This is a genomic window from Candidatus Aminicenantes bacterium (assembly GCA_026393795.1).
GTDB lineage: Bacteria > Acidobacteriota > Aminicenantia > UBA2199 > UBA2199 > UBA2199.
Genome location: JAPKZL010000229.1, coordinates 1 through 47,579, shown reverse-complemented (window position 1 = coordinate 47,579; position 47,579 = coordinate 1). Strand labels below are relative to the sequence as shown.

44 protein-coding genes and 1 pseudogene are annotated in these 47,579 nt (G+C 55.5%); 17 read left to right on the top strand and 28 right to left on the bottom strand.

The window, feature by feature from the left end:
- Positions 1-166: 166 nt before the first annotated feature.
- A complete protein-coding gene (locus NTW95_11730) occupies positions 167-1,318 on the bottom strand; it encodes a glycosyltransferase (protein MCX6558075.1) in 1,152 nt (383 codons plus the stop codon).
- A gap of 134 nt (positions 1,319-1,452) precedes the next feature.
- On the opposite strand from NTW95_11730, the gene NTW95_11725 reads away from it, so the two are divergent.
- Positions 1,453-2,061: a YqaJ viral recombinase family protein gene (locus NTW95_11725; GenBank protein MCX6558074.1), complete on the top strand. Its 609-nt coding sequence runs from the start codon at positions 1,453-1,455 to the stop codon at positions 2,059-2,061.
- A gap of 56 nt (positions 2,062-2,117) precedes the next feature.
- Here NTW95_11725 and NTW95_11720 read toward each other — a convergent pair whose 3' ends face one another.
- On the bottom strand, positions 2,118-3,800 hold the full coding sequence (locus NTW95_11720) for a peptide MFS transporter (GenBank protein ID MCX6558073.1): 1,683 nt from the start codon (positions 3,798-3,800) through the stop codon (positions 2,118-2,120).
- A 128-nt stretch (positions 3,801-3,928) separates the two neighbouring features.
- Here NTW95_11720 and NTW95_11715 point away from each other — a divergent pair, with 128 nt between their 5' ends.
- Genes NTW95_11715 through NTW95_11705 form a run of 3 tightly spaced genes read left to right on the top strand, consistent with a single transcriptional unit; the run spans position 3,929 to position 5,154 of the window.
- Complete coding sequence (locus NTW95_11715; protein ID MCX6558072.1) at positions 3,929-4,528, top strand: hypothetical protein; 600 nt, start codon at positions 3,929-3,931, stop codon at positions 4,526-4,528.
- 3 nt (positions 4,529-4,531) lie between these two features.
- Positions 4,532-4,825 (top strand): TfoX/Sxy family DNA transformation protein, encoded by a 294-nt coding sequence (locus NTW95_11710; protein ID MCX6558071.1) that lies wholly within the window; start codon positions 4,532-4,534, stop codon positions 4,823-4,825.
- Positions 4,819-5,154, top strand: a complete 336-nt coding sequence (locus NTW95_11705; protein ID MCX6558070.1) for an MGMT family protein — start codon at positions 4,819-4,821, stop codon at positions 5,152-5,154. The genes NTW95_11710 and NTW95_11705 overlap by 7 nt, the downstream gene beginning before the upstream one ends.
- A 51-nt stretch (positions 5,155-5,205) precedes the next feature.
- Here the strand turns inward: NTW95_11705 and NTW95_11700 are convergent, their stop codons facing one another.
- The 4 genes from NTW95_11700 to NTW95_11685 all read right to left on the bottom strand — a co-directional run bounded on the left by NTW95_11700 (position 5,206) and on the right by NTW95_11685 (position 8,380).
- On the bottom strand, positions 5,206-6,072 hold the full coding sequence (locus NTW95_11700; protein ID MCX6558069.1) for a hypothetical protein: 867 nt from the start codon (positions 6,070-6,072) through the stop codon (positions 5,206-5,208).
- A 2-nt stretch (positions 6,073-6,074) separates the two neighbouring features.
- The gene (locus NTW95_11695; GenBank protein ID MCX6558068.1) at positions 6,075-6,935 is read right to left on the bottom strand and encodes a DUF4097 family beta strand repeat-containing protein; all 861 of its coding nucleotides are present in this window, start codon (positions 6,933-6,935) and stop codon (positions 6,075-6,077) included.
- 99 nt (positions 6,936-7,034) lie between these two features.
- Entirely contained in the window at positions 7,035-7,835 is an 801-nt protein-coding gene (locus NTW95_11690; protein MCX6558067.1) for a HEAT repeat domain-containing protein, read from the bottom strand.
- A complete protein-coding gene (locus NTW95_11685; GenBank protein MCX6558066.1) occupies positions 7,832-8,380 on the bottom strand; it encodes an RNA polymerase sigma factor in 549 nt (182 codons plus the stop codon). The genes NTW95_11690 and NTW95_11685 overlap by 4 nt, the downstream gene beginning before the upstream one ends.
- Before the next feature lie 134 nt (positions 8,381-8,514).
- Here NTW95_11685 and NTW95_11680 point away from each other — a divergent pair, with 134 nt between their 5' ends.
- The 5 genes from NTW95_11680 to NTW95_11660 all read left to right on the top strand — a co-directional run bounded on the left by NTW95_11680 (position 8,515) and on the right by NTW95_11660 (position 12,848).
- The gene (locus NTW95_11680) at positions 8,515-9,453 is read left to right on the top strand and encodes a phosphotransferase (protein MCX6558065.1); all 939 of its coding nucleotides are present in this window, start codon (positions 8,515-8,517) and stop codon (positions 9,451-9,453) included.
- A gap of 402 nt (positions 9,454-9,855) precedes the next feature.
- Entirely contained in the window at positions 9,856-10,791 is a 936-nt protein-coding gene (locus tag NTW95_11675; GenBank protein ID MCX6558064.1) for a tRNA-dihydrouridine synthase, read from the top strand.
- Entirely contained in the window at positions 10,782-11,861 is a 1,080-nt protein-coding gene (mnmA, locus tag NTW95_11670) for a tRNA 2-thiouridine(34) synthase MnmA (protein ID MCX6558063.1), read from the top strand. The genes NTW95_11675 and mnmA overlap by 10 nt, the downstream gene beginning before the upstream one ends.
- Complete coding sequence (locus NTW95_11665; GenBank protein ID MCX6558062.1) at positions 11,858-12,358, top strand: hypothetical protein; 501 nt, start codon at positions 11,858-11,860, stop codon at positions 12,356-12,358. The genes mnmA and NTW95_11665 overlap by 4 nt, the downstream gene beginning before the upstream one ends.
- Positions 12,359-12,614: 256 nt before the next feature.
- On the top strand, positions 12,615-12,848 hold the full coding sequence (locus NTW95_11660) for a zinc ribbon domain-containing protein (GenBank protein ID MCX6558061.1): 234 nt from the start codon (positions 12,615-12,617) through the stop codon (positions 12,846-12,848).
- A gap of 191 nt (positions 12,849-13,039) precedes the next feature.
- On the opposite strand, the gene NTW95_11655 is transcribed toward NTW95_11660, so the two are convergent.
- The 4 genes from NTW95_11655 to NTW95_11640 all read right to left on the bottom strand — a co-directional run bounded on the left by NTW95_11655 (position 13,040) and on the right by NTW95_11640 (position 16,927).
- The gene (locus NTW95_11655) at positions 13,040-14,329 is read right to left on the bottom strand and encodes a dihydroorotase (GenBank protein ID MCX6558060.1); all 1,290 of its coding nucleotides are present in this window, start codon (positions 14,327-14,329) and stop codon (positions 13,040-13,042) included.
- A complete protein-coding gene (locus NTW95_11650) occupies positions 14,313-15,149 on the bottom strand; it encodes an aspartate carbamoyltransferase catalytic subunit (protein MCX6558059.1) in 837 nt (278 codons plus the stop codon). Before NTW95_11650 ends, NTW95_11655 begins: the two co-directional genes overlap by 17 nt.
- A 1-nt stretch (position 15,150) precedes the next feature.
- Positions 15,151-15,702, bottom strand: a complete 552-nt coding sequence (pyrR, locus tag NTW95_11645; protein ID MCX6558058.1) for a bifunctional pyr operon transcriptional regulator/uracil phosphoribosyltransferase PyrR — start codon at positions 15,700-15,702, stop codon at positions 15,151-15,153.
- 67 nt (positions 15,703-15,769) lie between these two features.
- Complete coding sequence (locus NTW95_11640) at positions 15,770-16,927, bottom strand: alanyl-tRNA editing protein (protein MCX6558057.1); 1,158 nt, start codon at positions 16,925-16,927, stop codon at positions 15,770-15,772.
- A gap of 141 nt (positions 16,928-17,068) precedes the next feature.
- On the opposite strand from NTW95_11640, the gene NTW95_11635 reads away from it, so the two are divergent.
- The 5 genes from NTW95_11635 to NTW95_11615 all read left to right on the top strand — a co-directional run bounded on the left by NTW95_11635 (position 17,069) and on the right by NTW95_11615 (position 23,509).
- Complete coding sequence (locus NTW95_11635) at positions 17,069-17,578, top strand: thioredoxin family protein (protein MCX6558056.1); 510 nt, start codon at positions 17,069-17,071, stop codon at positions 17,576-17,578.
- A 37-nt stretch (positions 17,579-17,615) separates the two neighbouring features.
- The gene (locus NTW95_11630) at positions 17,616-18,755 is read left to right on the top strand and encodes a THUMP domain-containing protein (GenBank protein MCX6558055.1); all 1,140 of its coding nucleotides are present in this window, start codon (positions 17,616-17,618) and stop codon (positions 18,753-18,755) included.
- Positions 18,756-18,832: 77 nt separating this feature from the next.
- Positions 18,833-21,931, top strand: a complete 3,099-nt coding sequence (locus NTW95_11625; protein ID MCX6558054.1) for an Eco57I restriction-modification methylase domain-containing protein — start codon at positions 18,833-18,835, stop codon at positions 21,929-21,931.
- Positions 21,931-22,500 (top strand): hypothetical protein, encoded by a 570-nt coding sequence (locus NTW95_11620; protein MCX6558053.1) that lies wholly within the window; start codon positions 21,931-21,933, stop codon positions 22,498-22,500. Before NTW95_11625 ends, NTW95_11620 begins: the two co-directional genes overlap by 1 nt.
- 10 nt (positions 22,501-22,510) lie before the next feature.
- The gene (locus NTW95_11615) at positions 22,511-23,509 is read left to right on the top strand and encodes a HEPN domain-containing protein (GenBank protein ID MCX6558052.1); all 999 of its coding nucleotides are present in this window, start codon (positions 22,511-22,513) and stop codon (positions 23,507-23,509) included.
- Between the two features lie 68 nt (positions 23,510-23,577).
- On the opposite strand, the gene NTW95_11610 is transcribed toward NTW95_11615, so the two are convergent.
- The 8 genes from NTW95_11610 to NTW95_11575 all read right to left on the bottom strand — a co-directional run bounded on the left by NTW95_11610 (position 23,578) and on the right by NTW95_11575 (position 27,651).
- Positions 23,578-23,784 (bottom strand): type II toxin-antitoxin system HicA family toxin, encoded by a 207-nt coding sequence (locus tag NTW95_11610; protein ID MCX6558051.1) that lies wholly within the window; start codon positions 23,782-23,784, stop codon positions 23,578-23,580.
- Positions 23,777-23,989, bottom strand: a complete 213-nt coding sequence (locus NTW95_11605) for a type II toxin-antitoxin system HicB family antitoxin (protein MCX6558050.1) — start codon at positions 23,987-23,989, stop codon at positions 23,777-23,779. Before NTW95_11605 ends, NTW95_11610 begins: the two co-directional genes overlap by 8 nt.
- Before the next feature lie 66 nt (positions 23,990-24,055).
- Positions 24,056-24,310 carry a hypothetical protein gene (locus tag NTW95_11600; GenBank protein MCX6558049.1) on the bottom strand — a complete coding sequence of 85 codons (255 nt, stop codon included), beginning with the start codon at positions 24,308-24,310 and terminating at the stop codon, positions 24,056-24,058.
- Entirely contained in the window at positions 24,231-24,950 is a 720-nt protein-coding gene (locus NTW95_11595; protein MCX6558048.1) for a VWA domain-containing protein, read from the bottom strand. Before NTW95_11595 ends, NTW95_11600 begins: the two co-directional genes overlap by 80 nt.
- Positions 24,931-25,869 carry a BatD family protein gene (locus NTW95_11590; GenBank protein MCX6558047.1) on the bottom strand — a complete coding sequence of 313 codons (939 nt, stop codon included), beginning with the start codon at positions 25,867-25,869 and terminating at the stop codon, positions 24,931-24,933. The genes NTW95_11595 and NTW95_11590 overlap by 20 nt, the downstream gene beginning before the upstream one ends.
- The gene (locus tag NTW95_11585) at positions 25,866-26,747 is read right to left on the bottom strand and encodes a DUF58 domain-containing protein (GenBank protein MCX6558046.1); all 882 of its coding nucleotides are present in this window, start codon (positions 26,745-26,747) and stop codon (positions 25,866-25,868) included. The genes NTW95_11590 and NTW95_11585 overlap by 4 nt, the downstream gene beginning before the upstream one ends.
- A gap of 21 nt (positions 26,748-26,768) precedes the next feature.
- Positions 26,769-27,041, bottom strand: coding sequence for a hypothetical protein (locus tag NTW95_11580; GenBank protein MCX6558045.1), 273 nt, complete (start codon positions 27,039-27,041; stop codon positions 26,769-26,771).
- A gap of 112 nt (positions 27,042-27,153) precedes the next feature.
- Positions 27,154-27,651, bottom strand: a complete 498-nt coding sequence (locus tag NTW95_11575; protein MCX6558044.1) for a ferritin — start codon at positions 27,649-27,651, stop codon at positions 27,154-27,156.
- Positions 27,652-27,694: 43 nt separating this feature from the next.
- Here NTW95_11575 and NTW95_11570 point away from each other — a divergent pair, with 43 nt between their 5' ends.
- Complete coding sequence (locus NTW95_11570; protein MCX6558043.1) at positions 27,695-29,497, top strand: ATPase, T2SS/T4P/T4SS family; 1,803 nt, start codon at positions 27,695-27,697, stop codon at positions 29,495-29,497.
- Position 29,498: 1 nt separating this feature from the next.
- Here NTW95_11570 and NTW95_11565 read toward each other — a convergent pair whose 3' ends face one another.
- Genes NTW95_11565 through NTW95_11555 form a run of 3 tightly spaced genes read right to left on the bottom strand, consistent with a single transcriptional unit; the run spans position 29,499 to position 31,397 of the window.
- Positions 29,499-29,813: a hypothetical protein gene (locus tag NTW95_11565; protein MCX6558042.1), complete on the bottom strand. Its 315-nt coding sequence runs from the start codon at positions 29,811-29,813 to the stop codon at positions 29,499-29,501.
- The gene (locus NTW95_11560; protein MCX6558041.1) at positions 29,800-30,771 is read right to left on the bottom strand and encodes an HD domain-containing protein; all 972 of its coding nucleotides are present in this window, start codon (positions 30,769-30,771) and stop codon (positions 29,800-29,802) included. The genes NTW95_11565 and NTW95_11560 overlap by 14 nt, the downstream gene beginning before the upstream one ends.
- Complete coding sequence (locus NTW95_11555; GenBank protein MCX6558040.1) at positions 30,768-31,397, bottom strand: hypothetical protein; 630 nt, start codon at positions 31,395-31,397, stop codon at positions 30,768-30,770. Before NTW95_11555 ends, NTW95_11560 begins: the two co-directional genes overlap by 4 nt.
- Positions 31,398-31,577: 180 nt before the next feature.
- On the opposite strand from NTW95_11555, the gene NTW95_11550 reads away from it, so the two are divergent.
- A complete protein-coding gene (locus tag NTW95_11550; protein ID MCX6558039.1) occupies positions 31,578-32,468 on the top strand; it encodes a prenyltransferase in 891 nt (296 codons plus the stop codon).
- Between the two features lie 105 nt (positions 32,469-32,573).
- Positions 32,574-35,222 carry a DUF5916 domain-containing protein gene (locus NTW95_11545; GenBank protein ID MCX6558038.1) on the top strand — a complete coding sequence of 883 codons (2,649 nt, stop codon included), beginning with the start codon at positions 32,574-32,576 and terminating at the stop codon, positions 35,220-35,222.
- 17 nt (positions 35,223-35,239) lie between these two features.
- On the opposite strand, the gene NTW95_11540 is transcribed toward NTW95_11545, so the two are convergent.
- From NTW95_11540 to NTW95_11510, 7 genes and pseudogenes are all read right to left on the bottom strand, one after another.
- Positions 35,240-35,650, bottom strand: coding sequence for a hypothetical protein (locus tag NTW95_11540; protein ID MCX6558037.1), 411 nt, complete (start codon positions 35,648-35,650; stop codon positions 35,240-35,242).
- 104 nt (positions 35,651-35,754) lie between these two features.
- A complete protein-coding gene (locus NTW95_11535; protein ID MCX6558036.1) occupies positions 35,755-38,520 on the bottom strand; it encodes a BamA/TamA family outer membrane protein in 2,766 nt (921 codons plus the stop codon).
- A gap of 5 nt (positions 38,521-38,525) precedes the next feature.
- Positions 38,526-41,792: a translocation/assembly module TamB domain-containing protein gene (locus NTW95_11530; protein ID MCX6558035.1), complete on the bottom strand. Its 3,267-nt coding sequence runs from the start codon at positions 41,790-41,792 to the stop codon at positions 38,526-38,528.
- Between the two features lie 140 nt (positions 41,793-41,932).
- A pseudogene (locus NTW95_11525) lies at positions 41,933-42,373 on the bottom strand (fructose-6-phosphate aldolase).
- A gap of 136 nt (positions 42,374-42,509) precedes the next feature.
- Positions 42,510-44,675 (bottom strand): hypothetical protein, encoded by a 2,166-nt coding sequence (locus NTW95_11520; GenBank protein MCX6558034.1) that lies wholly within the window; start codon positions 44,673-44,675, stop codon positions 42,510-42,512.
- Positions 44,676-44,768: 93 nt separating this feature from the next.
- A complete protein-coding gene (gene malQ / locus NTW95_11515) occupies positions 44,769-46,310 on the bottom strand; it encodes a 4-alpha-glucanotransferase (GenBank protein ID MCX6558033.1) in 1,542 nt (513 codons plus the stop codon).
- 52 nt (positions 46,311-46,362) lie between these two features.
- On the bottom strand, positions 46,363-47,579 hold a 1,217-nt coding region (locus NTW95_11510; GenBank protein MCX6558032.1), incomplete at its 5' end, for a GGDEF domain-containing protein.

Below are 47,579 nucleotides of genomic sequence, written 5' to 3'. Positions count from 1 at the left end.
GGTTTTGAGCATGGTTTTCGGATATACGGTAGAGATGTTTTTGAGGATGTCTTCAAACAGCGGCAGGGGCATCACGCGGGATTCGGGATTATTGTAATGGGCATTCTGGCAGTACCAGCACTTGTGATTGCAAACAGTGCTGGTTTCGATCTGGGCGATCATGAGCTTAACCAGCAAACATTTTTTTCAGGTTCTTCATTGATAATTCTGCCTGACTGCTCTCATAAGCCCGGGCCCGCTTAAAGGCTCTTTGCTGCAATTTTCGGTAAAAATCGCCATCAGCATCTAGGTTCTGGATGGCCTCCCGATAGGCAGCTACTAATTTGTCTATTTCGGGATGTTCCAATTCAGTAGAACCCAACTCCACCCGGATACCGCTATCACCCAACGCTTCGGGAATCCCGCCCAGGGAATTGGCCACGGCTGGAATACCGTTTGCTGCCGCCTCAAGAATTACCCGGGGGAAACCTTCTTCGCTTAGTGAAGGAACCAGCAGCAACCCGATAGAATCATAAAATCGTTTGCAATCGGGATTCTCTCCCCACAGCTGCAAGTTTTTTGGAATTTTGTCGAAACGATGAGTATAATGCTTCCCAATCACTGAAAAATTCCAATCGGGAAGATCCAAGACCAAGCGATTGAAAATTTCATCACCCTTGTGCCTCCCTGCCGAATAGTACCCCGCTTGCTTTTTTTGGTTCCGCTTGTTTTTCAGCCTGTATTTCCCAAGATCGAAGAGGGGGTGCCATATGTCTGGGTTGAGTCCAAGTTCTTTTTTAATTTTTGCCCGCATGAAAGCGCTAACAGCAAACAGTTTTCTTTTTTTAAGGAATTTCAAGAAAAACGGCGAGCGTTGAAAAGAAGACAGATAAGCTGGGGAATGGAAAAAATGGGCGCCGGGAATGCTTAGGATCATGCCCGGCAGCAGCGAAAGAATGTCATCCTCGACAGTGATCAGGAAATTAATTTCACTTTCTAATATTTTTTGGTTCATCGATTTCAGTATATATTTTTGATTTTCAAACAGTTCGGTTTGATTGAGAGGCAATAATTCTTCATAAATCGGGATGTCACCCATCAGATAAGAAAATGATTTCAGGGTCTTGCCTCTTAACTCAGGAGCATGTTGCTGGACGGCCCGGTAAAATATTTTTTGTTTGAAGGGCTCATGGGTGCAATAGGTTAGAATTACTGCTCCATGCCCCTGGCTTGCGAGAAACTGAAGCAACTCCAGGGTGGAAGCAGATACCCCGTCGCAAAGAACTGGGTTGAAACGGTTAATATTTAAATATGCGATTTTTAATTTGGTTTGTTTCACTGGATTCTATATGTTTAAACAAACAACTGTACTGTTCACTCTGATATTTTAAAAGAAATTCGGTTGGGTTTCAATAGGCAATGCCCGATAGGAATCGCCTTTGCTTTTCGCCGGCGGATGTGGTAAAAAGTAAAATGCATACACAATCTCCCCAATCCTTCATCAGGCTGGATTTCGAACAGAGCAGCCATGAGTGGCTTTCCTGGCGCCGGGAAGGGATCGGCGCTTCCGACGCCCCGGTGATCATGGGCCTTTCCCCCTGGCAGAAAGAAGACGAACTGCTCCTGCTCAAGACGGGACAGAAGGCCGAAAGACCGGCCAATGACGCCATGGAGCGCGGCAAGCGGCTGGAACCCGTGGCCCGGCAGGCGTATGTCGACCACACCGGCATTGTGATTGAGCCGATGAGCGTCCAATCGCGCGAGCATGCCTGGATGCGGGCCAGCCTGGATGGGTTGAGCCCCGACAACAGTCACGTGGTCGAGATCAAATGCCCGGGGGAGAAGGACCACAGCCTAGCCGCAGCCGGCAGCGTTCCCGGCAAATACTACCCGCAGTTGCAGCACATCCTGGCTGTGACCGGTCTGACGGAAATTTATTACTGGAGTTTTCGCTACGGCCATACCGTATTGCTGAAAGTTGACAGAGATGAAACTTTTATCGCCGAGCTGCTAGAAAAAGAAGTCGCATTCTGGACGCGGGTCGCGGCGATTTCAGCCGGGCTTGCGTCGGCCGCCATATAAAAAGTCGAACTCGCTCGCCACTATCCCAGGGCAAGCGTTGCAACAATTCAACCGGATCAGGCCTTGGTCGTGCGTTCCAGGCGCTTCATCACCGAGAAAATGAACGTGGCCGAGAGCAGGGCGCAACCGACCAGGATCAGCCACAAGGCCCACAGGGGCACCTTCAGCCACAGCGAGCCGATGACGCTGAGTAGGTAGTTGCCCAAAGCGGTGGCTGTGAACCAGCCCCCCTGGGCCATGCCCTTGTACTTGGGCGGCGCCACGCGCGAGACGAACGAGATACCGATGGGACTGAGGAAGAGTTCGGCGATGGTCAGGATCAGGTAGGTGGAGATCAGCCAGTAGGGGGAGACCAGCATGCCGGCCGGCGCCACCAGGCCGCCCAGTTCCTTGGGGCTGGCCAGGCCGAGCGAGCCGACGATCAGGATGGAGAATGCCGCCGCGGTGAGCAGCATGCCGAAGCCGATCTTGCGCGGTGACGATGGTTCCTTTCCTTTGCGGTTCAGCCAGGCGAAGAAGGCGATCACCAGCGGCCCCAGGGCGACGATGAAAAAGGGGTTGAAGTGCTGGAATTTCTGCGGCGAGAACGGGTTGTTGGCGGTATAGCTGCTGTAACGGAAATAGGCCAGCAGGCCGAAAACGACAAAAGCGGCAGCGCCCAGCGCCTTGAACAATGGCTTGCTTCCCTTGCGCAGCACAAAAATCAGGCCGACAATGGCAAGGAATATGGGCAGCAGGGCGAAGAGATCGAACCAGAGGTTGGTGATCTTGCCCACGCTGGGCACGGTGTAGTCGCGGGCGAAGTAGGTCATGGTTACTCCGCTCTGGTGAAAAGCCATCCAGAAGAAGATGACCACGAAAAACACCAGGCCCAGGGCGGTGACCCGCTCCCGGGTCTGCTGCGGGGTGAGTTCGATCATCTCGGCTTTCAGGGTTGCTGATTTCGATTTCTGTTTTTCAGTCATGTCGGCTTTCTTGTAGTATTTGCGGAATCCCCAGAAGATCAGCATGGACAGGATCAGGCTGACGCAGGCCACGCCAAAGCCGTAGTGGTAGGACTTGCTTAAGGTATTGATGTAGTTTTCCGAGAACGGTTTCAGCGTGTCCAGGGTGACCGCGGCGTCCTGGGCGCGGGCGATGGCCAGATAACCGTTGACGTCGGCCAGGGTATTTTTCAGGAAGCTGTTGGCCATGGCCGGAATGCGGGCGTCGTAGAAATAATGGGCCGTGGACAGAATCCAGTTGCTGATCTTTTCGGCGGCGGTCGGGGCGAACACGGCGCCGATGTTGATGCCCATGTAAAAAATGGTGAAGGCCCGGTCGCGCTTGGCGCTGTACTGCGGGTCATCGTACTGGTTGCCGACCAGTGCCTGCAGGTTGCCCTTGAACATCCCGGTGCCCACGGCGATAACGGCCAGAGCCGCCAGAGTTAGGACGAAACCGCTGCCGATGCGCGTGGGCAGGGCCAGCAGCAGGTAGCCGCTGAACATGACCACCAGCCCCAGGCCGATCGTCTTGCCGTAGCCCAGGACGCGGTCGGCCAGCAGTCCGCCGAGCAGCGGGAAAAAGTATACGGCGGCCATGAAGAGGCCGTAGACCTGGCTGGCGGCGCCGGCGTCCAGACCGTACTTGGCCTGGACGAAAAGGACGAAGATGGCCACCATGGTATAAAAACCGAAGCGCTCTCCCATATTGGCGAAAAAGGCGACGAACAATCCTTTTGGATGCTCTTTAAACATCGGTCGACCTCCAGACGAGATTTTAAGCTTTAAAAATAATCATACCCGGGCGGGATTTTTTTTACAATCGCGGCATGCTAAAATGAGCGGTCGGAAGCGGATGGTCTTCATCCGCATCGGGAGGTCGCATGGATAGGAATGTTTTTTCGATGCAGCGCATGAGGGAAAACGCCCGCATCCAGCGCATGCCGGGCGGGAGCGGCTGGGGGCGCCTGGCCATTTTCTACTTCACCATTTTCGGCGTGGCCTTCTGCATCACCTGCCTCTACCACGGCATGCGCGGCATTATGCGCCTGGGTGGCATGGTCGCCTCCGGCGGCCCGTACGCCATCGCCCATCCCGCGCCGCCGTGGGTGTGGATCATGCCGCTTTCCATCGTCGTCGGCATGATCCTTTTTTTTGTCAACCTCTTCACCAGCCCCGCTGACGAAGGCATCAACCTGATGCCGCTGGCCTGGCCCGGGTTGTTCCTGTCCCTGGGCTGGAATTTCCTGGAGTTCACTTTTAATCCCCCGGGCGGCGGCCTGGCCTGGGGCTGGCTGATCTGCGGCGTGACCTTTGTCCTGATGGGCGGCTTTCCCCTGCTGCTCATTTTCAAGGCGGCGCGGGAAAAGCTGAAGTCCAGGCTGGCCGCTGGCGCCGGCGTAAAACCCTATGCCGGGCAATGGCTGCTGATCGCCGGCGGGATCGTATCGGGGATCGTTTTTTTTAAAAATGTGGTCGGGTAAACCATGAAAACCGCCTCCGCGCTCAAAACCGCTTCCGTGCGTTCCCTGGTCAACATCGGCTCGGTGACCGAGAAGAAACTGAATGCCATCGGCATCCTCAGCAAAGAGGATTTTTTAAGCCGGGACCCCTATGAACTATTTGAGGAATTGCGGCAAAAGGTCGATCCCACCCTCTGCCGTTGCGCCCTGGCTTCGATCGTCGGCGCCAAGCTCGGGCTGCCCTGGCACCGGATCACCAAGGTTTCGGCCGGCGAATATGAAAAGCGTCATCCCGGCCATGTTTGGGGGAAATGCTGAAAGGCGATCCGTTCTGCGTTTCGGTCCGGGCCTGGATCGCGGCCATTCCGCCCGGCAAGGTAGCCACCTACGGCCAGATCGCCCGTTTGGCCGGAAAACCGCGCGGGGCGCGCCAGGTATCGTGGATCCTCCATGCCCAGTCGGGAAAATACCGGCTCCCCTGGCAGCGGGTGATCGGGGCCAACGGCCGGATCTCCCTGCCGCTGAACCGCGGTTTTTTCGAGCAGCGGCGGCTCCTGCGCCGCGAAGGGCTGAAGGTCGACGATCGCGGCGGCGTCGATCTGAAAAAATTCCGCTGGCCGGCAGCGGGCGAATTTCCCCGGGGCTAAAAAAAAAGGGACCGGCCGGGCCGGTCCCTGAGAGTTTCCCAATCGAAGCGATTATTTGCTTTTGCGCAGCAGGATATCGCCGTTGAATGTTTTCAGGGTGATTTCCTGGCCGCCGCCGTTGATGGAACCGAACATGGTCTTGTCGATCCTTATCTGGTAGCGGCCGCCGTGGCTGCGCCTGTCTTCGACGGTCTTCTCGGTCTTGTTCTGCAGCGCCAGTTCAAAATCGCTGTAGATTTCGCCGTGGTTGTCGATCTTCATCTTGAAATCTGCCTTGGCCGTGGCCGGCAGGGTGATGTCGATGTCGCCGTTGAGCGTGATCAGCGACAGCGGTTTCTTGCCGTCGAGCCTGGTGAACGTGGCCGTGACGTCGCCGTTTACGGTCTGGGCCACGGCCGGCCCGCCGATACGCGTCAGGATGATGGCGCCGTTGACGTTGGACACTTCGATATCGCCGTTGACGTTCTCCACCGTGATGTTGCCGCTGTTGACGGTTGCCAGCTCCAGCGAGACGTTCACGGGAACCTGGATGAAGAGGTCGTTGTCTGTTTTCCAGGAAGGCATGTCGATCGCGATGACGTTATTGCTTTCCTCGACGTTCAGTCCGCCGCCGCTCGCCTTCAGGCGCTTCATGCCGGCGTGCTTGTCCGGCTTTTCTATTTCGTCCTCGCCTTCGGTTTCGTCTTCATCCTCGCCGACAACATGGCTGCGCGGCTTGCTCTCGACGATCACTTCCTTGCCTTCGTAGCCCGTGACCGTGATGCCGCCGTTGATCAGACTGGCTTTGACCAGGCCGGGTTTGCCCGGGTCGCTGAAGGGGACGGCCACCCGTTCCGAATCGTTATCCAGGGCCCACAGCGCGGTCGCGGCCGCAGCCAGGACCAGCAGGGTGAAAAAAAATCTTTTCGTGGTTTTCATGTTCATTTCTCCTTGTTTTTATTGGCGATGGCGATATCGCCGTTGAGCGTTTCCATGCGGATCTCGGGTCCGCCGGCGCCGATGCGCACGCCCTGAAAACGGTGGCTGCGGTAGATGAACCGGCCGTTTTTAGCGTGTTCTGTTTCCGCTTTGCCGGGCAGGGTGCTGGCCGGGAAATCGGAATAAATTTCGCCATTGAGGGTCCTCAATTGGAATTCGGCGGCCAGCTTGGTGCTGAAGCTGACATCCAGGTCGCCGTTGACCGTTTGGAAGGAACAGGCGGAAACGGGGTCCTCCCGGAAGCCGGCGCGGATGTGGCCGTTGACCGTCTTGCAGCTGGCCGGACCAACGATATCCTGCAGCTCGATGTGGCCGTTGACGTTGCGGACGATGAAGTCGCCCTTGACGTTTTTGACCAGGATGTCCCCATCGTTGACGGTTCTCAGGATCAGACTGGTCTGTTCCGGGACCTGCAGGGAGAAATCATAGATCACGATGTAATCGGGATCGGACCAGTCGACCGAGCGGTCGCGGCTGCGGAACGGGCCGTCGACATAGATATCCAGAAGGTTGTCCTTCTCGGCCATATTCAGCTTGACCTCGCGTTCGGCCTTGAGAAGTTCGTCCTGGTTGTCGGCGCGCAGGCATCGTTTGGCTTCCAGCCGCGCTTCGGACGTCGCGATGCCGCTGACAATGATCGAACCGAAAACGTTGTCGATCTTGACGGTTTTGGCCTTTTCGGGAGAGCTGAATTTGAAGACGTGCATGATCGAATCTTTCTTTTCCAAGCGAAAAGTTTCGTGGCCCGGCGCCAGCAGCGGGAACAGCGATGCCAGCAACAGGATTAGCAATAGTTTTTTCATTTTACCTCCTTGCCTCTGGGGCGTTAGGGAGGTAATACCCTGCGGCGCGGAAAAGGTGACAGCCGGAGCGGGCAAAAATTTGCTTTGCTTCATCGGCGGCTAAAGGATCTGGCTGATCCCCGACTGGGCCCTTTGCCGCACTTCGGGGAGGATCTGTCCGTCATTGACCAGTTTTTTCAATGCCGCGGCGGCGCGTTTTTCCTTCAATGAGACCATCAGGTCGATCAGGGCGATCTGCACCAATGGCGATGTCTGCCGGGAGAGCGAGGCGGTGATAGCGGCGCGCACTTCCTCGCGGTCGGCGAACAGGTACAGGGCATCCACGGCCGAAAGGCGCACGCTGACATTCGGATCGTCGTCCAGGATGGCGAGCAACGTTTTCAGCAACGCCGGATCGGGCTTTTGCAGCCGCGAGGTCAGGGAAACCCCCTGCAGCCGGGCCGATGCCGAAGGCTGCTGGAGCAGGGAGAGCGAGAACTGCTGTTGCAAGTTGTTCATTTCCCGGCTCAGTTGCTGGATCTGTCCGGAACCGCCCCCTGGACCGCTGCCCAAGAAAAACCCGCCGGCAAAGATGGCGATAACGACCAGGACCGTGGCGGCCAGGCGCAGCATCGGGGCGGACAGGAAGCGCCGCCACTGCTGCTGCCAGGCCGGGCGAAGCGACGCCGCCTTTTCCCGGCGCTCGAGTTCCAGCTGGCGGTAAAAATTGCGGCGCAGTTCCGGGCCGGGCTGCTCCTCGGCCAGGATGCCCAGGTGCGTCCAGGTCTCGTTCAGCTCCTGGAACTCATCGCGGCAGGCCGGGCAGGAATGCAGGTGCTCCCTAAGCCGGGACGCTTCGTCGGCGGCTAGGCCGTCATTCAGTAAATCAGGTATTTTTCCTTTGGCTTCCTGGCAATTCATCGGGTTTCTCCTTGCAGCTCCAGGTAATGGCGGCGCAGCTCCTTGAGCGAGCGGTGCACCAGCGCCTTGACGTTTTCGACGCTGCATTCGAGCAGGCGGGCGACTTCCTGGTATTTCAGGTTTTGAAAGCGGGAGAGGAGCAGCACTTCCCGCTTGCGTAGCGGCAGCCGCTCCAGGGCCCGGGCCAGCAAATCGGCTTCCTGATGGCTTTCGGCATATTGGGCCGGGCCGGGTTGCGGGCTGGGCTTCTCCTCGAAAAGGTCATCGATGGGAACTTCCGGGCGGCGGCTGCGGAGCTGGTCGATGTGCAGGTTGCGGGCGATCTGGTACATCCAGGTGCTGAACTTGCTCTCGCCGCGAAAGGTGTGCCTGTACTTGAGGATGCGCAGAAAAAGCTCCTGCGTCAGATCTTCGCTCAGCGGGCGGTCGGCGGTCAGGCGCAGGAAAAAATTGAACAAACGGACGTGGTACCGTTCGAACAGGACGGCCAGCATTTCCACCCGGCCCTCACGGACCTGGACCATCAGCTGTTCATCGTCCGGCATGGATGCTCCTCCCATTTTTGTCGCTTGTTCATTATAAAAGGAATACTCGCTTTTGGCAAAAAGGTTACAATAAAAATCGCGCCGGCAATTTGCCGCTTCCGGCCGCTTGTGCGATAATTGAGTCGGAAAAACCAATGCCCAATGAAACGAAACTTCCCGAAGCGCTGCTGAAATTTCTTGCCAGCCGGCCCGGGGCGCGATTGCAGCCGATCCGCTCCGAGGCTTCGCAGCGGCGTTTTTTCCGCATCAGCCAAGGCAAAACCACCCGGGTGGCCATGGTCTATCCCGAGCCGGCTCCGGCCGAAGTAAAACGGTTCCTGGCCGTCCATGAAATTTACCGCAGTCACAGGCTGCGCGTCCCCGTTATCGAGGAGGTTCTCGGCAACCAGGTGGTGATCCAGGAAGACGCCGGCGACCTGCTGCTGCAGAAGGCATGGCGCGAGCGCGCCCGCAGCGAGCGCCAATGCCTTCTGGATCAGTGCCGGGATATCCTGGGCAGGCTTGCCGCCGTGCCGCCGGCACTGGCCAAGATCTGCCTTGACCGCGCCCGGCAAAAATGGGAAATGGATTTTTTTGTCACCCATTTCTTTTCCTATTGGCCGGTCCGGGGCTGTAGCGAAGTCGGGTTGCGCCAGGGCCTTGGGGTACTTGTCGATGCCATCGCGCCCGAGTGCGTCTTCGCCCACCGCGATTTCCACTCGCGCAACCTGCTGGTCAGGGGGAACGAGATCATTATGGTCGATTGCCAGGATTCGCTCCTGGCTCCCCGCTGGTACGACCTCGTTTCACTGGCCTTCGATTCGTACCTGGACTTGGGGGCGGCGCGGGCCAGGCTGTTTCCCAACCTGGTCGCGAGCGGCATTGACCGGGAACTGCGCCAGCTGCGCCTGACCGCCCTTCAGCGCAACATCAAAGCCCTTGGCACCTTCGCCTATCAGATCCACGAGCGCCGGCACCCCGCCTACGCGCGCTACATTCCCCGCACCTTGCGCCACATTCGGGGCCATTTGCAGGTTTTGGCCGATCCAGAATTAGAGGTTTTGAACAAGTATTTTAATGCGTTGATCAAATAGTGATAAGTGACAAGTAACGAGTGACTAGTAAGAAGTAAAATTCAAAATCCCAAGCACCAAATCACAAACAAGCACCAAATTCCAATGACCAAATGACCAAAACGAAGATGGAAATTAAATATATTGCAAGAGATCTGCTTGTGGTAGGGAACGCAGATCTGCGTTCCCTACAGGAAGAAATCTTTAATGTCTTCGTTTAGGACATTGGAATTTGGAACTTGGAATTTATTTGGAATTTAGGATTTGTGATTGGGAAATTTAATCTTATTAAGCTTCTTTCTTCTTCTTTACATGTTACGCATTTCGCGTCCCCTTTGGGGACAAACAAATCAAATCCACCAGGACTGGTGGATGATTTGTGTTGTCACGCGTCACGAAGGAAAGCCATGGTATAATCGTTCTATGTTGAAGATCGGCACTTTATCCCTGGAACAACCCACGGTCCTGGCCCCCATGGCCGGGCTGACCGACCAGGTTCTGCGCCGGCTCATGGACGAAATGGGCGGCTGCGGCCTGATGGTCTCGGAGATGATCGCCGCCGAGGGGCTGCGGCGCCGCAACCGCCGCACCCTGGAAATGATCGCCGGCCTGGAAACCCGCGCCCCGCAGTTCATCCAGCTTTTCGGTGCCGCTCCCGAACCCCTGGCCGAAGCCGCGGCCATCGTTTCGGCCGAGACGGCTTTTGCCGGCATCGACGTGAACATGGGCTGCCCGGTTCCCAAGGTGGTGCGCTCGGGCGCCGGCGCCGGCCTGCTGCTCGACCTGCCGCGCCTGGCAACGGTGGTGGCCGCCGTCCGCCGCAGCACCCATTTGCCGCTGACGGTCAAGGTCCGCCTCGGGTTCAACCAAGTGAACGTCATGGAGACGACCCGCATCATCGAGGAACAGGGCGCCGACGCTGTTTCCGTCCATTTCCGTTTGAAGAGCGAAGGCTATACCGGCAGCGCCCACTGGGACCTGGCCGCGGCCGTCAAGGAGAACCTGCGCATCCCGCTGCTGGGCAACGGCGACATCATGACCGTCGCCTTCGCCTTGGAAAAATTGCAAATCGTCGACGGAGTGCTGATCGGCCGCGGGGCCCTGGCCAATCCCTACCTGTTCCGCGAGATCGCCGGGCAAACGACCGAAGAAGAGGACTTGGGAGGGTATGTCCGGCGCCTGGGGGATCTGATCGAGGAGCATTACCCGGAGAGAAAGCGCCTGGGCAAGCTCAAGGCCTTCACCCGCTTCCTGCTGCTCAGCCGCCCCGGCGCACGCTCCTGGAAACGGCGCATTTTCCTCAGCCAGGATTTCAAGGAAGCCCGTTCCTTTCTCGAGGAGACCTTCCCGTGCCGGTAGGGAGCGGCAACCTTGGGGCCGTGACCGTCGCTTTCAGCGGCGGCAAGGACTCCACCGCCGCCGTGCTCCTGCTCAGGGAGCAGGGCTATGAAGTTCGGGCCCTGACCATGCGCCTCGGATTGGCCAACGAGGATGAAAAACTGGCCAAAATTGAGAACCTGGCCCGGGCTGTAGCCGTCCCCTGGCATGTGAGCGATCTGCGCCACGCCTTCCGGGAAAAGGTTTTAACGTATTTTTTAGAGTCCTACCGGAGCGGCCAGACCCCGAACCCGTGCGTGGTCTGCAACCGTCAGGTCAAGTTCGGTTTGCTGCTGGCCGAGGCGGAAAAAAATTCCCGCGGCAGCCTTTTTGCCAGCGGCCATTACGCCGACAAGGTTTTCCTTAAAAAACAATGGTTTCTGAAAGAACCCATCGACCGCTGCAAGTCGCAGATCTATTTCCTGGCCATGATAGAGCCGGCCATACTGTACAGAGTCCTTTTTCCCATCGCTTCCTTGACCATCCAGCAGGTGAGGGCGAAAGTGGCCGGGCTGCCGCTGGCCAATCCCGAGGAAAGCCAGGATGTTTGCTTTCTGCAGGGGGAAACCTTAAGCGCCTATCTCTCCCGCCATCTCCCGGGGAATTTCATAGACGGCGATATTTTGGACACGCAAGGAAACACGATTGGCCACCATAAGGGAGCCATCCATTTCACTGTCGGCCAGCGCCGCGGCACCGGCCATGCTTCGGACCGCAGGCTGTATGTGGTCGGCCGCGACATAGCCGCTAAAACCGTCATCCTTGGGGACGAAAGAGATTTGCTTTCTGGATCCGTGACCGCGGCCAAGCCGGTCTTCTGGCGGCCGCTCATTGTTGGCGAAAAATTGTCGGTGAAGGTCCGCTACCAGCTTCACGGCCATGAGGCGGAGATAAGTGAAGTGTCGCCGGCGCTCATCCGCGCCGTTTTCAAGGAACCGGTCAGGGCGGTGACCCCGGGCCAGTTCGCCGTGTTCTACGACAACGACGTCATCGTCGGTGCCGGCGAGATCAGTCCCGACCCAACCAGTGATCATCAAGGAGGATGCCGATGAATAAAAAAATGTTGCGGCTGGTTCTTTTGTGCGTCGTCTTGGCTTTGGTCATAGCCTGCGGTAAAAAATCGGAAACGCCCCAGGCGCCGGTGGCCTCGGCCGAGAAGAAGGCCGCAGTCCCGGCCGATGCCGGAAAGGTGATCGTGGACGAGATCTTGGCCGCGTTCGACCAATGTGCCGCCGAAGCCGCCGCGCTGGCCAAGGACAAGCCGGAGGCCGCTGTGCTGATGTCGCAACTGGAAAAGCTCTATGCCGATTACGGAGTGAAAATGGCCGCCCTGAACGCGAGATTTCTGGCCCTCAGGGACCAGGATATCTTCATTTTCCGCCAGGCCAACGGTTACCTGAGCGACAATCGCCCCAAACATGTCTTCAACAAGGACACCGTCCTGAGTTCGGCCTACATCTACTACAATCTCGAGAAGGGCGAACCGGCCGTGGTCGACATGCTCTCCAGCAAGATCGTCAAATTGCTTGATGGCGCGGTAAAACAGTAGATCATTTGAATTCAATCAGGATGTAGGGGTTCAATATGATCTCAATTGATCTCGTACTAACACTATGTTTTTGGCCATTCAGAAAGTCGCCAAAAACATCTAGTGTTAGTATAGTCACACTATATGGTTTCAGCAGATTACTAAGCTTGCTGAAACCATATTGTGACTATATTGAACCCCTACATTTGATTCTGATCCCATTCCCTGTTGAACGATAGCCAAATTTGCGTTAAAATAATGTCTCGAGGTGAAAGAAATGCCTATCTATGACTATAAATGCCAGAAGTGCGGCCGGGTTTTCGAAAAATTCCTGCGCTCGCTCTCGGCCGCCGCTGCGGTCAAATGCGAAAAATGCGGCAGCGCCCGAGTGAAGAAACTGGTCTCCTGCTGCGCCATATCATCCGGGGGCAAGGCAGAGCGCGCCGGCTCTTCTAAATCGTCCCATTCCTGCGGCAGCTGTTCGAGCCACTCCTGCAGCACCTGCCATTAACCTAAAAAAAGTATTCGGTTTACGGTACACGGTTGACGGTGTACGGTAACAGCATTTTCCCGAAATATTTCGGCAAAATGCATTTAACGTAAATCGTAAACCTTTTAACTTACACCGAGTTCTCTTGTAGTTACAATTTCAGGGATTTCTTTTCTTCCCTTACGCCGTCAGCCGTATACCGTATACCGAGGTCAGCGGTCCTTGCGGCTGTAGACGATGTTGCCGGACACGATCGTATGTTCCACCGTCCCCAGCCCTTCCCAGCCCAGGAACGGGCAGTTGTTGGCCTTGGAGCGGAAATCCTTCTCCTCGATCTTGAAGCGTTTTTTCAGGTTGAGGATGGTCAGATCGGCCGGCAAGCCCGCCTTGACGCGGCCGCGGTCCTTGAGCCCGAGCACGCGGGCCGGGTTGGTGGCGAGCAGTTCGACCATGCGCGTGACGGTCAGTTGCCTGCTGCGCACCAGGCGGTCGTGGATGACCGCGAACGTGCTTTCCAGGCCGATGACCCCGAACGGGGCGAACTCGAACTCCTTGTCCTTGTCGTCGCGGGTGTGCGGGGCATGGTCCGAGGCGATGCAGTCGATGGTGCCGTCCTGGAGGCCGCGGATCAGCTCCAGGCGGTCGTTTTCGCTGCGCAGCGGCGGCTTCACCTTGTAGACGGTGTTGTAGGTCTGGACCAGCTCCTCGTTGAGCAGCAGGTGGTGCGGCGTGGCGTCGGCGCTGACCGGGGTTTTCATCCGGTGGGCGTTGCGGATCAGCTCCACCGAGCCGGCGGTGGAAATGTGGGTCAGGTGCAGCCGCGAACGGATGCGCTCCTGCAGGATCAAGTCGCGGGCCACGATCACCTCTTCGGCGGCTTTCAGGATGCCGCGCAGCCCGTACTTGTAGGAAATGAAGCCCTCGTTGACTTGGCCCTCGGCCGAGATTGAATGGTCTTCCGGGTGCTCGATGATGGGCACGTCGAGCATATTGGCGTATTCTAGGGCCTTGCGGATCAGGTCGGCTTTCATCACGCAATGGCCGTCATCGGAAAAAGCCACGGCGCCGCCCTCGACCAGGTCGGCCATCTCCACCAGGTTCTCGCCCAGCTGCCCCCTGGAGACGGCGGCGATGGGGAAAATGTTGACCAGGCCGACCCGTTTGGCGCGGGCGATGATAAATTCGGTGACCGAGCGGTTGTCGTTGACGGGCTCGGTATTGGCCATGCAGGCGATGGACGTAAAACCGCCGCGGGCGGCCGCAGCTGAGCCGCTTTCGATCGATTCCTTGTTCTCCTGCCCCGGTTCGCGCAGGTGGGTGTGCATGTCGACAAATCCCGGCGCCACGATCAGCCCGGTGGCGTCGATCGTCGGGCAGCCGCTCGATTTTTTTATGGATTTGGCGATCTCCTTGAACCTGCCGTTCTCGATCAGGATATCCATGTCGCGGTCGATGGCGCCGGCCGGGTCGACGAGGCGGCCGTTCTTAATTAAGAGCTTCATGGACGTCTCCTTTCAAAAGATAAAGCACGGCCATGCGCACGGCGATGCCGTTGGTCACCTGCTGCAGGATGACCGACTGCTCCGAGTCGGCCATCGAGGTCTCGATCTCCACGTCGCGGTTGATCGGCCCCGGGTGCATCAGGATGGCCGTTTTCTTGGCCAGCGAAAAAATGTCGCGGCTGATGGCGAAGCGGTTGCGGTATTCGCGGATGGAAGGAAAATAGTTCCTGGCGCCGCGTTCCTCCTGGACGCGCAGCATCATCACCGCGTCGGCTCCCTTGACGCCGCGGCGGATGTCGTAATAGACCTGGGCGCCCATTTTTTCAAATTCGCGCGGCACCAGCGACGGCGGGCCGATCAGGGCGATCTCGTTGCCCAATTTCTGGTGCAGGATGATGTTGGAGCGGGCCACGCGCGAGTGCAGGATGTCGCCGACGATGGCGATTTTCAGCTTGCGCAGGGTGTGGAGCCTTTGCGAGGCCGAGTGGCGGATGACGATGATGTGCGGGTTCATCGCCTCCAGGGTCAGGACGGTATCCTTGAGCGTTTCGCCTTTTTTCAGGCTCGAAACGGAGGAGTTGAAATTGATCAGGTCGGCGCTCAGGCGCTTGGCCGCGATCTCGAACGAGCTGCGGGTGCGGGTCGAGTTTTCGAAGAACAGGTTGACCACGGTCTTGCCCTTCAGGGCCGGTACCTTTTTGACCTCGCGGGTGGAGACCTCGATGAAGGCCTCGGCCGTTTCCAGTATCGTCTCGATGTCGGCGACGCTCAGTTGCTCGATGCCGAGCAGGTGGTTCTGCCGGAAGGTTTTCTCTCTCATGCTAGAATCTCGTCGGTTCCATGATCAGGACCTGGTCCTGGCCGTCGATCTCCTCCAGCATCACCTTCACCCTTTCGCGGCGCGACGTGGGCAGGTATTTCCCCTTGAAGTCGGGGCAGATGGGCATTTCGCGGTGGCCGCGGTCGATGAAGGCGGCCAGCTGCACCGATGCCGGCCGGCCCAGTTCGAAGATCGAATCCATGGCGGCGCGGATGGTGCGGCCGGTGAACACCACGTCGTCGATCAGGACAATGTCCCGGTCCTCGATGCTGAAATCGATCTGGGTTTTTTTCACCGCCGGCTGCTTCTCGTGTTTGTGCAGGTCGTCGCGGAACATGGTGATGTCGAGGATGCCCAGGGGGATGTCGATCTTTTCCAGCTCCTTGATCAGCTGCTGGATGCGGCGGGCCACGAAAACGCCCTTGGTCTGGATGCCGATCAGCACCAGGTTTTCGGCCTCGCGGTTCCGCTCCAGTATTTCCATGGCCAGGCGCAGAAAGGTGCGCTTCATCTTTTTTTCGTCCATGATCTTGGCTTTGATTTTTTCTTCCATGAATTTCTCCTTTTCCGGCATAGGCTATTATATTGAAAATCGCGCTATTTGCAAATAGGCGGGCGGTTTAGGCCAGGGCGGAGCGCAGCAGGGCGACGGCCTCGTCCAGCCGCGAGAAATCGCCTCCGCGGCCCTCGAGCAGGTTTTTCCGGCCGCCTCCCTTGCCGCCCAGCAAGGCGAACAAAGGGGCGCTGATCGTGCGCAGGTCGCCATCACCCCGGCCGCGACCGATGATGATATTTTGTTGCGGGTCTTGCGTGTAGGCCAGCACGTGCTTGCCCTGCTTCATCAGCCCCAGGACGAAAAAGCGCATTTCGGCGCTGTCCAGGCCGGTGAACTCGCGGATGACGAGGACGGCGTCGTTGGCGGCTGCGGCGACGATCTCGTTTTCCAGCTCGCGGCGCTGCGCTTTTTTCAGGGCCCGGCGCAGCCCGTCTTTTTCAGCGATCCAAGCTTCCACTTGCCCGGGAATTTCCGCCAAGGGGAGGGTGACGAGGCGCTGCAGACGTCGGGCGATCTCGTGCTTCAGCTGGTAGTCGCGTAAGGCGCGATATCCGGCCGCGTAGTAAAGGCGGATGTTGGCGCGCACGCGTTCGTTGCGGATGATCTTGAGCAAGCCTATCTCGGCGCTGTTTTTGAGATGGGTGCCGCCGCATGCCGACTGGTCCAATCCCTCTATCTCGACCACCCGTATGCGCCCCGGGCGCTTGGGGGGTTTGCGCAGGTGCAGCGAGGCAATGTCCTCGCTGAAAAAGACACGGACGGGCAGGGCGGCGAAGATCGCGGCGGCGCATTCCGCCTCCAGGGCCTTGATTTCATCTTCGCTCAGCGCCGGGCGCCCGATCTCGATTGAGGAATGCTCCGGGCCGATGGCGAAGGAGAGGGTCTGGGCGCTAAAAAGGTTAAGCATGACCTGCGAGAGCAGGTGCTGGGCGGTATGCTGCTGCATGTGGTCGTAACGGCGCGAAAAATCGAGTTGCAGCCTGACCTCGCCCGGGCCGGGATCCCGGTCCAGCACATGGATGACGTCGTCGTTTTCGCCGGCCAATGCCAGCAGCGGCAAGCCATTGATGGTCCCCAGGTCGGCGGGCTGGCCGCCGCCTTCCGGGCAGAAGATGGTGCGGTCGAGGCGGACAAAGAATTTTTGCCCGCGGCATTCGCAGCCAATGACCCGCGCCGTGCTTTCGCGGCAATAGGAGTCGGATTGATAAATTTTTTCGGTCATTTGGGCTTCTGACAAGAATAATGTTTAGCTGATATGATATTTTTTGTCAATCGCGTCAAGGGGAAAAGAATTTTGCCTTTTTCATTTTGACATTGATTTTTTTTTAATTTAAAATTAATTTTTTTCTGGGAGGTACACCCGATGAAACACGACAGACTGGAAGGCAGGCAGATACTCTGGCTGGTCCTGGCCGCCGCGCTGGTGCTGCTGGCCGCCGTCCTGCCGGCCGCCAACCAAGGCAAGTATGGTCCGGACATCTATGATCCCGGGGCCGACGTGAAAGGACAGATCGCCGCCACGGTGAAAATGGCCGGGGCGGAAAATAAAGACATCCTGCTGATGTTCGGCGGCAACTGGTGCCCCTGGTGCCACCGCTTGCATGAACTTTTTGCAGCCGATGCGGCAATTAAAAAAATCCTGGCCGAGCGCTATGTCGTGCTGCTGGTCGACATCGGCGAAAAGCCGGCAGAGCCGCTGAACCGTGACCTGGTCGACCTCTACCGGGTCAAGGATTTTGGCTACCCGGCCCTGGCGGTGCTGGACAAAGCCGGCCGCCTGCTCTGCGCCCAGTCCACCGGAGTATTAGAAAAGGACAAGGGCCACGACCCGGCCAAGGTCCTAGCTTTTTTAAAGACCCAGGTCGCCAATTGACGACCGGCCGGGTGGTCTCATAATTTCGGGCCCGCCCATGTTCGCGTATCAAAAAGACTGCCGCTTTTTCGCCCAGGCGGCCCGCGGGCTTGCCGAGTTGGCGGCCGCGGAACTGGCGGAGCTCGGCGCTTACGACATCGAGGACGGCGGCGGCGGCCTGTATTTCCGCGCCGATGCCGCCGGGCTGTACCGGGTCAATTACAGTTCGCGGCTGGTTTCGCGGGTGCTGGCACCGCTCGCCGCGTTCCCATGTCCGGCCGAGCAGGTGCTGTACGATTCCGCCCAGGCGATTGAGTGGGAAAGGATCCTTTCCCCGGAGAAAACTTTTGCCGTGTTCGCCCATGTCTCCGACAGCAAAATTTCTCACTCCCATTATGCCGTCCTGCGCCTGAAGGACGCCGTTGCCGACTATTTCCGCGCCCGCAGCGGTCGCCGCCCCGACGTGGACACCGAGCATCCCGACGTCTGGATCAACCTGGTCATTCGCCGCGACCAGGCGCTCATCAGCCTGGACACTTCCGGCGGTTCGCTGCACCGCCGCGGCTACCGCCGGCAGTCGGTCGCGGCGCCGCTGCAGGAAACGCTGGCGGCGGCCATCGTGCGCCTGAGCGGCTGGCAGGGGGAAAGGCCGCTGGTCGACCCGATGTGCGGCTCGGGGACCATCGTGACTGAGGCGTTCATGCATTATTGCCGGCTACCGGCGGCTTTTAAAAAGGACCGCTTCGGCTTTGAGCATTTGCCCGATTTTGCCGCCGCGGTCTGGCACGAGGTACGCCGCGAGTGCGATGCCGCGGTCCGGGAAATGCCCGCCGGGCTGATCCGCGGCAGCGATTCCGACCGCCCGAGCATCGATGCCGCCCGGCGCAACCTGAGCGAACTCCCGGGGAGCCGCGGCCTGGTGCTGGAGCGCAGGGATTTCCGCGACCTGCCGGAAATCCACGCTGCCACCATCATCTGCAACCCGCCCTATGGCATCCGCGTCGGTGAATTGGAACCCACGCGTTTCTTGTACAAGGAATTCGGCGATTTTCTGAAAACGCGCTGCCAGGGTTCGACCGCCTACGTTCTGTGCGGCAACCTGGATCTTATTCAGGCAATTGGTCTGAAACCCGCGCGCCGCTTCATCCTCTTCAACGGCCCAATCGAGTGCCGGCTGCTGAAAATCGAGATATACTGAAAACGACAAATCGTTTGCAATCATTTGGCCGAAACGATATATTGAATATTATAAAATAAATGTGAGAGATGAATGTAATGGATAAGAATCGGGAGCGACTAGAAGGACTGATCGGACTTTTTGAAAACAATATCCGTCAATACATGGGCGGCGGTTATGACGAAGCCAAGGCCCGGGTCGATTTCATCGACAAATTTTTCGCCCTCCTGGGCTGGGACATCGCCAACGAGCAGGGGCATTCCGAGCAGTATCGCGAAGTGACTCGCGAAGACCGTTTAGAGATTTCCGGCCGTATCAAAGCCCCCGACTATTGCTTCCGCGTCGGTGGTGTCCGGAAATTTTTCGTCGAAGCCAAAAAACCATCGGTGGATGTCAAGAATGACCTTGCTGCCGCATTCCAACTGCGGCGTTATGCCTATACGGCGAAACTGCCATTGTCGATCCTGACCGATTTCGAGGAACTCGCCATTTATGACACGCGCATCAAGCCCGATCAACGTGACAGCTCATCGGTCGGCCGCGTTTTTTACTGCGGATATAAAGATTATTTGAAAAACTGGGATTTCATTTTTGACACTTTTTCCAAGGAGGCCATCTGGAAAGGAAGTTTCGACCGCTATGTCGAGGAAAACAAGCGCAAGAAAGGGACATCGGAAGTTGACAAAGAGTTCCTTAAGCTGATCGAAAAATGGCGCGAAACCATCGCCAAGTCGATTGCCCTGCGCAATCCCGATCTATCCATTTACGAATTAAACGACTCGGTACAGAAGACCATCGACCGCATCATTTTCCTGCGTATCGCCGAAGATCGCGACATGGAAAAATACGGGCGATTGCAAACGATTTTGGAAAATAAAAAGGAAATTTACCCGCAATTGGTTTCTTTGTTCGCCCAGGCGGACGCCAAATACAATTCCGGGATTTTCGATTTCAAGACCGACCAGCTGACACCAAAACTGAAGATTGACGACAAGGTGTTCAGGGAAATTATCAAAGATTTGTATTATCCCGAATCGCCCTACGAGTTTTCCGTGCTACCGGTCGAGATTCTGGGTAATATTTACGAGCAGTTCCTGGGTAAAACCATCCATCTGACCGCCGGGCATCAAGCCAGAGTAGAGGAAAAACCTGAAGTGCGCAAGGCCGGTGGGGTCTATTACACACCAAAGTATATTGTTGATTACATTGTCAAAAACACGATAGGGGAATTACTTAAAAACAGAGATTCCGTGAAGAAAGGCGATATTGCAGAAGTTGCAATTCCACAGATCAAAACCCTTGACCCAGCTTGCGGTTCGGGATCATTCCTGATTGCTGCTTACCAATGCATGCTGGATGCGTACCTGGAATATTACTCTGGATTGAAGGGTAAAGGCACGGCACGACCTACCCCTATGGTTGAACGAGATGAAAAAATCCTGCGGCGCTCGTTGAAGGAGAACCGGATCTACTTGGTAAAGCAAAACGAATACCGGCTGACCATTGGCGAAAAGCAGCGCATCCTGCAGAAGCATATTTATGGAGTGGATATCGACCGTCAGGCGGTCGAGGTGACCAAACTTTCGTTGCTGTTGAAACTGTTGGAAGGCGAGAACCGAGAATCGACCGGATATTTGTTCAAATACTCAGACATCAAGTTGCTGCCCAACTTATCTGATAATATCAAGTGCGGTAATTCCTTGATCGGGTCTGATTTCTATGATTCCCTACAGAAGGATCTTTTCTCTGATGAGGAAGTGACGCGCCGGCTCAATGTCTTTGATTGGGAAAAGGAATTTCCTGAAGTATTTGAAAACGGCGGTTTTGATGCCGTAATCGGCAACCCGCCCTATGTGCGCCAGGAGGGGCTGGGTGAATACAAGGAATATTTATCAGCCCATTATCGGGTCTATCACGGCGTGGCCGATCTGTATGCTTATTTCATAGAAAAGGGGATGGGCCTCTTAAAGAAAAATAGTTTGTTCGGCATCATTGTGGCCAACAAGTGGATGCGGGCCGGTTACGGCGAACCGTTGCGGCGTTTTCTGAAAAGCAAGGAAATCTTGGAGATCATCGATTTCGGCGACCTGCCGGTCTTTGAAAAAGCCACGACTTACCCGTGCATTTTGCTGGTGAAGAATCACGACCGGGAAGATATCGGTAGGGACAGGTCGCGACCTGTCCCTACAATTGACGCGGTTAATATGAAAACATTGTTGTTCGGCGACTTGTCCGCCTATGTTGAGGCGAATAAATTCAAGATTGATGTAGAGCAATTGGATGATGCCGGCTGGGCGTTAGCCGGTGCCGATGCGCAGGCATTGCTGCAGAAATTGAAGACCATGGTCGAATCGCGGTGCGCAGTCACTCTGGGCGAATATGTAGATGGCAAAATTTATTATGGCATCAAAACCGGTTTGAACGAGGCCTTTGTGATAGACGAATCGACCAAAAAAAGGTTGATTAAAGAAGATCTGAAATCCAAAGAGATTATAAAGCCGTTTTTAGCGGGTAGGGATATTAAGAGATACCAACAACCGGTTAGCGATAAATACCTTATCTTTACCAGACACGGGATCGATATTAAAAAATATCCGGCCATTGAAAATTATCTATTGCCATTCAAAGACCGTTTAATGCCCAAACCCAATAACTATAAAGGCAAGGAATGGAAAGGTCGAAAGCCTGGAGCTTATCATTGGTATGAGATTCAGGACACGATTGACTACTTCAAAGAATTCGAAAAACCAAAAATCATGTGGCCAGAAATAGCGGGGGATGCAAGGTTTGCCTATGACACTCTAAATCTTTATGCAAATAATAAAACATACTTAATTGCAAAACCCGATCTTTATCTTCTAGGATTATTAAATTCTTCATTAATTCGATTTTTTATTCATAGCGTTTGCACAGATCTCCAAGGAAGTTCTTTTAATTTCTCGGCAATATTTGTTGACCGATCGCCGATTCGGACAATCAATTTTTCGAGTAAAGAAGATAAAAAAACACATGATTGTATGATTGAGATAGTGGAAACTATGCTCGATCTGCAAAAGAAATATCATGATTCACGGCTTGAGAGTGAAAGAAGCATATATAAAAAACAGATCGCTATCCTGGACCAAAAGATCGATTGCCTTGTTTATGAATTGTACGGAATAACAGAAGCGGAGATAAAAATCGTGGAGGAGAGATAATGAATTTAGTATTAAATATTGTTCAAATTATGAGTTTAATTGCTCTAGTCATATATGTAGTAAAAACTTGGCAGATCGCAAATTATAATAGAAAAATAACTAGAATACAGGCTTCATCTTCTGTTATTGTATATTTTGATTTCCCTCAACGTGGATCCATAGTTAATTTGGCAATAAAAAATATTTCAGTGGTTCCTGCACTCAATATAAAAATAGTTTTTTTTCCAGAAATAAATATTACTAAAGATAAAATCAAGTTCTCCGATTTGCCAGCATTTCGAAATGGCATATCATTTTTAGCTCCGGGACAAGAGTTAAAATTTTATCTTGATAGTTTTCCCGCTTTCATGAGTCCCGAAAAAAAGCTTGCGACTGAATATAATGTTCGTATCAATCATATTGACGGTTTAGATAGAAAAAATCATGAGAATTGGATTAAATTAGATATCAAGCAATTCTACTTTGAATGTAGTACAAATTTTAACGAAGATTTATTGAAAGAATTAGAGGAAATAAAAACTGCTTTAGTGAATATCAAACAAATTCTTCCATCATTGAATAAAAAATAGAAATTATATTATGAAGAAAAAACACAAATGGAGAGTTGGGAAAAAAGAAAATCAAAATAAATTCACATTTGTACAATATGTTCCATCTGATTGGGTAGAAAAAAAGATTATTAGAAATATTTGGATTTCTGGGTATCGAATTTTTTTAAATAGAAATAAATTACAGTTTATTGAAAAAATATTGGATTTAGATGAAATAAGATTAGTATTTTTATTTGGGAAATTTAGTTATTTAGATACAAAGGATGCTAAAATCGATTTTTTACCGGAAGGAAAATTTCGTTTTGATCAAACAAAAATTAAAAGAGCCATAAGTAATGAGGATGTTTATTTATTAATAATTACCCCTTTTGATAAAAATAGTGCAAATTGGAATGAAGCAGTTATTAAAGAAAAGGTTGATATCTATCTAGGTTTATTGATTTTATTTTTTGGAAGAAATATTGCACATGAGCTCATTTTTGAAAATGTTTATGGAATTTCTGACAATCAAGTTTCGGCTTCTGCAGCAAGGTGCGAAAATCCTTTGTTTTTCCCTTCTCCAGATTTAAATGAAGAAAAGTTTAATAATATATTTTTAGTTAATAAATTTATTCTTCAAAAACCAGAAGATGAAAAAAACAGATTTTTATTGTCTTTGCGGTGGTTTAAAAATGCAAATTTTGATTCTGGCGTTGATGCATTTCTGAAGTATTGGATTGCACTAGAAATTATTGCAATGTCTAATAATACAGATATTCAATCAATAAATCAGATTTTAGGTAAGATATATAACCTTCCCCTAGTAGGCATTCAAAAAACATTTAATATGGGAAGGTTATATGGACTGAGATCCAAAATTATTCATAATGGGAAAATTATTCCAATTCACCAAAATCTTTTAAAATATATTGAGGCTATATATAAGGATGTTTATTATTTTTTGAGTGGGATTCAACCTAAGAAGTTTTCCGAAGAAATATTAAATGACAATAGTTTCAATTTACTTGAATACATGCCAAATCTATAATTTTTCAAGGACTAAGAGATATGCAAGACTATCTCAGTTCCTGGATGCAGTTAACTCTTCGGGGCGATTTACTTTTCGAAATCGCTTTTTTGTAATCCGGCCTGGCGTAGAATGGAATGGAAAGTTCCCATGGGGATTTCGTGGCGCGGATCGGGGACAATTACTGTTTTATCGCCCTTGCGGAATTTCTTGTGGCTGCCGCGCTGGCCACTGAGCATGAACCCGTGGTGTTCAAGAACCGTGATAATCCACTTGGAAGAATAAAGCTTAGGCATGGACCCGGGTTTCGCCGAGCACCACCTCTTGAATGGAGCGAAAATCGACCGATTTTTTATTATCTTCAAAATATAATTCCAACGCCTCTTTCAAATTGGCCACAGCCACGTCGAGCGTAGTTCCGAAGCTGGAAACATCGACGTTCAAACATTGGGATACATAATATTTATCTTCCCGATAAACGACATATTTTATATTTTTCATCGATCTCTCCAAGATAATAATAATCTTAATTGGATTAATTTTCAAGCTGAAACAATCAATTTATTTTCAGGGCAGGGTGCGCAGGAAGGAACGGCGGGCGGCTTCGACCGCCAACAGGAGCAGCAGCCCCAGGGCCAGAAAGTAAGGAAACAATTCGGTGCTTTCGGAGTAATTCCTGACCTTGATCTTTGTCTTTTCCCAGCGGTCGATCTCGGCGAAGATGGTCTGCAGTGAATCGCGGTCAATGGCCCGGAAGTAAAGACCGCCGGTGGTCTTGGCGATCTCCTGCAGCAGCGCCTCGTCGATCTCGACGTTGACCATGACGTACTGGCGGCTCGCGCGGGTCGATCTCGCCGCGGTTGTTCACGCCGTCGGTGAGCAGGATGATGATCTTGGTCTTGGCTCCGGAATTCTGGATACGGTTGACCGAGGTGGCCAGGGCCATGCCCAGGGCCGTCCCGTCCTCCAGTTCGCCGAATTCCGTATCCTGCAGATAATATTTCAGCATGTCGTAATCGACGGTCAGCGGGCACTTGGTGTAGGAGGTGGCGGCGAAAATGACCAGCCCCAGGCGGTCGCTGCGGCGCTTCTCGATGAAGGCGGTAATGACTTCCTTGGCCACTTCCAGCCGGTTCTTGGGTTTGAAATCGACGGAGGCCATCGAACCGGAAATGTCCAGGGTCAGGAGGATATCCATGCCTTTCTGCTCCTCCACCTGGTAGGTATTGAGCAGCTGCGGCCGGGCCAGGGCCAGGACGAGGAGGAGCCAGGAGGCGATCTTGACGCGGTTCAGGTTTTGCAGCAGCGCCATCTTCCAGGTCTGCGGCGCCTCTGGCAACAGTTTTTTCGCGGCGAAGCTGACGTGGCGTCGGCCCGAGCGGTTCACGAAGCGGTTCCACCACGCCAGCAGCGGCCACAGGAGCAGGAGCAGCAGGTAGTATTTAGCGGCCAGTCTGAACACGGTTCGCCTCGTTTGCCAGGCTGCGTCTTTTTTTATATTTTTCGATCATTATGGCGATGCTCTGGGCCAGGGAGTCGATGGCCGAAGTCCCCGGTACTTGCTCGGCGAATTTGACCAGGTCGGCCCGGGTGAAAATGGTTTTAAAACAGGCCACCAGGTCCACGTCCTTTTCGCCGCCCCCGAGCCGGGCCATGACTTCGGTGCTGGTGAGATCGTCGGCGTTGAAGACGTAGGCGCGGTTCAGGAAGCCCTTGATGATCTCTCCCAGGCGGATGAAAAACAATTTGTGCTCACCCTTTTGGGTCAAGCGCCGCTGCCACAACTCGTTGACGCGCTGTTCCAGTTCGATCTCGGGCTCCGGCAGGACGATTTCCCCGCCGAGGGACTTCTTTCGCCATTTGCGCCTGAGCAGTAGCAGCCCAACGGCCAGCAGCAGGATCAGGCCGGCGCCGGCGGCATATTTCAACAGGTGCAGCGGGTTGCCGGGAATGGTCAGCGGCTTTTTCAAGGGCTTGATGTCCCGGTCGTCGGCGCCGAGTAGCGAACGGACCTTGATGGTGACGGCGTTGCTTTGTTCTTTTTCGATGACCGTTTTGGCGGCCAGGAGCTCGATCGTCACCGGTCCGACCGCGAACTCCCCGGTCTTGAAAAAAGCGATGGTGAGCACGTGTTCGAAGGTGCGCCAATCGGTGGTCCGGATCATCGGCTGGCTTTGGCGGCGAAGGACCTCGAAATCCCCGGCCGGCAGGGAAACCCTCATTTCATCGACGGCTTCCAGGCTGCGCGCGATCAGGCGCAGTTCCACCTGTTCGCCGACGGTCGCGGTCAGGGTGGAGGCGGTCAGGGTCACCTGGGCGGCGTCGAGCGGGCGCGCCGCAACGGCCGCCAGCAGGATGCAGAACAGGCGCAGCGCTTTCATCGGGCGAATTTGTGCCGGCGCTTCAAAAAGAGGTCGAACAGCGGCTTCTCGTAATCGGTGTCCGAGTGGATGGTAATGGCATCGATGGCGTGTTTATGGAATAAGTCATTCAACTTCTCGGAGCGGCTGCGGTTGATATCCTGGAAGGCCGAGCGGACGGTGGCGCGGCCGAAATCGGCGTTGAAATCCTCCCCGCTCTCCAGGTCCCTGAGCCGGAATATCCCGCGTCGCGGCGGCGCCAGCTCCCGGCGGTCGCGGATGGCGATGGCGATCAGGTCGTGCTTGCGGGCGGCGATTTTTAGCGCCGTGGCGAAATTGTCGTCCAGAAAATCGGAAATCAGAAAGACCACGGCTTTTTTCTTGAGCAGCGATGTCAGGTAGGCCAGGGCGCCGCCAATCGCCGTACCCCGGCCTTGCGGCTGGAATTCGCTGATGTCGCGGATCAGCCTCAGCAGATGGGTGCGGCCTTTCTTGGGCGGAATGAAAACCTCCACCCGGTCGGTGAAGATCAACAATCCGACCTTGTCGTTGTTGAGCATGGCCGTGAAAGCGATCAGGGCCGACAGCTCGACGGCAATGTCCTTTTTGCTCTTGCGCGAAGAGATGAACTGCAGCGACGCCGACAGGTCGATGGCCAGGATGATCGTCAGCTCCCTCTCTTCCACGAACTGCTTGACGAACAGCCGGCCCAGGCGCGAGGAGACGTTCCAGTCGATGAAGCGGATGTCGTCGCCGAACTGGTATTCGCGGACCTCGGAAAATTCCATGCCCCGGCCCTTGAAGGCCGAGTGGTACTGTCCGGCGAAAATGTCCCGCGCCGCTTTGCGGGAGATGATTTCCAGCTTGCGGATCTTTTTAAGCGTCTCTTCGCTGATCATGGCGCGCGGCGGTTCCGAATATCACATGGACTCGATGAGGATCTTGCCGCTGTAGCGGACGCGGAAGTTCATTGGATAGACCATTTTCATGTTCCAGACCTTGGGCATGCCTTCGCTCAGTTGCAGGTATGAGCTCTTCAGCTCCATGGGGATCTTGGCGATCAGTTCGATCCCCTCGACGGCGCTGAAATTCAGCTTGAGGTTCTTGTCGCGGCAGCCGAACTCCAGGCTGTAGTTGCTGGCCGATGTGTTCTGGATGTAAATCATGGAAACATCGAAAACCTTTTCCTCCATCGTTTCTGCTCCTCGTTCCGGGGCGCCTTTTTTTTCGAACACTAATTTTAACAGAAATCGAACCTATTCCCAACCAATGGCAGCTGTTTTTAGTAACGGTTTTACCGAGCGATCAGGATTTGTTTTGCCGCCCGCCCAGTTCTTTGTCCAGTATCCACAAACCGCCGACGTTATCCTTGATCTGGTTGAGTTTGAAGACGATCTTGGCCGCGGTGGCTTCCTCTTCCACCTGTTCTTTGATGAACCAGTGCAGCATGATCTGCGTGGGGTTGCTTTTTTCGCTGCCGGCCAAGCGGTAAAGCTCATTGATGCGGCCGGTGATATACTGTTCATGCCTGGAAACGGCTGTGAATGCCGCCAATGGCGATTTCCAGTTTTTTTCGGGTTCCTTGACAGTCAACAGGGAGATGCGGCCACCCATGTCACCCAGAAAAGCGAAAAATTTCATGGCGTGGGACATCTCTTCCTGGGCTTGCGCTTTCATCCAGACAGCGAATCCGTCCAGGTTCAAGGAATGAAAATAGGCGCCCATGGACAGATACAGATAAGCGGAAAAAATTTCTTCGTTGATTTGCCTGTTAAAGGCATCTTCAAGTTTTTTTGAAATCATCTGCGGCCTCCGAGAAGATAAGTTTAGAGAGAGGAAAGGGGCCATGGCTGAACCGTATCTCGTTTCCTGCTGGCACTGCCGGGCCGAATTCGACGCGGCGGCGGCCCCCGATTGCAGCCATGCCAGCCCGACCAAGACCTGCCCCTTCTGCCTGAAGTGCTTCTGCGATGCTTCCAAGGAGTACAAAAAAAAGTATCTGAAGAATTGCCCCAAGGAGCTGCTGGCCGAGTACACCGACAGCCGCAATTCCGCTTACATGAAGATCGGCGAGATTCTGGTCAAGGCCGGCAAGATTTCGCTGGACCAGCTGGTTACCGCCCTGGATAAGCAACGGATCGTCGGCAAAAAACTGGGTGAAGTGCTGATCATGATGTCGCTGGTCACCCCGGATGAGCTTCAGCTGTACCTGCTGAACCAGAAAAGCGTGGAAACGATCGACTTGAAGAATCTCAAGGTCGACGGCGACCTGATCCGCCAGGTCGGCAAGGACTTCTGCCTGGACCAGAAGATCGTTCCCATCGAGATCCAGGAAATCGCCGGCGGCCGCATGCTGCGTTTCGCCTTTTATTCGCTCACCGAGCTTCCCAAACTGAAAAAAAGCAGTGAACTGCAGAATTTCAAACTGATCCCCTACCTGGCCCCGAAGGAAGAAATTGAAAACCTGCTGAAAAACCTGGAGAACGCCGAGAAAGAGATAAAAATTTACACGTCGCTGGCCGGCGCCCGCCATCTCAGGTTGTTGAATTCCCTGATCAAGCAGGCGGTGCAAAACAAGGTTTCGGATGTTTTTTTCGAATGCAAGGACGGCCAGCTGAAGATTTTCTTCCGCAACGGCGAGCTGCTCTCTCCGGTTCGGCAGCCCGCCGAGGATGCGGCGGAATTTTTCGCGAAAATCAAGGAGATCTGCGGCGTCAAGGCCTCGGCCAGGAAAGTCGCCCAGGAATCCATGCTGAACCTGAACAAGAATTTAAGCCACTTGAAGATCAAGGCTTTATATTATTCGGGTTCCGACCAGGAAAACATCCGCTTCAAAATCAGCCGTCTCGATGACTTTGGCAGGAAAATCACCGACCTGCAGCTGGAGAATGATGACGTGGTCTGCTTGCGGGCCATCCTGGAAAAACCCAACGGATTGTTCATCGTGGCCGGTCCGGCCTTCAGCAGGACCAACGAAACATTGTATGCCCTGATGAACACTCTGGCAGCGGAGCGGATCGCCACCGTGGAAAACGACGTGATCCTGCGCAACGAAAGGTTTTTCCAGATTGAAAACCAGGGCAACGATGTGACCAACGCGGTATACAAGAATTTGCTTTTTTATAAGCCGGATTCGATGTTTTTATTCGACTATTTCCAGAAAAACTACGACGGCCAATTCCTGCATTTCGTGGAAATGGGGAAATTATTCATTGAACTGCAGGGTTTTTCCTACGAGGAGATCTTCGAAAAAATGGCGAATGAATACGAGGTTCCCCTCTCCTACCTGGTAGAAAATTTGCGCCTGCTGATCTTCCAACGGCAGGCGAAAATCCTTTGTCCGGCCTGCAAGGTGCCCAATCCGCGGCCGGCCCAGGAATTGTTTAAAAACAAAAAATTGAGCAACAGCTATCGGATCTTCCAGGAAAAAGGCTGCCCGAAATGCCAGTCCAGCGGCTTCAGCCGCGACGAGGTTTTTTATGAGATCTTCATCATGGACAACCAGGAGCGGTCCCAATTCAAGGAGGACGATCTGCTCGCCTTGGATAAGAAAATTTCCGAGGCCGGAAGGTTGACCATTACGCAAAAGATCATCAACCGGGTGTTGAAGGGCGAAATATCCTACCAGGAAAGCTGCCGTTTCTTCTAGCTCAGGCCCTGAAATTGTGGCTGCAATCGAGGCAGACGAATTCGCGCGGCCGCTTGCGGCTTCGCCCGCGCTGGGTTTCCTTCTTTCGCCGCCAGAGCAGGGCGGCGGCCAGCAGCATCAGCAGCGCGGCCGGAGCTGCCGTCCGGCTGAGCAGCAGAAGGATCAGGACGCCGAGCAGGGCCAGGAAGAACAGGACAACGGCCAGGATGATTTCGCTGAACGCTTGATCGCTGTCGCTGTTTTCATCATTTTCAAAAGGCAGGGTGGCGCTGGAACCGCAGGCGGGGCAGGGGGGATTGTCTCTATTGCTTGGCAAGCAGGATCCGCGTCCCCAGTGCCTGGTTGAATTCGGAAAAGAGTTTCTGGCCGTCGGCGCTCTTGAGCTGCTCGCGGAAGATATTCAGGCGCGAATCCAGCAGGTCGAGGATGTGCAGGAGATAGGCTTCCGGGGTTTTGGGGACTTCGGGGGAGCCGTATTCCTTTTCGCCGTGGTGCGAAACGATCAGGTGCTCGATGTGGGTGGCGAGGGCGAGGGGGAAGTCGGCGATGCGATTCTTCAAGTTCATGAAAATGGTCAGGCTGATGATGACGTGGCCGAGCAAGCCTCCCTCCAGCGTTGTTTCCAGGGCGGGTTGGGTCTTAAATTCGGCGGTTTTGCCGATATCGTGAAACAGGGCGCCGATCAGCAGCAATTCCTTGTCCAGGCCGTAATGGGGGGCGAGGGCCAGGATCATTTCCAGCAGCGAATAGGTGTGCTGCAGCAGGCCGCCGGCGAAGGCGTGATGAATCTTCTGGGCGCCGTAGGCCTGCTGCAGGGACGGCCCGTAATCCTCCTTGAAGAATTCGACCAGCTGGCGCAGGTGAGGATTGGTCAGGTTCGCTGCCAGCAGGGCGAACATTTGCTCCAGCAGCGCCGCGCTGTCGAAGGGCGGCGCTTCGCAGTAATCGGCCGGATCGAACTCCTTGTCGCCGGCGGCCGGAGCCTGCATGTGCGTGACGGTGATTTGTTTTTTGCCCTTGTATTCCCTGATTTCGCCGCTGATCCTGTAGATTTCCCCGGCCTGGATCAATTTGGCATAGCCGTCGACGTTGTTCCAGATCTTTGCCGGCATGCGCCCGGTCTTGTCAATCACGGTCAGGTCCAAAAAATCGTCCCCGTTCTTGGTCTTTTTTTTGACCACTTCCTGGACGCGGTAGTACCAGGTGACCTTGTCGTCGTTCTGCAAAGTGTTGATGAAGCGCGTTTTGGCCGGCGGTTTTTCGAAAAGATTCATTGGTGGCTCCTTAGCTTGATCTCGATCTTGTCGTTGGCGCGGAGATCGCTCAGCCAGGCGGAAAGCTGCTCCTCCGTTTTCAGCTGGCGCAGGTATTTTTCGATCACCGGGGCCATTTCGACCAGGGACTGCGGAACCAGGCCGAGCCGTTGCTGCGAAGGGACGTAGTCGTTGTTGTAGAAGTTTTCGATTTCGCTGAAGGGGATGGTGATCTCCATTTGGAATTTTTCCCTGAGGACTTTTTCATACAGGACTTTTTCCCTGATGAAGTTCTGGAAGTCGTTCCAGTTCATGGTAAAACCGTTCAACACGGCCAGCAATTTTTCCATGGAGCCGGCTTTTTTCAGGATCGGCGTCTGCACCTGCTCGAAATCCTCTTCGCTCAGGTTGAATTCGTCGCTGAATTCCAGGGAGATGACCTTGTAGTTGATCAGGTCGGAAAGCACCCTGAAATAGATGTTCTCCTCGGTTTCATTTTTTTGGCTAAGCACGGGATACAGGGCGATCGCCCGTTCGATGTCGTGGATGGTGATGATTTCATCGTTGACGACGGCGGCGATCTTGTCGATCAGGATCGGGCCCGGTTGCAGCAGGACGAACAATGAAAACAGGGCCTTAACGATCATGGGCCATCCTCGTGGACGCTCCGCCATGGCCGGACGCGCTTTTCATGTGCCTATGGTAGCAAAATATGGGCATTGACGCAACGTGGCGCCGTTCATTTTCGGGCGGGCGTTGACTCTTGCCAGGCCGCCGAACATGGTCTACAATCTCGGAGACATTTCACGGCTGGGGAGGTCATGGCAATGAAAAAGCATCTGTTCGCCGTCTGGTTCCAGCAGGTTCGCGGACCGTTTTTATCCCTGGCAGTCGTGTTGACCCTGATCGGCATCGCCAGCGCCCACTGGCATGGTTTTGACCATATCGGCCATTCCCTGCTGTTGACGGCCGGGGTGATTCTGGCGCATGCGGCCGTGAATCTTTTCAACGAGCTGTCCGATTACAAAAGCAAAATCGATGAGCATACCATCCGCACCCCTTTCAGCGGCGGCAGCGGCATGCTGCAGTCGGGCCGGACAACGGCTGTCCAGGTGACTTGGGCGGCAACCATCGCCCTGCTGGCGGCCGGCGCCATCGGCTTATATTTCTGCCTGGTCAGCGGCTGGCCGATCTTGATTCTCATGGTCTGCGGAGCCCTGGCCGCCCGTTTTTACACCTCGCACCTGGCCAGATGGTTCATCGGCGAAATTGTCAGCGGTTTGACCCTGGGCAGTTTCGTGGTTATCGGCGCCCATTACGCGCTGACCAGCTTCATGACCACGGATATCATCTATGTCGCCCTGGTTCCCGGGCTGTTGACGGCGCTGCTGCTTTTTTTGAATGAATTTCCCGATGTGGAAGCCGACCGTTCGGGCGGACGACGCCATCTGGTGATCCTTCTCGGCCGGAAAAAGGCGGCCCTGATCTATGCCGGGGCGGTGTTCCTGCTCTATGCCCTGATCGCCGCCGGCCCTTTTGTGGAAAATATCCCCTATGCGGAGCTGATCGCCCTGGCCACGCTGCCGCTGGGCGTCGCCGCCGTCTTCCTGACCCTGAAGTATCACGACCAACCCGACTGCTTGCTTCCGGCACAGGGGCTGAACGTGGCCATGGTGCTCCTGACCGACCTGCTGCTGGCCATCGCTTATTTTTTATAGGGGGGGAAAATAGCGGTCTCTCCTCATTTATAAACCTTTTTGCCTTTTCATACGTCTATATAATTGTTACACGGTCATTCCATTTTACCAGGAGAGGGGATACGTATGAGAAAATTGCACCTTTTATCCATCCTGATAGTTTTTAGCGCTCTTCTCTCCGCCGAGCAGGCCGCGCCGGCCTCCAGCCGAAACGTGCGGGCCCGGCGGTCCGAGGAGATCATCCGCGTCGACGGTTTACTGAGCGAATCGGTTTGGCAGGGGGCGGGAGCCGGCGATTTCATCCAGCGCAATCCGCTGGACGGCAAGCCGGCGACCGAACGGACCGAGGTCTGGGTCGCCTATGACGACAAGGCGGTTTACGTGGCCGCCCGGCTGTATGACGCCGAGCCGGGAAAGATCGTCCGTTTGCTCGGTCGCCGCGACGACAATCTGGATTCCGACTGGTTCACTTTCGCCGTCGATCCTTATTTCGACCGGCGCAGCGGCTATTCCTTCAGCGTCAATCCGGCCGGTTCGATCATCGACAGGACCCTGTACAACGACGAGTGGGACGACAGCACCTGGGACGGGGTATGGGAGGGCGCGGCTAAAATCGACGGTCAGGGCTGGACGGTGGAGATGCGCATCCCCTATGACCAGCTGCGCTTCCCGGCCAGAGACGAATACCTGTGGGGGGTCAATTTCAAGCGCGTCATCCAGCGCAAGAACGAGCTGGACTACTTCGCCTGGGTGCCCAAGGAAGAGAACGGTTTTGTGTCACGCTTCGCCTCCCTGACCGGCATCCGCGGCATCCGCCCCGGCCGTCATTTCGAGGCCATCCCCTACACGCTGGGCAAGCTGGCCTTCAGCCCCGGCGAGGCGGGGAACCCGTTCCGCACCGGCAGCGACCAGTTCGCCAGCCTCGGTCTGGACCTGAAATACGGCTTGCAGGGCAATTTGACCCTCGACCTCACGCTCAACCCCGATTTCGGCCAGGTCGAGGTCGACCCCGCCGAGGTCAACCTTTCGGTTTTTGAAACCTACTACTCGGAGAAGCGCCCGTTCTTCATCGAGGGTTCGAACACCTTCGCCTTCGGCTACGGCGGCGCCAACAGCAACTTTGGATTCAACTGGATGAATCCCGAACTCTTTTACAGCCGCCGCATCGGCCAGGCGCCGCGGGGCTCGGTCAGCGGCGATTTTTACGCCGACTACCCGGAGATGACCACCATCCTGGGGGCGGCCAAGCTGAGCGGGAAGGTGGCCGGAAACTGGAACGTCGGCTTCCTGGACGCCGTGACCGCGCGCGAGTATGCCGACGTAGACGACAACGGCGATCGTTTCCGCCAGGAGGTCGAGCCGTTCAGCGACTATACCGTGCTGCGCGCCCAGAAGGATTTCAACCAGGGGCGGCAGGGGCTGGGGTTCATCGCCACCGGCGTCTTTCGCGATCTGGATGACGAGGGGTTGCAGACGATCCTGGGTCGGCAGGCGCTGGCCCTCGGGGCCGACGGCTGGCTGCAGCTGGGCAAGGAGCGCAAATGGGCCCTGACCGGCTGGCTGGGGGCAACGCGGGTCGAGGGCAGTCCGGAATACATCTTCAGTTTGCAGCGGTCGGCGCGGCACTACTACCAGCGCCCCGACGCCGACTACCTGGCGCTGGATTCCTCGGCCACTTCGATGACGGGCTGGGCCGGACGCATCGCCCTGAACCACCAAAAAGGGAACCTGATCGTCAACGCCTCCCTGGGCGCCATCTCCCCCGGCTTCGAAGCGAACGACCTGGGCTACCAGTGGCGGGGCGATTACATCAACTCCCACCTGGTCGTCGGCTACACCTGGCTCCACCCGGGCAAGGTCTTTCGCAATGCCCAGGTCATGGGGGCCATGGCGCGCGGCTGGGACTTCGGCAACAACGCCATCATGGAGAACTATTTCCTTTTTTGTTACGGAGATTTTTTGAACTACTGGGGCGGCGGCATCCAGATCGGCGCCCTCGCCGCCAGCTACGACAAGGAGGCGACGCGCGGCGGGCCGCTGCTGCGCCTGCCCCCGGGGCAGTGGATCGATTTCCAGCTGTACAGCGACAGCCGCAAGGCATTGGTGTTTTCCCTGAACGGCGAGATCGCCAACCGTCGCGACGGCAGCGGCATCGATTGGGAGATGGGCACGGAGCTGCGCTGGAAGCCGCGCAGCAACGTCTCGCTCTCCATCAATCCCCAGTTCGAGGCCGTCCACACCCCGCGCCAGTGGGTGGCCAACATCGACGACCCGCTGATGACCGCCACCTTTGGCCGCCGCTATATGTTCGCCAGCATGGACGAGAAGATCCTTTCGGCCGAGATCCGCCTGAACTGGATCTTCTCGCCGAAAATCAGCCTCCAGGTTTTCCTGCAGCCGCTGATCGCCGTCGGCGCCTACAGCCGCTTCAAGGAGCTGGCCCGGCCGGCATCCAATGCGTACAACTTTTACGGGGAAAACGGCTCGATCATTGTCGGCAGCGGCGATGGCTACACTGTCGATCCCGACGGCCATGGCCCCGCTCCCGAGTTCACCTTCGCTGACCCCGACTTCAACTTCAAGTCGCTGCGCGGCACGGTGGTCTTCCGCTGGGAGTACCGGCCCGGTTCGACCCTCTATTTCGTCTGGACGCAGAACCGCCAGGACTACGCCAACCCCGGTGAATTCAATTTCGGCCGCGACCTCACCGACCTGGTCTCGGCCGAGGGCGACAACATCTTCATGCTCAAGGCCACCTACCGCTTCAACCTCTAGCCTCGTCTAAAAATTTTTCAGATCTCCTTCCAAGAAGTCAGTATGCCATCTTTGTCAAAGCTGGCGTTTCCGCCTTGAAGATCGGGATACAACCAGATGTCTCCATAATACGCATTAGCGACTATTTTGGGAGGTTCACCGAGAATTTGCTCGACCTCGCTTTTACTCATTCCTTTCTTGAGCAATCTCCAGTTCGCTTTGTCTTTCCACTTATTCGGGGAAGCCGCAACCGGTTTTCCCTGACCCTTCTCCAATTCAAGAATTTTCCCTTCCAGTTTCGCAATCCTTTGTTCCATCTGGGTTATCATTTGTTCAAGCTTTTTAATTTTTTGATTAAGGTCTTCCGGGAAAACGGATGTTGGAAATAATATTGATAAAATCATGAGCAACCCGAGCCATGAGAAAAAACGATTTCTGCTTTCAATCATCAATTTCTCCTTTTTCAATTCCATTTATCATTATCCATCATTATTAATTTTAGCATATTGGCTTAATTTTGTTGATTTGTTGCCAAAATGCTCTTTGTTGATTCTTAGTACACGTTGCCGAAACCGATCTGGATGAGGAAGTTCTTCTCGGCCAAACGGCGCAGGTTGAAGGCGAAATCGAGGCGGATGGGGCCCATGCCGGTGCGGAGCTTGAGTCCGAAGCCCAGGGCGCGCTCCATCTTGTTGAAATTCAGGTCGCTGGACTTGGCGAAGACATTGCCGACGTCGGCGAAAAACGTGTAGTAGAGATCCTGCATGGGGATCAGCAGGCTGGGCACGGTGACCTCCAGGTTGACCAGGAACAGCACGTTGCCGCCTTCGGGTTCGTTTTTGGCCAGGTCGATGGGGCCCAGGCGGTCGGGGCGTGTGCCGCGAAAGGAAAGGGAACCGCCGGCGAAAAAGCGTTCGGTGATCGACATGTCGCCGAAAGCGAAGCCGTTTTTAATGGAGAAGGAAAAAATGCAGTCGTGCAGAAAAGAGTAGTGCTGCTGATAGTTCCAAAAAAATTTGAGGAATGTATAATCCTTTTCGAATAGCGGCAGTCCCAGCTTCATATCAGCGCTGAGAAAAGAGCCGCTGCTGGGATTAATCGGGTTGTTGCGCTTTTCATTGACAAAAGAAAGCGAAAAGGCCGTGGTGTCGAATGATCTGCCAACTTGATCCACGCCAAAGGGGGGGATTTTTAGCTCGGTCAGCTTGGTGCGGTACCATTTGATAGAGCCCAGGAGATACAATTTTTCGGAAAATTTTTTAACGACCGACACGCCCAGTCCCCAGCGGTTGAACTGATAACTGGGATAGGCTTCGTTTTCATCCCAGATTTTAAACGAAGAGGGGATCTTATTGTTGAAAAAATAGGGCGTATCGATGGACAGGATTCCCCGTTGTTCTTTCAAGCCCAACTGCATAGTGAAGTTAAGCGAGGAGATGGAATTGAACAGGTTTTTTTCCTGGTATTCCAGAGTCCCGCGCAGTTCTTCGGCTATTCCCTGCAGCACTTCCAGTATCCCCTGGGATGTGCGTGTTCCGCTTCTTTCCTGCCAACCGAAACCAAAACCGTAAAAACGGCTGCGGTCCGGGATCACTTTGATCAGCACGTCAACAAGGTCTCTTTCTTTGACGATTTTATCCAATTTGATCTGGGAAAAAATCGCACTGTTTTCGATTTCAGTGCGGAATGCATCAATTTTTTCCTTACTGAACGGCTGGCCTGCTTGCAGCGGGAACAGTTTTTTCAGCAGCTTTTTCTGGGAGTTGGAAGCGCCGATGATAATGAATTCCCCCATTTTTTTCATGCGCTTTTCGTCGATTTTGATCAGCAGCGATTTCTGTTCACCGGGGGACAATTCATACGTGACGGCGGCCTCGTCGAAACCGTTGTTCCAGTAAAAATTCTGCAGCCGGTCGATGTCTTCGCTGAACTGCTTCGGCACGTACGGGGAGCCGGTCCGGCTTTTGATCAGCCGGTACAGCTCCGGGCCGGCAAAGGCGTGGTTGCCGCTGAATTCGACATTCTCCACGGTGTATTTCGGACTTTCACTGATGATAAAATCGATATCGGCGCGGTTGGCGTGGAAGCGCGGCTCCAGGCGGATAGCCACCGGCGAAATGCCCTGGTAATAATAGTACAGTTTGAGCACTTCCATGTCGACCAGCAGGGAATTCAGCCGCAGCCAGAAAAGCTTGTTGAAAATCAAGTCGTCGGAATTGATGATCTCCCTGATCGTGGCGTCGCTCAACGCCTGGTTTCCCTGGAAGGTGATTTTCCCCAACTTGAAGCGGCGGTTCTTGCTGGCGGTGAAGACGATGGTCTTTTTATTGCCCTGGGTGGTGATGGCCGAGGTGATCTCGGCATTGAGGAACCCCTTGTTCTTGAGATAGTTCAGCAACCGGGAGCGGCTCTCGGCTTCGGCCCATTTTTCGAAAACCTCCTGCTCCCAGACGCTGGCGATCAGGGACATCTTGGCCGCCATGCCCCGGAACTCGAACATGTACTTGTAGCCGCAGGCGATGTGGATGGTGATGTCCAGCTGCGATCGCTGGGGGTTGAGAAACTCCTCCTGGATTTTTATTTCCGGGTGGTAGTACAGCTGCTGCTTGAGCAATTTTTTCGTCTTGTCGATCCCCCCGGCGAATTCGGCGGCGGTGTAAAAAATGTTTTTCTTGAAGTAGGAGGCGACGGTCTTGGCCAGCTGGCCGTCGTCGACGTTGATGGTCAGCTTGCGGATGCGGGCGATGGGGCCGTAGGCGATGATGAAATGGATGGAGCAGCTATCCTGGCGTTCGTTCAGGCTGACCTGCGGGGATACTTGGGCGCTGAAATAGCCCTTGGCCTTGAACAGGGCTTGCAGCTCGTTCATGGCCTTGGCCATTTTGCTTTCCTCGTACAAGTCGTTTTTGCGCAGCGAATAAAGGGCGTCCTGCAGCTGTCGACTGCCGATCGGATCGGGCGGCGTGAAGCGCAGCGAGCGGATGGTGGGCTTGTTCTGAACGACGAAATACACGTCGATGCTCTTGTCGGGGCTGATTTTGATTCTGGATTCGATGTTGGCGAAGGTGCCGGTCCGGTACAAGTTCTCGATGCTGCTGCGGATATCCTGGTACTTGTACGCGGCGCCGCCGGCCACGCGCAGCAGGGGCCGGTACGGGATCAGGCGCGGATCGTTCGGCTGGTTCTGGTTGAGCAGGAAAACCCGGCCCACCGGATAGCTTTGCCATTCGGCCGCCCCCCATTGCCGCAGCACCAGGAGCAGCAGCATTAGCATGAAGGCCGGGCGCCATCGGTTTTGTCGTCGGCTTTGCCTTTTCATGTTCTTTAGCGCCTCTTGCGCACGCGCAGGTCGATGCTGTAGCGGCCCTCCTCATTTTTCATGTAGATCAGCGAAACGGCCGGGGACAGCTGGTATTGCAGGTAATAAATTTCCTGCCGGGTGGTGGACAGGTTGGTCGAATAGACGATAACCAGGTTTTTAGTGATCGAGGTGCCGATGGTCAAACGCGACGTGTCGTAAGCGGACTGGCTCTTGAGCATGGGGTCGATGCGCAGCAGGTTGATCCCCAACAGACGGTTGGCCCGGTTTTTTATTTCCTTGGCCAGCTCGGTGGTGAGCAGGGCGGTGCTGCCCAGTTGCGAACTGATCTCCTGCGACCCCGATCGCTGGAAAGCCTCTCCCAGGGAGACCAGGGCCAGGATATCCTGCGGCGGCAGGGGCGGCGAGGAGACCAATTCGGGCTTGGCGCTGGACGCGGCCCCCTTGATGTCGAAGCGGATGCGGTAATTCTGGATGAAGGTTTCCGACTCGATGGTGACCAGCGGATCGATGCGCAGGCTGTTGTTGAATACCAGCTTGGCCTTGAGCAGGTTGAAGGAGCGGTCGGAAAAATGGATCTCGCCCTGGTTGCCCTCGTAGGTGCCGATCAGGACGGGGAAAGCGGCCGTGCCGGTCAACTTGAGCTTGAGCTTGCCGTTGATGCGGCCAATGGAGTTGTTGATCTGGATATTGTCGCCGTTCATGGTGATGTCCAGCTGCAGCATCTCGCGCAGCCTGGATCCGGTCGTCGATAATTCCGCCCGCGTGCCGAAAGCGAGCGGCTCATCGATCTCCCGTTGCCAGTTCGCCGAGAGGAACCCCAGCGTCCCGGAAAGGAACAATTTTTTCGCCAGATATCTCAGGGTCAGGTCGGCGTTCAGCTCGCAGGATATGCGGTCCAGGGGATAAAGGCGCATGCTTTTGCCCTGCAGGTTGAAGGTCAGGCCCTGCAGCTGGCCGTGATCGATCTCCAGGTGTCCGTTGCCATCGACCCGGCCGCCGCCCATTTCCCCGCTCAGGGACTGCAGGTTGAATTTCATGCCATCAAAAGTTAGGGTGGCTTGAAAGTTGTCCAGGGAATGGGAGAAATTGGGCAGCGAGAGCGTCTGGCCGGAGAACACGGCCACGCCGCGGCTGCGCAGCCTTCCCCTGTCGTTGGAATAAATTTGCCCGAGCAGGCGCATGGAACCGGAGTTGTTCTTCCAGGGAATCAGCAGGTTGAGGTCGATGAGGTTCAGGTTGAACTGGCCGGTCAGGTGGGAGTCCTGGCGGCTGAGGTCAAACGTCAGCGGCGACGTCCCGGCCGGATTGAGCAACGCACCGCTGCCGCTGGCAATAAAATTGCTAAAATCGGTCCGCACGCTGGCGTTGCCGCTGGCGGAAAATTCGTGGCCCGGTGACGTGCTGAGCCTGGCCGAGCGCCAGGTGATTGCCAGCGGGTCGTGCAGGAATTCGCCGCGGCCATTGACCTCGATATCGGCCAGGCCGTTGAGTTTGTTGCTAATCTGACTGACGTCGATGCCTTCGATGCGGCCGTTGATGGCGAATTTTTTCTGCTCGTAATCAATGGCTGCGGCGGCATCGCGAACGGTCCCCCTCTTGCAGCCGAAGCTCAGCCTGCTCAGGGCGACGCCGTTCAGGTCGGAACTTAGGTCGCTGCTGACCTGGTCGAGCGGAAGGCCCAGAAATTCCAACCGGGGTGCCTGGAACGCGCCCTGCACCAAAGACCTTTCGGGGTTGTGGCGCTTCTGGTAAGTGAAGGCGCCTGTGATTTCGCCGTGCAGCGCCAGATGTTGATTCAATATTTTCAAGATTTTCCCGCCGTCGCCGCGGACATTCTGGAAATGGATGGTGGAGTTGTGATCGACGATTTCCAGTTTCGCCAGCGCCTTCAGGTCGGGAGCCGAGATAGTGAAATCGCCCAGGGCGTGGCCCTGATTGACTTGGACGTCACCCTGCAGCGCTTCGATGGCCTGCTGGTTGGCCAGGAAATCGCGGGCGATGAAATGGCTCCGGCTCTGCTTGTTGCCCGGCCGGTTGGTGATTTCCAGGAAGAAGTTGCCTTGCCCCTGGCTCAGCTTCCAGGGCAGCAGGTTGAAATCCAGATAAAAAGCCGAGTAGGCCGCGACATTCTCCATGTTCTTCAAAACGGCGTTGATCTTCATGTCCAGGGTGTGCTGTTGGGAATCGATCTGGCCGCTGATATCGAGCTGGCCGAGATTCAATTGCAGTTCCCGACCCGAAAAAGTGATCTGTTTTTTTTGTTTATCGCGCTGGAAATCGATGGTCCCCCTAACCACGAAGGGCAGGGTCAACGGCCGGGCCGGGGAGGCATCTAGGTCGACTTTGCCGGTGATGAAGTCCTGGGTAATGGTGATGGCGCTGCGGCGGACGATTCCGGAAAGCGGGGCATCCGTGCCGATGTCCAGGACGTTGGCCAGGTAGGCGGCCGGGATGTCATGGATGGCGACGTCGGTCTCTCCGTGCTTGCTGGTGACCTGCACCCAGCCCCGGCTCAGCGGTGTGTCGAAGGTGGCTTCGAGAGCGAGATCGCTGCTCTGGTCGTTCCAGGTCATATTCCCCGCCAGTTTGGAGCAAAGGCTTTCCTTCATTACACAGGTGGGCGAAGTGAAATCGGCCTTTATTTGGATCCGGTTCCTGGCGTTTTTGACGATTTGGGCGTTGGCGTAGGTCAACCCCTTGACGGTAAGATCATCCAGGAGCGGACGCAGGATATTTTCGGGATCGCCCTGGGCGGAGGTATTCAGATAGAATGACCCGTCCGCCAAGATGCGGCCGTTGATGTTGAAGTGGATATCCCGGGTCTGCCACTGCAACCGGCTGATCTTCCAGATGCCGCCCTGCTGGCGGATTTCACCGTCCAGGTTCCCTTCCAGAGTGAGCGGTTCGTCGTTGAGGGGAAAGATGATCTTCAAATGGGGCGAATCGAGCTTGAAAGCCAGGCCATCGGCCAACGGGCCCGAATGTAAATTGAAATCGAGCAGTTGCAGGGAGGTTTCTCCGTTCTTGAAGCGGATTTCGCCATGGAGGAGATCGATGTGCTTGACGATGAATCCGGATGCGAATGTGCCGCTGCCCGGGTCAATTTTCAGCAGGTTTTCATTGAGCAAAAGAACCGGCTTTTCAATGGCGATATTGACCGATTTCTTTCTGCTGAAAAGAGAGGTGAAGGGCATGGTGAGGGTCACGTTGGCGAACGAGATCAAATTTTCATTCTGGATGGGAAGGTCTTTGATGTTCGTGATTTCCAAGCCCAGGGGGAAGAGGGAAAGCTTCAGGTCGCTGAACTGGATCCTATGCTGGCTGTTGGCGACGATGCTGCGAAAGACATAAAATTTCGCAGCGTAGAAAAGTCCGGTGCAGCTTAAAAGTATAAAAAAAAACCGAAGAGAATATCCTCGACCAGTTCCATGCCGTCGCCGGAAATGTCGTCGACGCGACCGACAAAGGGGGAGACGTAGGTTGCTCCGGCCTTGGCCGCCAGCAGCGCCTGGGAGACGGAAAAAATAAGGGTGACGTTGGTCTTGATGCCGCGTCCGGCCAGGGTTTTGACCACCTGCAGCCCCTCGAGGTTGACCGGCACCTTGATGACCACGTTGGCGGCGATGGCCGCGTACTCTTCGGCTTGGGCGATCATCTCCTTCACCGCGGATGCCGTGACTTCCACGGAAACGGGGCCGGAAATGATGGCAGTGATCTCCTTGATCAGGGGGATGAATTCGCGCTTCTCCTTGGCGATCAGGCTGGGATTGGTGGTGACGCCGTCGATGACGCCGTACTCGATCCCTTTCTTGATTTCAGCGATGTTGGCCGTGTCCAAAAATATTTTCATGCCGTTTCTCCAATGGTCTCTTTCATTATAGCAGAAGGCGAGAAGCAATGAAAGTCATGGGCATGAAAAAAATAGGACCCCGGCCTGCCTTCTCAGGGGAATCGGCAAGCCGGTTCAGATTGCCGGCGGTTATCGGCTACCGTTTTTTGGCCCTGGACGTCGAGCCCGAGCTTGAGTGCGACGAGCTAGACGACGACCCGCCCCAGGAACGGGTCGAGGACGAGACCGAGGCATGGGAAGAATGACTGGAACTGGCGGAAGAACTGCCGGCGAAGCCATAGGCGCGGCCGCGGCCGCTGCTGCCGCTTCCGCTGCCTTGGCTCGAGCTTCTGGCTCTTGCCAAGCTTTCAGAGGCATACCCGGATTGATAGGAATAACTGTTCGACCGATATCCGGAAGCGGCCGCGTTGGCCGTGCTGGATCCGGCATAGCGGGTCGATCTCCTTTCCGCGGTGAAGTCGCCGGCCGCGCTGCCGGCGCTGGCGGTCCGGGATTCATAGGCGCGGTAAGCAGGACGGTTCGCAGCGCCGACGCCGGCGTCATACGGATTCGAATTGCTGGCGATGCCGGTGGCGTGGCTTTTATACCCGGCGGTATTCTCGCTGCGCAGCAGCGCCATGTAGGCAGCTTCGTCCTTTTTCTTCTTGGCTTCCCTGGCTTCGCTCTCGGTGGACGACGAGGATTGGCTGGAGGTCGTCGTCTGGCCGCGCGCTCTGGCCGAGCTATCCGAAGATGACGACTGGGAGGAACTCGAGGAATCGTCGCGCTTCGACTCCTTGGACCGCGCCTTTTCGCCACTGCTGCTGGTGCTGTTGGTCGATTCATGGCTGGTTTTGGTGGAACTCGAATAGCCGCCGCCATAGGTTCTTGAGCCTTTTTCTTCATCTTTTTTGCGGTAGACGCGCGGGGAGTACGGGCTGCCGTCGTTACCGGAATTGTTGTAGCGATACACGGTGGATTTCCCAGCCTCGGCCGCTTCGTTGCTGATCCTGTATTTTTCCTTGGAGATGATACCGTTCTGCTTGTAGGCCACGGTCCTGCCGCGGGCGTTGATGACCGAGACCTGGGCGACGGTCGGGCGTTCGCTGGGGGCGGCTCCGTGGTAAGCGATGAACCTGGAGCTTGTCGGCCCAAAGCTTTCCTTGCGCAGAGCCGCCTGCGCGGCGTTAACGGCCGTGAGTTGGTTTTTACGGATGATGATGGTGGAACGGGAGTAGTAGGGGATGCCGTGGTGGAAATTGTAATTGCGATCCCAGCGGTTGTTCATGATGATCACGGGCCGGTCCCACCAGCTCAGCGGGCACCAACCGTAGTAATCGTCATCCCAGAACCAGGAGACCCAGGCTGGCGACCAGTGGTAGGAAGGGATCCAGTACCAGCCGCCGCCATAGCTCCAGTGCCAGCGTCCGTAGTGGTGGGTGAACCAGCCACACGGGTCATAGGAGGCCCAGACATACCCGTAAAAGGGATTATAGACCCAGCGGCCGTTGCCATAAGGCATCCAGTCGGCGTTGCTGTAGTACGGGGCCCAGACATAGCTGTTGAACTCGGGCATGAAAGTCCAGTGTCCGGAGCGGGACATTTCGTATTCATAGTCCTCGTAGCCGCTCTGCAGGTAGCGGGAGGTACCGTAGCGGGCATACCCCTGTTCGCGGTTCTGGTTTTCGTTCCAGCGGTCAAAATCGTCTTTTTCCGAGGCGTAAAAGTAATACGGTCTTTCCTCGATCTGGCCTCGCGCCATGACGATTTTCTGGTTTTCGCGCACGTTGCGGCTGCCGGCCTGGCCGGCGACTTCGGCGATTCCCTCGATGACGAAGACCTCGGTCAGCGAATTTTCATCGACATTGATCCGGTAGATGCCCTTGTCCAGGAGGAAAATGCCGCAATCGGGGGTTTGTATCTCGATGCCCTTTTCGTTGTCCAGGTTCTCGATGTCGAGGTAGATGGCGCCTTTTTCGACGCGGGCGATCAGATCGGTCCGGCGCAGCTGCGGGACGCCCAGCAGTTGAACCGTGGTGTCCGTGTCCAGGCGCAGGTAGTTCAAGCGGCCCAGGTAAATTCCCAACCGGCCAGCGGTGGTGCCGACGGTGTCTTTTTCAAACACGGGCAGGTTGGGGGTCGCTTCCTCAGAGCCTTCGTCGTAGGAGCGTTGGACGAAACCTTCGCCCTCTATATTCTTGATGCGGACGACCTTGGCGTTGTCGTAATACTTGGCCTCATTTCCGGCGTTTTCAACATCATCGGCCCACGAGATCCCGGCCAATATCATCAGGCATGCAATGGCAACTATTATCTTTTTCATGTTGACCTCCTGTTCTTCTGAATGCAAGTCCCTTGCCAACTTTTTTTGTAAATTTTGTCCTGATTTTATGACACTTGCCGGCAAAAACGCAAATTATAGGACAAGTTCCCGGTTAACGGGCAGGCGGTTGTAAAGGGTGGTCAACCGGCGCAGGCGCTGGCCGATTTCGGGGGCCAATGCTCCCGGCGTCAATTTCCAGCTCCAGTTGCCGGCCCCCTGGCCGGGGGTGTTCATGCGGAAGCGCCCGTCGTAACCGAGAACGTCCTGGGCCGGGAAAATCGCCAAGCCGGCGATCGATTGCATGGCCAGGCGAATGAACTGCCAGTGAAATTCATCGCGGTGCGCCAAGCCCAGGTAATCCAGCACATACTGCTTGGTCTGCGGGCTGGTTTCCTGGCCGTAAAACCAGCCGTTGCTGGTGTTGTTGTCATGGGTCCCGGTGTAGACCAGGCAGTTGTTGCTGGCGAAATTATGCGGCAAATAGGGGTTGTCGCTCCGGCCGTCAAAGGCGAACTGCAGTATCTTCATGCCCGGGAACCCCAGGCCGTCGCGCAGGGCTTCCACCCCCGGGGTAAGCTCGCCCAGGTCCTCGGCGACCAGGGGCAGCCGGCCGAGGTTTTGTTGCAGGCGGTCGAAGAATGCCCGGCCCGGTCCCGGCAGCCATTGGCCCCTGACCGCGGTCGGCTCGCCGGCCGGGATCGCCCAGTAGGTGTCGAAGCCGCGAAAATGGTCGATGCGCAAGACGTCGACCAGCCGCAGCAGGTGGCCGACGCGGGCGGTCCACCACTCCATGGTCGGGGCATGGAGCCTTCCTCCCTCCTGCCAGTGATAGAGGGGATTGCCCCAGCGTTGGCCGGTCGGGCTGAAATAATCGGGAGGGACGCCGGCCACGGCTGCGGGCAGGCCGCTGTTTCTGTCCAGCGTGAATATTTCGGGATGGGACCAGGCGTCGGCGCTCTCGAAATTGACGTAGAAAGGAATGTCGCCGATGATGCGCACCCCGCGCCGGTTGGCATATTCCTTCATTTCCAGCCATTGCTGGAAGAAAACGTACTGCTCGAACTGCCGGAAACGGATGGCTGCGGCCAGCTTTTTCCGCCAGCTTTCCATGGCCGCCGGCTGGCGGCGTGCGATCGCTTCGGGCCAGGCCGGCCACTGCATGGTGTTGAAATGGTCGGCCAGGGCCCGAAACAGGCAATAGTCGTCCAGCCAGTGGCGCTGGTCAAAGCAAAAACCCTCGAAGGCGCTTTTCTCGCCGGCGTCGCGCCGTTCATGAAACTGAGCGGCCGCTTTCGCCAGCAGGGACGCTTTTTGCCCGACGGTTTTATCCAGGTCTGCGAAGTCGCTGTTTTGGCCCTCTTCGCTCTCGCGCAATTGTTCGGCGCTGAGCCAGCCCCGGTCGTGCATTTTTTCCGGATCGATCAGCAGTTCATTGCCGGCCAGGGCCGAGGGTGAAGAGTATGGAGAAAAATTCCAATGGGCGCACACCGGCGCCAATGGCAGGACCTGCCAATAGGACTGGCCGCTGGCCGCCAGAAAATCGCTGAAGGCGGCCGCCTCGCGGCCGAGGGTGCCGCAACCGTATTTCCCGTGCAGGGAGGTGATATGCAGCAGCACGCCGCTGGCTCTTTCCATGGGGGTTCCCTTGTTTTTCTTTACCGCGCCTTCGGCCGGCGAAACCGTTTCCTTATTCAAGTTCTTTTCCTATGTTTTCATTGTAAATGACGGTGCGGTTGCGTCCCGATTCCTTGGCGAAGTACAATGCCTTGTCGGCGCGGTTCAATATTTCCTCCTCGTTCAGCCCATGTTCCGGGAAAGCGGCCAGGCCAAGGGAGATGGTGAGCTTTTTCTGCGGCTGGAATTCGGCGCCGGGGAACACGTGCTTTTCAACGCTTTCCCGCAGCCTCTCGGCGGCCAGGTAAGCGCCGACCTTGTCGGTATGGGGCAGGATGATGACGAACTCGTCGCCGCCGTACTTGGCCAGCAGGTCGCTGGTGCGGAATTTGCTCTTCATGATTGCCCCGATGTCCTTCAGGGTCTCCGAGCCGCGCTGATGACCGTTATGGTCGTTGAAATTTTTGAAGTAATCGACGTCGAACATGATCAGCGCGTAGCTCTGGCTGTGGCGCTGCGCTTTTTTCGTTTCCATTTTGATCAGCTCGAAAAAATGCATCTGGTTGTACAAACCGGTCAGGCCGTCGGAGATGGAGAGCTCCTGGGTCTGCTTCAGCAGCTCCTTGAGCAGGGCTTCATTGGTATGCAGGTTTTTCGAAAGGTAACCGGAAACGAAATAAGTGAAAATGAACATGATGTCGAAGGTCAGCATGGCCATGATCTGCTGGCTGTAGAAAAAAGTTTCGCCTTTTTGCAGCACGGTGATCAGCAGCAGGAGAACGATGACGGTCAGGGTGATGCGGAAGGCCATGTGGTAGTCGGTCAGGAAAGTGGCGATCATGATGTAGACGATGAACATGGCGATGATCGGGCTGTCCAGGCCGCCGGAAAAAAAAACGATCAGGGCAATGGCGACTAGGTCGAAGAAGAGCTGCCTAGAGATAGATGACAGCAACTGATCGTAGCTCACCTGGCGCTCGGTTGATTTTTCCTTCTGGCGGACATCGAGATAAAACAGCAGGTTGACGATGACCGGCAGCAGAAAAACCAGTAGGGCGTTTTGCCAGCTGATCAGCGAGCTCCCGGCCAGGAAATTGTAGGACAGAAAAAAGAGCATGATGAAGACGGGATAAAACATGCGGATGCGGATCAGCCAGTGGTTTTTTTCAAACAAGTGCTTCAGGGCCAGGATCTCCGGTCCCTGCAGCGGGGGTTGTGCCAGCCTGGAATCGATCATGCCCATAAAGTATTTTCTTTTGCGACAAAAGTCAAATATTTTATTGAAGTTGT

Bases quoted from the DNA above. Each gene is read 5' to 3' on its own strand.
- NTW95_11650 (MCX6558059.1), bottom strand. From the start codon at position 15,149: ATGAGAGAGAAAACCTTCCGGCAGAACCACCTGCTCGGCATCGAGCAA.
- NTW95_11615 (MCX6558052.1), top strand. From the start codon at position 22,511: ATGAAGAAAAAACACAAATGGAGAGTTGGGAAAAAAGAAAATCAAAAT.
- NTW95_11720 (MCX6558073.1), bottom strand. From the start codon at position 3,800: ATGTTTAAAGAGCATCCAAAAGGATTGTTCGTCGCCTTTTTCGCCAAT.
- NTW95_11585 (MCX6558046.1), bottom strand. From the start codon at position 26,747: ATGATCAGCGAAGAGACGCTTAAAAAGATCCGCAAGCTGGAAATCATC.
- NTW95_11635 (MCX6558056.1), top strand. From the start codon at position 17,069: ATGAAACACGACAGACTGGAAGGCAGGCAGATACTCTGGCTGGTCCTG.
- NTW95_11535 (MCX6558036.1), bottom strand. From the start codon at position 38,520: ATGAAAAGGCAAAGCCGACGACAAAACCGATGGCGCCCGGCCTTCATG.
- malQ (MCX6558033.1), bottom strand. From the start codon at position 46,310: ATGGAAAGAGCCAGCGGCGTGCTGCTGCATATCACCTCCCTGCACGGG.
- NTW95_11725 (MCX6558074.1), top strand. From the start codon at position 1,453: ATGCATACACAATCTCCCCAATCCTTCATCAGGCTGGATTTCGAACAG.
- NTW95_11705 (MCX6558070.1), top strand. From the start codon at position 4,819: ATGCTGAAAGGCGATCCGTTCTGCGTTTCGGTCCGGGCCTGGATCGCG.
- NTW95_11675 (MCX6558064.1), top strand. From the start codon at position 9,856: ATGTTGAAGATCGGCACTTTATCCCTGGAACAACCCACGGTCCTGGCC.
- NTW95_11520 (MCX6558034.1), bottom strand. From the start codon at position 44,675: ATGAAAAAGATAATAGTTGCCATTGCATGCCTGATGATATTGGCCGGG.
- pyrR (MCX6558058.1), bottom strand. From the start codon at position 15,702: ATGGAAGAAAAAATCAAAGCCAAGATCATGGACGAAAAAAAGATGAAG.
- NTW95_11625 (MCX6558054.1), top strand. From the start codon at position 18,833: ATGGATAAGAATCGGGAGCGACTAGAAGGACTGATCGGACTTTTTGAA.
- NTW95_11620 (MCX6558053.1), top strand. From the start codon at position 21,931: ATGAATTTAGTATTAAATATTGTTCAAATTATGAGTTTAATTGCTCTA.
- NTW95_11715 (MCX6558072.1), top strand. From the start codon at position 3,929: ATGGATAGGAATGTTTTTTCGATGCAGCGCATGAGGGAAAACGCCCGC.
- NTW95_11700 (MCX6558069.1), bottom strand. From the start codon at position 6,072: ATGAAAACCACGAAAAGATTTTTTTTCACCCTGCTGGTCCTGGCTGCG.
- NTW95_11555 (MCX6558040.1), bottom strand. From the start codon at position 31,397: ATGATCGTTAAGGCCCTGTTTTCATTGTTCGTCCTGCTGCAACCGGGC.
- NTW95_11545 (MCX6558038.1), top strand. From the start codon at position 32,574: ATGAGAAAATTGCACCTTTTATCCATCCTGATAGTTTTTAGCGCTCTT.
- NTW95_11680 (MCX6558065.1), top strand. From the start codon at position 8,515: ATGCCCAATGAAACGAAACTTCCCGAAGCGCTGCTGAAATTTCTTGCC.
- NTW95_11685 (MCX6558066.1), bottom strand. From the start codon at position 8,380: ATGCCGGACGATGAACAGCTGATGGTCCAGGTCCGTGAGGGCCGGGTG.
- NTW95_11550 (MCX6558039.1), top strand. From the start codon at position 31,578: ATGAAAAAGCATCTGTTCGCCGTCTGGTTCCAGCAGGTTCGCGGACCG.
- NTW95_11710 (MCX6558071.1), top strand. From the start codon at position 4,532: ATGAAAACCGCCTCCGCGCTCAAAACCGCTTCCGTGCGTTCCCTGGTC.
- NTW95_11630 (MCX6558055.1), top strand. From the start codon at position 17,616: ATGTTCGCGTATCAAAAAGACTGCCGCTTTTTCGCCCAGGCGGCCCGC.
- NTW95_11695 (MCX6558068.1), bottom strand. From the start codon at position 6,935: ATGAAAAAACTATTGCTAATCCTGTTGCTGGCATCGCTGTTCCCGCTG.
- NTW95_11690 (MCX6558067.1), bottom strand. From the start codon at position 7,835: ATGAATTGCCAGGAAGCCAAAGGAAAAATACCTGATTTACTGAATGAC.
- NTW95_11590 (MCX6558047.1), bottom strand. From the start codon at position 25,869: ATGAAAGCGCTGCGCCTGTTCTGCATCCTGCTGGCGGCCGTTGCGGCG.
- NTW95_11640 (MCX6558057.1), bottom strand. From the start codon at position 16,927: ATGACCGAAAAAATTTATCAATCCGACTCCTATTGCCGCGAAAGCACG.
- NTW95_11570 (MCX6558043.1), top strand. From the start codon at position 27,695: ATGGCTGAACCGTATCTCGTTTCCTGCTGGCACTGCCGGGCCGAATTC.
- NTW95_11540 (MCX6558037.1), bottom strand. From the start codon at position 35,650: ATGATTGAAAGCAGAAATCGTTTTTTCTCATGGCTCGGGTTGCTCATG.
- NTW95_11655 (MCX6558060.1), bottom strand. From the start codon at position 14,329: ATGAAGCTCTTAATTAAGAACGGCCGCCTCGTCGACCCGGCCGGCGCC.
- NTW95_11660 (MCX6558061.1), top strand. From the start codon at position 12,615: ATGCCTATCTATGACTATAAATGCCAGAAGTGCGGCCGGGTTTTCGAA.
- NTW95_11665 (MCX6558062.1), top strand. From the start codon at position 11,858: ATGAATAAAAAAATGTTGCGGCTGGTTCTTTTGTGCGTCGTCTTGGCT.
- NTW95_11600 (MCX6558049.1), bottom strand. From the start codon at position 24,310: ATGGTCAACGTCGAGATCGACGAGGCGCTGCTGCAGGAGATCGCCAAG.
- NTW95_11605 (MCX6558050.1), bottom strand. From the start codon at position 23,989: ATGAAAAATATAAAATATGTCGTTTATCGGGAAGATAAATATTATGTA.
- NTW95_11610 (MCX6558051.1), bottom strand. From the start codon at position 23,784: ATGCCTAAGCTTTATTCTTCCAAGTGGATTATCACGGTTCTTGAACAC.
- NTW95_11580 (MCX6558045.1), bottom strand. From the start codon at position 27,041: ATGGAGGAAAAGGTTTTCGATGTTTCCATGATTTACATCCAGAACACA.
- NTW95_11560 (MCX6558041.1), bottom strand. From the start codon at position 30,771: ATGAATCTTTTCGAAAAACCGCCGGCCAAAACGCGCTTCATCAACACT.
- NTW95_11575 (MCX6558044.1), bottom strand. From the start codon at position 27,651: ATGATTTCAAAAAAACTTGAAGATGCCTTTAACAGGCAAATCAACGAA.